This is a genomic window from Ruegeria sp. YTSC003, from assembly GCF_059609785.1.
Genome location: NZ_JBXWMK010000001.1, coordinates 623,392 through 679,594 on the forward strand (window position 1 = coordinate 623,392; position 56,203 = coordinate 679,594).

At 57.3% G+C, this 56,203-nt stretch carries 55 protein-coding genes, 3 tRNA genes and 1 pseudogene (1 of these 59 cut by a window edge); 23 read left to right on the forward strand and 36 right to left on the reverse strand.

Translation table 11 applies throughout. From position 1 onward, the window contains the following. Positions 1–22 precede the first annotated feature (22 nt). The 5 genes from AC2FFH_RS03080 to AC2FFH_RS03100 are packed head-to-tail and all read left to right on the forward strand — an operon-like array spanning position 23 to position 5,792. Positions 23–1,486: an aldehyde dehydrogenase family protein gene (locus AC2FFH_RS03080; protein ID WP_496768759.1), complete on the forward strand. Its 1,464-nt coding sequence runs from the start codon at positions 23–25 to the stop codon at positions 1,484–1,486. Then, on the forward strand, positions 1,486–2,463 hold the full coding sequence (locus AC2FFH_RS03085; RefSeq protein ID WP_496843720.1) for a membrane dipeptidase: 978 nt from the start codon (positions 1,486–1,488) through the stop codon (positions 2,461–2,463). The genes AC2FFH_RS03080 and AC2FFH_RS03085 overlap by 1 nt, the downstream gene beginning before the upstream one ends. Then, positions 2,460–4,145, forward strand: coding sequence for a hypothetical protein (locus AC2FFH_RS03090; protein WP_496843721.1), 1,686 nt, complete (start codon positions 2,460–2,462; stop codon positions 4,143–4,145). Before AC2FFH_RS03085 ends, AC2FFH_RS03090 begins: the two co-directional genes overlap by 4 nt. Next, entirely contained in the window at positions 4,142–4,771 is a 630-nt protein-coding gene (locus AC2FFH_RS03095) for a DUF3726 domain-containing protein (RefSeq protein WP_496843722.1), read from the forward strand. Before AC2FFH_RS03090 ends, AC2FFH_RS03095 begins: the two co-directional genes overlap by 4 nt. 10 nt (positions 4,772–4,781) lie before the next feature. Then, entirely contained in the window at positions 4,782–5,792 is a 1,011-nt protein-coding gene (locus AC2FFH_RS03100) for an Ldh family oxidoreductase (RefSeq protein ID WP_496768765.1), read from the forward strand. An 18-nt stretch (positions 5,793–5,810) separates the two neighbouring features. On the opposite strand, the gene AC2FFH_RS03105 is transcribed toward AC2FFH_RS03100, so the two are convergent. Then, on the reverse strand, positions 5,811–6,839 hold the full coding sequence (locus tag AC2FFH_RS03105) for a LacI family DNA-binding transcriptional regulator (RefSeq protein WP_496768767.1): 1,029 nt from the start codon (positions 6,837–6,839) through the stop codon (positions 5,811–5,813). Positions 6,840–6,952: 113 nt separating this feature from the next. Here AC2FFH_RS03105 and AC2FFH_RS03110 point away from each other — a divergent pair, with 113 nt between their 5' ends. From AC2FFH_RS03110 to AC2FFH_RS03130, 5 genes are read left to right on the forward strand one after another with little or no spacing between them, the layout of a single operon-like run. After that, complete coding sequence (locus tag AC2FFH_RS03110; RefSeq protein ID WP_496843724.1) at positions 6,953–8,464, forward strand: tripartite tricarboxylate transporter permease; 1,512 nt, start codon at positions 6,953–6,955, stop codon at positions 8,462–8,464. Further along, on the forward strand, positions 8,461–8,916 hold the full coding sequence (locus tag AC2FFH_RS03115; RefSeq protein ID WP_496696361.1) for a tripartite tricarboxylate transporter TctB family protein: 456 nt from the start codon (positions 8,461–8,463) through the stop codon (positions 8,914–8,916). The genes AC2FFH_RS03110 and AC2FFH_RS03115 overlap by 4 nt, the downstream gene beginning before the upstream one ends. A gap of 44 nt (positions 8,917–8,960) precedes the next feature. After that, positions 8,961–9,920 (forward strand): Bug family tripartite tricarboxylate transporter substrate binding protein, encoded by a 960-nt coding sequence (locus AC2FFH_RS03120; RefSeq protein ID WP_472723032.1) that lies wholly within the window; start codon positions 8,961–8,963, stop codon positions 9,918–9,920. Between the two features lie 55 nt (positions 9,921–9,975). Next, positions 9,976–11,397 (forward strand): acylating sulfoacetaldehyde dehydrogenase, encoded by a 1,422-nt coding sequence (sauS, locus tag AC2FFH_RS03125; protein WP_496843725.1) that lies wholly within the window; start codon positions 9,976–9,978, stop codon positions 11,395–11,397. After that, positions 11,394–12,890: an AMP-binding protein gene (locus AC2FFH_RS03130; protein WP_496843726.1), complete on the forward strand. Its 1,497-nt coding sequence runs from the start codon at positions 11,394–11,396 to the stop codon at positions 12,888–12,890. Before sauS ends, AC2FFH_RS03130 begins: the two co-directional genes overlap by 4 nt. 53 nt (positions 12,891–12,943) lie before the next feature. Here AC2FFH_RS03130 and AC2FFH_RS03135 read toward each other — a convergent pair whose 3' ends face one another. The 7 genes from AC2FFH_RS03135 to AC2FFH_RS03165 all read right to left on the reverse strand — a co-directional run bounded on the left by AC2FFH_RS03135 (position 12,944) and on the right by AC2FFH_RS03165 (position 18,317). After that, positions 12,944–14,956, reverse strand: a complete 2,013-nt coding sequence (locus AC2FFH_RS03135) for a DEAD/DEAH box helicase (protein WP_496843781.1) — start codon at positions 14,954–14,956, stop codon at positions 12,944–12,946. A 233-nt stretch (positions 14,957–15,189) separates the two neighbouring features. Continuing rightward, positions 15,190–15,264 (reverse strand) — tRNA-Phe (locus AC2FFH_RS03140). Between the two features lie 79 nt (positions 15,265–15,343). After that, positions 15,344–15,526: a DNA gyrase inhibitor YacG gene (locus AC2FFH_RS03145; protein WP_058275399.1), complete on the reverse strand. Its 183-nt coding sequence runs from the start codon at positions 15,524–15,526 to the stop codon at positions 15,344–15,346. Next, on the reverse strand, positions 15,523–16,545 hold the full coding sequence (locus tag AC2FFH_RS03150) for a ribonuclease E/G (RefSeq protein WP_496843727.1): 1,023 nt from the start codon (positions 16,543–16,545) through the stop codon (positions 15,523–15,525). Before AC2FFH_RS03150 ends, AC2FFH_RS03145 begins: the two co-directional genes overlap by 4 nt. Next, entirely contained in the window at positions 16,542–17,120 is a 579-nt protein-coding gene (locus AC2FFH_RS03155) for a Maf family protein (RefSeq protein ID WP_496843728.1), read from the reverse strand. The genes AC2FFH_RS03150 and AC2FFH_RS03155 overlap by 4 nt, the downstream gene beginning before the upstream one ends. Positions 17,121–17,131: 11 nt before the next feature. Continuing rightward, the gene (gene infA, locus AC2FFH_RS03160; RefSeq protein ID WP_005978431.1) at positions 17,132–17,350 is read right to left on the reverse strand and encodes a translation initiation factor IF-1; all 219 of its coding nucleotides are present in this window, start codon (positions 17,348–17,350) and stop codon (positions 17,132–17,134) included. Positions 17,351–17,441: 91 nt separating this feature from the next. Next, positions 17,442–18,317, reverse strand: coding sequence for a carbon-nitrogen hydrolase family protein (locus AC2FFH_RS03165; protein ID WP_496843730.1), 876 nt, complete (start codon positions 18,315–18,317; stop codon positions 17,442–17,444). A gap of 368 nt (positions 18,318–18,685) precedes the next feature. On the opposite strand from AC2FFH_RS03165, the gene AC2FFH_RS03170 reads away from it, so the two are divergent. Beyond that, on the forward strand, positions 18,686–18,898 hold the full coding sequence (locus AC2FFH_RS03170) for a dodecin (RefSeq protein WP_496843732.1): 213 nt from the start codon (positions 18,686–18,688) through the stop codon (positions 18,896–18,898). 56 nt (positions 18,899–18,954) lie between these two features. Here AC2FFH_RS03170 and AC2FFH_RS03175 read toward each other — a convergent pair whose 3' ends face one another. The 10 genes from AC2FFH_RS03175 to AC2FFH_RS03220 form a co-directional block, all read right to left on the reverse strand. Further along, a complete protein-coding gene (locus AC2FFH_RS03175) occupies positions 18,955–19,548 on the reverse strand; it encodes a GNAT family N-acetyltransferase (protein WP_496843733.1) in 594 nt (197 codons plus the stop codon). Next, positions 19,541–19,939 carry a ketosteroid isomerase-related protein gene (locus AC2FFH_RS03180; RefSeq protein WP_496725489.1) on the reverse strand — a complete coding sequence of 133 codons (399 nt, stop codon included), beginning with the start codon at positions 19,937–19,939 and terminating at the stop codon, positions 19,541–19,543. The genes AC2FFH_RS03175 and AC2FFH_RS03180 overlap by 8 nt, the downstream gene beginning before the upstream one ends. A gap of 2 nt (positions 19,940–19,941) precedes the next feature. After that, complete coding sequence (locus AC2FFH_RS03185; RefSeq protein ID WP_058275393.1) at positions 19,942–20,394, reverse strand: arsenate-mycothiol transferase ArsC; 453 nt, start codon at positions 20,392–20,394, stop codon at positions 19,942–19,944. Positions 20,395–20,397: 3 nt separating this feature from the next. Further along, positions 20,398–20,877 carry a UPF0262 family protein gene (locus tag AC2FFH_RS03190; protein WP_496696377.1) on the reverse strand — a complete coding sequence of 160 codons (480 nt, stop codon included), beginning with the start codon at positions 20,875–20,877 and terminating at the stop codon, positions 20,398–20,400. Between the two features lie 85 nt (positions 20,878–20,962). Next, a complete protein-coding gene (locus AC2FFH_RS03195) occupies positions 20,963–21,760 on the reverse strand; it encodes a hypothetical protein (RefSeq protein WP_496780589.1) in 798 nt (265 codons plus the stop codon). Positions 21,761–21,884: 124 nt separating this feature from the next. Beyond that, positions 21,885–23,186 carry a histidinol dehydrogenase gene (gene hisD, locus AC2FFH_RS03200; protein ID WP_496741274.1) on the reverse strand — a complete coding sequence of 434 codons (1,302 nt, stop codon included), beginning with the start codon at positions 23,184–23,186 and terminating at the stop codon, positions 21,885–21,887. A gap of 60 nt (positions 23,187–23,246) precedes the next feature. Further along, positions 23,247–23,714, reverse strand: coding sequence for a GNAT family N-acetyltransferase (locus AC2FFH_RS03205; protein WP_496780587.1), 468 nt, complete (start codon positions 23,712–23,714; stop codon positions 23,247–23,249). Positions 23,715–23,757: 43 nt separating this feature from the next. After that, positions 23,758–24,234, reverse strand: coding sequence for a DUF2948 family protein (locus AC2FFH_RS03210; protein ID WP_496768810.1), 477 nt, complete (start codon positions 24,232–24,234; stop codon positions 23,758–23,760). Then, positions 24,231–25,499, reverse strand: coding sequence for a UDP-N-acetylglucosamine 1-carboxyvinyltransferase (gene murA, locus AC2FFH_RS03215; protein WP_496768812.1), 1,269 nt, complete (start codon positions 25,497–25,499; stop codon positions 24,231–24,233). The genes AC2FFH_RS03210 and murA overlap by 4 nt, the downstream gene beginning before the upstream one ends. 6 nt (positions 25,500–25,505) lie before the next feature. After that, positions 25,506–25,661 (reverse strand): hypothetical protein, encoded by a 156-nt coding sequence (locus AC2FFH_RS03220; RefSeq protein ID WP_199520031.1) that lies wholly within the window; start codon positions 25,659–25,661, stop codon positions 25,506–25,508. Between the two features lie 83 nt (positions 25,662–25,744). Between AC2FFH_RS03220 and AC2FFH_RS03225 the strand changes: the two genes are divergently transcribed. Continuing rightward, positions 25,745–25,819: transfer RNA gene (locus tag AC2FFH_RS03225), tRNA-Thr, on the forward strand. Positions 25,820–26,170: 351 nt separating this feature from the next. Here AC2FFH_RS03225 and AC2FFH_RS03230 read toward each other — a convergent pair. The 4 genes from AC2FFH_RS03230 to AC2FFH_RS03245 all read right to left on the reverse strand — a co-directional run bounded on the left by AC2FFH_RS03230 (position 26,171) and on the right by AC2FFH_RS03245 (position 30,582). Further along, positions 26,171–26,725 (reverse strand): hypothetical protein, encoded by a 555-nt coding sequence (locus tag AC2FFH_RS03230; protein ID WP_496757336.1) that lies wholly within the window; start codon positions 26,723–26,725, stop codon positions 26,171–26,173. Beyond that, on the reverse strand, positions 26,725–27,936 hold the full coding sequence (locus tag AC2FFH_RS03235) for an AAA family ATPase (RefSeq protein ID WP_496757334.1): 1,212 nt from the start codon (positions 27,934–27,936) through the stop codon (positions 26,725–26,727). Before AC2FFH_RS03235 ends, AC2FFH_RS03230 begins: the two co-directional genes overlap by 1 nt. Positions 27,937–28,742: 806 nt before the next feature. Next, positions 28,743–29,246 (reverse strand): hypothetical protein, encoded by a 504-nt coding sequence (locus AC2FFH_RS03240; protein ID WP_496843734.1) that lies wholly within the window; start codon positions 29,244–29,246, stop codon positions 28,743–28,745. A 385-nt stretch (positions 29,247–29,631) separates the two neighbouring features. Further along, positions 29,632–30,582, reverse strand: coding sequence for a GlxA family transcriptional regulator (locus tag AC2FFH_RS03245; RefSeq protein WP_108862113.1), 951 nt, complete (start codon positions 30,580–30,582; stop codon positions 29,632–29,634). Between the two features lie 137 nt (positions 30,583–30,719). On the opposite strand from AC2FFH_RS03245, the gene AC2FFH_RS03250 reads away from it, so the two are divergent. Genes AC2FFH_RS03250 through AC2FFH_RS03265 form a run of 4 tightly spaced genes read left to right on the forward strand, consistent with a single transcriptional unit; the run spans position 30,720 to position 35,192 of the window. Further along, on the forward strand, positions 30,720–31,430 hold the full coding sequence (locus AC2FFH_RS03250; protein ID WP_109310760.1) for a GntR family transcriptional regulator: 711 nt from the start codon (positions 30,720–30,722) through the stop codon (positions 31,428–31,430). Between the two features lie 7 nt (positions 31,431–31,437). Continuing rightward, positions 31,438–32,355, forward strand: a complete 918-nt coding sequence (locus tag AC2FFH_RS03255; RefSeq protein WP_496740646.1) for a dihydrodipicolinate synthase family protein — start codon at positions 31,438–31,440, stop codon at positions 32,353–32,355. A 3-nt stretch (positions 32,356–32,358) separates the two neighbouring features. After that, positions 32,359–33,855 carry an aldehyde dehydrogenase gene (locus AC2FFH_RS03260; RefSeq protein WP_496843736.1) on the forward strand — a complete coding sequence of 499 codons (1,497 nt, stop codon included), beginning with the start codon at positions 32,359–32,361 and terminating at the stop codon, positions 33,853–33,855. Beyond that, the gene (locus tag AC2FFH_RS03265; RefSeq protein ID WP_496768820.1) at positions 33,852–35,192 is read left to right on the forward strand and encodes an NAD(P)/FAD-dependent oxidoreductase; all 1,341 of its coding nucleotides are present in this window, start codon (positions 33,852–33,854) and stop codon (positions 35,190–35,192) included. The genes AC2FFH_RS03260 and AC2FFH_RS03265 overlap by 4 nt, the downstream gene beginning before the upstream one ends. 4 nt (positions 35,193–35,196) lie before the next feature. Here AC2FFH_RS03265 and AC2FFH_RS03270 read toward each other — a convergent pair whose 3' ends face one another. The 6 genes from AC2FFH_RS03270 to AC2FFH_RS03295 form a co-directional block, all read right to left on the reverse strand. After that, positions 35,197–35,931, reverse strand: coding sequence for an SDR family NAD(P)-dependent oxidoreductase (locus tag AC2FFH_RS03270; RefSeq protein WP_496843737.1), 735 nt, complete (start codon positions 35,929–35,931; stop codon positions 35,197–35,199). Then, a complete protein-coding gene (locus AC2FFH_RS03275; RefSeq protein ID WP_496843738.1) occupies positions 35,928–36,659 on the reverse strand; it encodes an SDR family NAD(P)-dependent oxidoreductase in 732 nt (243 codons plus the stop codon). The genes AC2FFH_RS03270 and AC2FFH_RS03275 overlap by 4 nt, the downstream gene beginning before the upstream one ends. Before the next feature lie 11 nt (positions 36,660–36,670). Then, positions 36,671–37,774 (reverse strand): mandelate racemase/muconate lactonizing enzyme family protein, encoded by a 1,104-nt coding sequence (locus tag AC2FFH_RS03280; RefSeq protein WP_496768823.1) that lies wholly within the window; start codon positions 37,772–37,774, stop codon positions 36,671–36,673. Positions 37,775–37,850: 76 nt separating this feature from the next. Next, on the reverse strand, positions 37,851–39,398 hold the full coding sequence (locus AC2FFH_RS03285) for a trimethylamine methyltransferase family protein (protein WP_496843739.1): 1,548 nt from the start codon (positions 39,396–39,398) through the stop codon (positions 37,851–37,853). Between the two features lie 156 nt (positions 39,399–39,554). Next, positions 39,555–41,381 carry a BCCT family transporter gene (locus AC2FFH_RS03290; protein WP_496843740.1) on the reverse strand — a complete coding sequence of 609 codons (1,827 nt, stop codon included), beginning with the start codon at positions 41,379–41,381 and terminating at the stop codon, positions 39,555–39,557. Between the two features lie 275 nt (positions 41,382–41,656). Beyond that, positions 41,657–41,842 carry a hypothetical protein gene (locus tag AC2FFH_RS03295; protein ID WP_496843741.1) on the reverse strand — a complete coding sequence of 62 codons (186 nt, stop codon included), beginning with the start codon at positions 41,840–41,842 and terminating at the stop codon, positions 41,657–41,659. Between the two features lie 95 nt (positions 41,843–41,937). Here AC2FFH_RS03295 and AC2FFH_RS03300 point away from each other — a divergent pair, with 95 nt between their 5' ends. The 7 genes from AC2FFH_RS03300 (at position 41,938) to AC2FFH_RS03330 (ending at position 49,637) form a co-directional block, all read left to right on the forward strand. Beyond that, positions 41,938–42,843, forward strand: coding sequence for a LysR substrate-binding domain-containing protein (locus AC2FFH_RS03300; protein ID WP_496843742.1), 906 nt, complete (start codon positions 41,938–41,940; stop codon positions 42,841–42,843). 99 nt (positions 42,844–42,942) lie between these two features. Further along, a complete protein-coding gene (locus tag AC2FFH_RS03305; RefSeq protein WP_496843743.1) occupies positions 42,943–44,097 on the forward strand; it encodes an aromatic ring-hydroxylating oxygenase subunit alpha in 1,155 nt (384 codons plus the stop codon). A gap of 59 nt (positions 44,098–44,156) precedes the next feature. Further along, positions 44,157–44,396, forward strand: coding sequence for a hypothetical protein (locus AC2FFH_RS03310; RefSeq protein ID WP_496843744.1), 240 nt, complete (start codon positions 44,157–44,159; stop codon positions 44,394–44,396). Positions 44,397–44,506: 110 nt separating this feature from the next. Then, positions 44,507–46,927 (forward strand): GcvT family protein, encoded by a 2,421-nt coding sequence (locus tag AC2FFH_RS03315; protein ID WP_496843745.1) that lies wholly within the window; start codon positions 44,507–44,509, stop codon positions 46,925–46,927. A 103-nt stretch (positions 46,928–47,030) separates the two neighbouring features. Further along, positions 47,031–48,500: a flavin-containing monooxygenase gene (locus tag AC2FFH_RS03320; RefSeq protein ID WP_496843746.1), complete on the forward strand. Its 1,470-nt coding sequence runs from the start codon at positions 47,031–47,033 to the stop codon at positions 48,498–48,500. 4 nt (positions 48,501–48,504) lie between these two features. Further along, positions 48,505–49,479, forward strand: coding sequence for an alpha/beta fold hydrolase (locus AC2FFH_RS03325; RefSeq protein WP_496768837.1), 975 nt, complete (start codon positions 48,505–48,507; stop codon positions 49,477–49,479). 81 nt (positions 49,480–49,560) lie between these two features. Beyond that, a tRNA-Met gene (locus AC2FFH_RS03330) sits at positions 49,561–49,637 on the forward strand. A 209-nt stretch (positions 49,638–49,846) separates the two neighbouring features. On the opposite strand, the pseudogene AC2FFH_RS03335 reads toward AC2FFH_RS03330, so the two are convergent. The 8 genes and pseudogenes from AC2FFH_RS03335 to AC2FFH_RS03370 all read right to left on the reverse strand — a co-directional run. Then, positions 49,847–49,980: pseudogene (locus AC2FFH_RS03335) on the reverse strand (IS5/IS1182 family transposase); the annotation flags it as partial. A gap of 153 nt (positions 49,981–50,133) precedes the next feature. Continuing rightward, entirely contained in the window at positions 50,134–50,829 is a 696-nt protein-coding gene (locus AC2FFH_RS03340) for an RraA family protein (RefSeq protein WP_496725449.1), read from the reverse strand. Continuing rightward, positions 50,826–51,521 (reverse strand): alpha/beta fold hydrolase, encoded by a 696-nt coding sequence (locus AC2FFH_RS03345; protein WP_496768838.1) that lies wholly within the window; start codon positions 51,519–51,521, stop codon positions 50,826–50,828. The genes AC2FFH_RS03340 and AC2FFH_RS03345 overlap by 4 nt, the downstream gene beginning before the upstream one ends. Further along, positions 51,518–52,642 (reverse strand): cobalamin-independent methionine synthase II family protein, encoded by a 1,125-nt coding sequence (locus tag AC2FFH_RS03350; protein ID WP_496768840.1) that lies wholly within the window; start codon positions 52,640–52,642, stop codon positions 51,518–51,520. Before AC2FFH_RS03350 ends, AC2FFH_RS03345 begins: the two co-directional genes overlap by 4 nt. A 10-nt stretch (positions 52,643–52,652) precedes the next feature. Continuing rightward, positions 52,653–53,255, reverse strand: a complete 603-nt coding sequence (locus AC2FFH_RS03355; RefSeq protein ID WP_496756251.1) for a class I SAM-dependent DNA methyltransferase — start codon at positions 53,253–53,255, stop codon at positions 52,653–52,655. Then, positions 53,252–54,217 (reverse strand): cupin domain-containing protein, encoded by a 966-nt coding sequence (locus AC2FFH_RS03360; protein ID WP_496768842.1) that lies wholly within the window; start codon positions 54,215–54,217, stop codon positions 53,252–53,254. The genes AC2FFH_RS03355 and AC2FFH_RS03360 overlap by 4 nt, the downstream gene beginning before the upstream one ends. A 192-nt stretch (positions 54,218–54,409) precedes the next feature. Further along, complete coding sequence (locus tag AC2FFH_RS03365) at positions 54,410–55,399, reverse strand: nuclear transport factor 2 family protein (protein WP_496843747.1); 990 nt, start codon at positions 55,397–55,399, stop codon at positions 54,410–54,412. Next, positions 55,396–56,203: the 3' portion of a LacI family DNA-binding transcriptional regulator gene (locus AC2FFH_RS03370; protein WP_496725441.1), read on the reverse strand. Its footprint extends 236 nt past the window's final position; the window shows 808 of its 1,044 coding nt (coding positions 237–1,044); the start codon falls outside the window, past its right edge; it ends in the stop codon at positions 55,396–55,398. The genes AC2FFH_RS03365 and AC2FFH_RS03370 overlap by 4 nt, the downstream gene beginning before the upstream one ends.

Here is a 56,203-nt window from a genome sequence, read left to right on the forward strand (position 1 = left end):
ATTCTGCGCCAGACCAATTTTCATGACTCTGGGGCGCATCGTGACAAAACTGAACCTGATTGCTGGCGAATGGCTGGCGGGCGAGACCGAAATTGAAAACCGCAACCCTTCGGATCTGAGCGATCTGGTTGGCATGTTTGCTCAGGCCAGCGCCGATCAGCTTGAGGCCACATTGGATCAGGCGCGTATTGCACAGGCAGAATGGGAAGCCTACGGTCCCGAACGCAAGCAAGCGGTTCTGATGAACATCGGCAACGAGCTAATGTCGCGCGCCGAAGAGCTGGGAACCCTGCTGGCCCGCGAAGAAGGCAAGCCGCTGGCCGAAGGCAAGGGCGAGGTTTACCGCGCCGGTCAGTTCTTTACCTATTACGCAGCCGAATGCCTGCGCCAGATCGGTGAAAACGCCGACAGCGTCCGCCCCGGTGTTGAAATTGACGTTCGCCGCGAGGCCGTGGGCGTCGTAGCCATCATTAGCCCTTGGAACTTCCCGACCGCGACGGCCTCTTGGAAGATTGCTCCGGCGCTGTGCTATGGCAACGCAGTTGTCTGGAAACCCGCCAACATCACGCCGGCTTCTGCCGTAGCCCTGACCGAGATCATCGAACGTCAGGACATCCCCAAGGGTCTGTTCAGCCTTGTCATGGGGTCGGGCCGCTCGATCGGTCAGCGGCTGGTTGAAAGCCCCAAGGTCAACGCGATTTCCTTCACCGGTTCCGTTCCGGTTGGCAAAGGCATCGCCGCCGCTGCGATTCAGAACCTGACCAAAGTTCAGATGGAGATGGGATCGAAAAACGCGCTGGCCGTGATGGATGACGCCGATCTGGATCTGGCGGTGACGCTGGCATTGGGCGGAGCTTTTGGCGGTACAGGTCAAAAATGTACCGCATCCTCGCGTCTGGTCGTTCATGCCGGTGTGCACGATGCATTTGTCGAAAAACTTGTCGCGGGTGCGCAGGCCATGAAAGTCGGCCACGCGCTGGAAGACGGCGTTCAAATGGGGCCGGTCGTCAGTGAACAGCAACTGAACGAAAATTTGGCCTATGTCGATCTGGGTAAATCCGAAGGTGCCGAGCTGGCCTGCGGTGGTCAGCGACTTGAGATGCCGCATGACGGTTTCTACATGTCCCCCGGCGTGTTCCTGAACACCAACAACGATATGCGGATCAACCGCGAAGAGATGTTCGCGCCGTTGACCAGCGTCATCAAGGTCGGCAGCTATGACGAAGCGCTGAGCGTGGTGAACGCAACCAACTTTGGACTGACTTCGGGCATCGTGACGCAAAGCCTCGCTCGCGCGACCCACTTCCGCCGCAACGCGCGCACTGGTGTTGTGACCGTGAACCTTCCGACAGCGGGCACCGACTATCACGTGCCCTTCGGCGGACGCGGTGACAGCTCTTACGGTCCACGTGAGCAGGGCAAGGCAGCGGCGGAGTTCTACACCACGGTCAAAACTGCATACATCAGCGCCGGGACCCCGGTCTGATGCGCATCGACGGGCTGCAATACGCCAACTGGTCGGAGAAAATCTTCCGCCAACTGCGCGAAGGGGGCGTGGATGCGATCCACGTCACCATCTCATATCACGAGAACTTTCGCGAAACGGTTCTGAACTTTGAAAAGTGGAACCGCTGGTTTGAGCAATTTCCAGACCTGATCATGAAAGGCCGTTGGGCCAGCGATATCGACATCGCCCGGGAAACCGGGCGGACTGCCGTGTTTTTTGGGTTCCAGAACCCCTCGCCCATCGAAGACGATATCGGGCTGGTTGAAATCCTGCACGATCTGGGCGCGCGGTTCATGCAGTTGACCTATAACAACCAGTCCCTGCTGGCGACCGGCTGTTACGAGGCCGAGGACACCGGCATCACCCGCATGGGCAAACAGGTCATCAAAGAGATGAACCGTGTGGGTCTGGTAGTCGACATGAGCCATTCGGCGGATCGTTCGACCATAGAAGCGGCCGAGCTGTCCGAACGTCCCATCGCCATTACGCACGCCAACCCGCACGAGTGGTCCCCAGCCCTGCGCAACAAGCGCGACGCGGTGATCCGCGCGGTCACGGAAAACGGTGGGATGTTGGGCTTTTCGGTCTACCCTCATCACTTGAAAGACAAGTCCGACTGCACGTTAGAGAGTTTTTGCGAAATGATTGCCCGTACGGCCGACAAATACGGTGCACAACATCTAGGGATTGGAACTGACCTGTGTCAGGATCAGCCCGACAGCATCGTCGAATGGATGCGCGTTGGTCGCTGGACCAAGGAAATTGACTATGGCGAAGGTTCCGCCAGCAATCCCGGCTTTCCGCCAATGCCGAGCTGGTTCGAGGACAATCGCGACTTCGGCAATTTCGAAACCGGGCTGCGCAACGTTGGCATGAACGCCGAAGAAGTCTCGGGCATCATGGGCGGCAACTGGTACCGCTTTTTCGATCAGAACTTTGGACCACAAACCGCATGAACCACGTCAGTACTGATATTCCGCGACGCGATCCTGCGCAGGTTATGCGCCTGTCGCGGCTGGGCTCGCTGCATCAGTGCAGACTCAGCTTTATGCGACAACTGACCCGACGTATGGCGCGCGAGAACTGGGCCTTTACGCGTCCTGTTTTTGAGATCGACGAAAACGGCGTCGGCCACGCAGTCTACACGGCGCAAGGTCCGGATCGCGCCTATTCGCTGGTTGCGTTCGCCCATGACCTGCCGCCCGAACAACGGTCGGACCGGGTGATCGCTGAGGCGTGGGACGCCACTTTCGCATTATTCGATGGCATCCCAACGAAGCAGGACATCCAACGCCTGTCAGAAAACGTTCCATTGCAAGAGGCAGGGCGCGTAAGCGAAAGCGAGTTGTCCCTGTCTCGTGCCAACCGGTCCGTGCGTTTGTGGAAACACGTGGTTGACAGGTTGGCTGCCGGACAACAGCCCGACTTGGAGCAAATCCATAAAGTCGGTTACCTGATGCGGACGACGGCCGTTTACGGATCGGGCAAGTTCGGCGCCGCGGATCGCGAGAAGATTGCGAACCGGCCAGAACTGCACGCACCCTTTCAGGCGGAAATGTTGTCGGTCTACCTGACGCGAACATTTGTCCGCGATCTGGTGCAACATATGGCCCTCGCCAAGGGCGGCATGCAGTCGGCTGAACTGAACCCCGAGATTGCACAGTGGCTGGGCATCGGAAACTCAACCGGATTGGGGATGGCTCCGTTCATCGTCAATCACCCGGTATTGTTCAACAACTGGATCATGGCGCGCGAAGAGGCGTTGGCACGTGTTCGGTCTCTGCAATCAGCGTCAGAGGACGAAGCCCGACACTTTCGGGACATCTATGATCGCAGCAAGTTATCGATGTCGTGGTGGCGATCCGAGCATCCGGTTCAGATTGAGAAGATTGCCTCACTGAATGCCGATCTAACAGCCATTTCCGGCTATCTGGACGAAAATGACCTGACGCAGGACCGCCCGTGGGATCGGCTCATCCGCTGGTCGGAAACCACACTTGGCGAAGAAGGGCAGGAACTGCTCGCGTCGCTTATTCTGGAACCCTATGGCGAGCTGGTGGATGGCCTGACCGGATGTATGGCTGACGGGAATGCTCAGGCACAGCTTATTGATGGAGGCATGACTGTCGATCAGCTCCGTGCCGCGATCCACGACCGCTTTGGCTGGGCACTGGATATGGATTGGTCGGCCGAGGCGAACTGCGCGCGCGCCTGGTACGTGTCCGAAGAAAAGCTGGAACCGCGACTTGGTGAACGGTTCGAGGAACCGATTGCCGAATATGAACAGCCCCTCGCCCCGGCACGAGATGCCGCGCTGGCCTACGCGGACCTTGCGAGTTGGCAAGACGACAAGCCCGTAGCCGAGTTCCTTCTGCGCCATCCCGAGCACCGCCACACGGTGCGGCGCGCGCAGATCGGCGTTGTAGCCCCGTATGGCGAGCTTCGCGACAACACGATAAGCGCAGACGTCATGCCCATCGATATGCTCCGGGCCAAGCTGTCGTTTTTCGGTGCCACGCATTTTGATCCGCGCTCGGACCGCTGGGTCCGTATCTGCATGTACGCTGGCGCGCCTTACCCTGAAGACCTGAATACCAGCACCGCAGATCTGTGGGTCTATCCGGAGCTATCTTCATGAACGTCTCGCTAAATGAGATCGAAGCCACCGCAAAGCGCGCGGCGCGTGGTGCCGGATATAGCTGGGGACTGGCCGAGGAAGCCGCGAAAGCAACACGCTGGCTGTGCGCGCGGGGGCAAAACGGCACCGGTGCTTTGGCTCAGCTGCTGCAACTGGAATTGACGCGCGCACCTAAACAACACACCCCGGCCGATCTGAGCAGAGAATGGCAGAGTGATAGCGAGCTTTGCCCTTTGGTAACTGGCGCATTGCTGTCAGATTGTGCGCAGCAACTGAATTCATCCTCGATTGAGATAAAGAATGTAGCTGTACCTGTCTTGCTGCTTCCATTCGCGGCCAATGCGGCGCGCGTGTTACAGACCTGCGTGAGTGTTGACTGTGACCGTGCACAGGTAGAAACCGACGGATTTGACCTGTCCCTCAACGCCCCACTTTCGGATAGGGCACAACAGGTTTCGGTGCAAATCGGTGGCCAACTGACCGCACCAGTCCCCCGTCGAACACGGGCGGAACCTGATCCAACTGATTGGGACATTCTGAACCGGTTCGCCCACCGCACATACGCCCCCGCCACCGAGGAATCCCGCTTGCGCGGGGCCGGCGCGGGCTTATCCGACAACGATTAAAGAGGCCCCGATGATCAAAACCCGTACCCTGACCCTTGAGCAGATCGAAGATCTGGCCTTCCGCGCGCTTGTCGCCGCAGGAACATCCGAAGCCAACGCCCGGCCATTGGCCGTTGCCACCGCGGCAACCGAGGCGGATGGGGTCGCCAGCCACGGCCTGGCTTACATCCCGATCTATTGCGAGCACGTGCAATGTGGGAAAGTGGACGGAACAGCCCAACCAGAACTGTCGCGCCCACGCCCCGGCGCAGTGAACGTGGACGCAGCAACCGGCTTTGCCCATTCCGCAATTGATATGGGTTTCGAGGCCCTTATCCCAGCTGCACGTGAACAAGGGATCGCGGCACTGTCGATCCGCAACAGCTATAACTGCGGTGTCCTTGGCTACCATACATACCGGTTGGCGCAGGCCGGATTGGTGGGATTGGGGTTCACCAACGCTCCGGCCTCGATCGCGCCTTCGGGCGGCGCAAAACCCGTCGTCGGAACCAACCCTTTCTCGATCGCGGCGCCGGGCGCGGACGGCCAGCCCGCCCTGCTGATCGACCAAAGCGCCAGCACGATTGCCAAAAGCGAGGTCATGAAACACGCCCGCGAAGGCAAACCGATCCCGGTTGGCTGGGCTTTGGACGCAGATGGCAACCCGACCACGGACCCGAATGTCGGCCTTAAGGGGTCGATGGCACCGTCAGGCGGTTACAAAGGCGTCGGTGTTGCCCTGCTGACCGAGGTACTGGCCGCAGCCCTGACCGGCGCGACCCTTGGCATTAACGCCTCGCCTTTTTCCGGCACCGCCGGTGGCCCCCCCAAGACCGGGCAGTTCTTCATTGCGATCGACCCGACCGCCACCTCTGGCGATGCGTTTACTTCGGGGATCAGCGAGTTGGTCGGCGCAATCCGTGCACAGAACGGAGCGCATCTGCCCGGCGATGGGCGCGGCGGCAAGCGCAGGCAGGCACATACCGACGGCGTTGCAGTCAATGCGGCCACGCTGGATAAGATTGAGGCAATCATAGCCTAACTATTCTGCCGAGGCCTGTCAGGTCGCCAGCGAACGGGTCGTTTTTCTGGCGACACATTCCAAATCACAGCGGATGCTGAAATGCTTGGGGTCATCCGACGTAATAAAGTCGGTGAATTTCTCACCGGCCAGTGCTCCGATGGTTTCTGCGGGAATGCGGATGGTTGTAAGGCCCGGCTCGACGTCAGCTGAGCCCTTGAAATCTCCGATACCAATTATCGACAGATCATCGGGAACGCTTAAACCAAGCTTTTGGGCAGCAAACAGCGCCCCCTGCGCAATGACGTCATTGCCGCACAGCAATGCCGTCGGACGTTTCGGCGTCGTCAAAAGGGCCATGGCTGCCTGCTTGGCCTGAGAAACACTGTACGGCGCTTGGGTTTCATGCTCATCAGGTACGGAAACCCCCTGTTCGCCCAATGCGTCATGCACTGCGGAAAGGCGGTGCTGCGCGCGGTCGTTCCCCTGAGTTTCGGGAAAGATCAACCCGATGTCACGGTGCCCCAAATCTAGCAGGTGTTCGGCCGCCAATCGTCCGGCCAGATGGTTGTCCGCACCAACGCAAGGCAGGGGTGATTCTTCTGAGTAATTCCAGATTGCCAGCGCGGGAATCTTTTGCTGTGTGATCAAGCGGTTGGTGGCGTCGGAATGTTCCAACCCGACCAGCGCCACACCGTCCACGCGATGTTCAAGAAACTTGCGAACCATCGCGTATTCCCGATCCAGGTCATACCCATGCGACGCCAGCAACAGGCTGAATCCTGCCTGGTCGATCGAATCCGAAAAGGCCTGAATAACCTCGGAAAAAATGGCATGGTTGATTGTGGGCACCACAAGGCCAATTGTTCCCGACCGTTTTCCATGCATCGTTTGGGCGGCGCGGTTGCGGATGTATCCCAAGCGCTGCACCGCTTTGTTGATCTTTTTGCGAGTCGCCGGGTTGACCAGATCGGGGTGATTGAAAGTACGTGAAACCGTAGATGGCGACACCTTTGCAGCCTTTGCAACGGCCACAATATCCACCTTACCCTTTTGAAAGATAGTCATAATTTTACCCTATCCGGTCAAATTTATGAAAACATTTGCAATACTATTTTCATCCCCTAACCTGATTTGTCAACAAAGGTAAAAGTGCGAACGGACGGGTTGGGAGGCCCAGGATGGAATTCATTTACTACTTCGGAGATGTGTTCACGCCGATGTCGTTCCTGCTGCTTTTGGGCGGCACGATCGGAGGGCTGATCCTGGGCGCGACCCCCGGCCTTTCACCAACGATGGCGGTGGCCCTGTTGATCCCGTTCACCTTCCAACTTGAGGCCGCGCAAGGCCTGATCCTGCTGGGGGCGGCCTATACTTCAACTGTGGCTGGCGGAGCCGTCAGTGCCATCTTGCTGAAGATCCCTGGCGCTCCGGCGAATATCGCCACCACTCTGGATGGCCACACGATGGCCCAAAAAGGCGAAGGTGCCCGCGCCTTGCAGCTGTCTTTTCTGGCATCGGCCGTGGGCGGAATTTTTGGTGTTCTGCTGCTGATCTTCCTGACGCCCGTTTTGGCGCAATGGGCGCTTGCCTTTGGACCATCGCATCTGTTCTGGCTGGCCATTCTGGGGGTGACGGTCATCGGAACACTTGATTCCGCCTCAGTGGCCAAGGGGCTGCTGTCCGGTTGCATCGGGTTGTGGCTGGCGACCATCGGGTTCGACGACATCATGGGTGCACAACGCTTTATCTTTCACCCTGCACTGGGCGGCGGCATAAACATTATTGCCGCGTTGATTGGCCTGTTTGCGATCCCACAGGTGCTGACCATGTTTGCCAAAGGGCGCCACAACACAGGTGCCGAAGTGATCGAAGTGCAGCGCCATTCAATCATGGCGGCGTTCAAGGAACTGTTCAGCCGCGCCCGTGCGCTAAGCATCGGCACGCTGACGGGCTCGATCATCGGCCTGATCCCCGGTGTCGGTGGGCAGATCGCGGGCCTTGTCGCCTATGACCAGACCAAGAAGTTCTCGTCGGAAAAAGAAAAGTTCGGCACCGGCCATTCCGAGGGCGTCATCGCCGCGGAATCCGCCAACAACGCAATGGTTGGCCCTTCGCTTGTCCCGCTGCTGACGCTGTCCATCCCCGGCAGCCCGACCGCGGCTGTGTTGTTGGGCGGGTTGCTGATCCACGGAATTTTCCCGGGCTCGGACCTGTTTGACAATCACCCCGATGTCGCTTGGACATTCATCAACTCGATGCTGATTGGCCAGGTGCTGATGTGTATCTTCGGACTCTATATTGCAGGGCTTGCGGCCCGTGTTGCTCAGGTTCCGCAATCCGTCATGGCCGCCATCGTTCTGGCCTTGTCGGTCTTTGGCGCATACTCGGTTCAAGGTTCGATGGGCGACGTCTACGTGATGGCGTGCCTCGGAATCGGGATGTTCTTTTTGGAACGCTTCGGTTTCTCGGCTGCGCCGCTGGTACTGGGTCTGATCCTCGGGCCAATCGCCGAGGCCAACTTCATCCAGGGTGGAATGATCGCTGACGCGACCGTGGGCAAGGCGTCGTACTTCATGACCGGAGGGCTGAACCTGTTCCTGATTGCCGTCGTACTGGCCTCGATCGCCTATTCGGTCTGGATGGAACTGCGCAGCCGCCGCTACACCACCAAAGAGGAGGCACAGGCATGAACCGCTCACAGCACGTATTCGGGTCAGGTCTGGTCTTTGCCGTTGGTCTGTGGGTCGCATGGGTCAGTTACACGCAACAACCCGCCGAAGCGTTCCTGTTCCCACGCCTCATAGCGACGGTCTTTGTGGTTCTGGCCGGATGGACATTTGGCAAAGCGGTCATGGGTCTGTCCAAGGTCGGAAACGGCGTGACGCGGACGATGTTCGTGAACATGCTGCCGGGTCTGATCATCACGCTGATCTATGTTTTCTGGGCGGCGAAGACGCTGGGGTTCTACACCGCAACAACCATCGCCTTTTTTACCCTGCTGTCGATCTACGACCCCGCCCCCCATTCCGAGGTCAAAACCTGGATCAAACGCGGGATCATCACGGCGGTCTTTGTGGCGGTGATGTACGGGCTCTTTGCCATGCTTTTGAACGTCTACACACCAAGAGAAATTCTGTTCTGAACACGCAAATGCGCGGATGAACTAAATCAGGGAGGAAACGCAAAATGAAACGATTGATTGCAGGGGCAGCAATGGCTCTGACGGGCCTGACGGGCGCGGCAATGGCCGAGGAATATCCCGAACGGCCGATCATGATGATGGTCAGTTACGGGGCCGGAGGCGCGACCGATTTTCAGGCCCGGATCGTCACGATGACATCTGGAAACGAGGATGCGCTGGGAATGCCCATCGCCATCATCAACAAGCCTGGTGCCGGTGGGCGCGTTGGCTGGAACTGGTTCGCAACTCAGGCCGATCCAGATGGCTATACGCTGGGTGCGTACAACGTTCCTCATTTCATCGCCCAGTCGATCAAGGGTGGCGTCGAATATTCGACCGACAGCTTTGAACCCATCGCGAACTGGGGCGCAGACCCGGCCGTGTTCGTGGTTGGTGCCGACAGTGAGTTCAACTCGATGGATGACGTTGTCGCCTATGCCAAGGAAAACCCGGGCAAGCTGACGGTATCCGGCGCGGGCCTTTTTGTGGGCCACCACATCGCGGCACTGCAGATCGACAAGGCAGCCGGGACCAAGATGGCCTACATCCCGACCAAAGGTGGCGGAGCAGCAGCCATGAAGGCCGTCATCGCTGGTGAAGTCATGGGCGGCATCAACAACCTGTCCGATGCGTTCCGCGCGCAAGAGGCGGGCAATGTGAAGATCCTCGGCGTTGCTGATCTTGAGCGCAATGCGTTTCTGCCGGATGTTCCGACGATGATGGAACAGGGGTTGGACGTGGACAACTCCTCGGTCAATTTCCGGGGTGTAATGGTGCCCAAGGGAACACCTCCTGAGGTGATTGAAAAATTGGCCGCAACCGTGCCCGAGATGTTCGCCAATTCTCGCGTTTCCAAGAAGATGGAAGCGGGTGGCTCGCCCATGCACATCATGACACGTGACGAAGTGATCGAGATGTGGGCGCAGCGCCAGCAAACGCTGAACGAATTGCTGGCTGGTCTTTAACCGACCCCAATCGGGGCGGGCAGAACCCGCCCCGGACAACCAATCGAGGACCAAAATGAACGCTCCAAACGACATAGCCCCCGAAATCGCCGAAGTGGACCGGATCGTGGCACAGGCACGCAAGGCTCAGGCTGCCTATGAGGCAACTGGCAGTCAGGCGCTCTATGACAAGGCGGCGCTGGCGGCAGGTTGGGCGATCATGGATCCCGCACGCAATCAGGCACTGGCAGAACTGGCGGTTGAAACCACCGGACTGGGCAATGTCCCCGACAAGATTACCAAGAACCACCGCAAAACTCTGGGTCTTCTGCGCGACATTGCCGAGGCAAAGACATATGGCATCATCAGCGACGATCCTGAAACAGGGATCACAGAAATCGCCCGTGCGATCGGCGTCGTAGGCGCGGTGGTCCCTTCGACCAATCCGGCCGCAACACCGGCCAACAACATCATTAATGCTCTCAAAGGTGGCAACGCCATCGTCGTCGCCCCCTCGCCCAAGGGCGTGGCATCCTGTGAGAAGCTGCTAAGCTTCATCCACGCGGAGTTTGACAAGCTGGGTCTGGATCGGGATCTGGTTCAGATGATCCCCGCACCGGGGTCAAAGGCCAAAACCCAACGGCTGATGGAGACCTCGGATCGGGTGATTTGTACCGGCAGTCAGAACAACGTTCACCGCGCTCAGTCCTGCGGCACACCCGCCGTCGCGGTCGGCGCGGGCAATGTCATCGTGATTGTCGATGAAACCGCCGATTTGTCGGCGGCGGCAGCCAAGATCACGGCGTCAAAGTGTTTTGATAATGCGACTTCGTGCTCGTCCGAGAACGCAGTTGTGGTGGTAGACGCGGTCTATGATGACTTTGTCGCAGCAATGGCCGCCGAAGGTGGCGCGCTGGTCCCCGCATCCGATGCCGCAGGTATCATTGCGCGTCTCTGGCCGGACGGGCACCTCAACCGATCCGCGATTGCTCAGGACGCCGACAAGATGCTTGATGCGTTGGGGATGGCAGACAAAGCACCCGAAGGCACAAAGTTTCTGGCGGTAGAGACCGATGGGATCGGTCCCGATCATCCCCTGTCCGGAGAGAAGCTGAGCCGCGTTCTGGCCCTATATCGGGCGTCGGACTACGCGGGCGCCAAAGCTCTCGCAGCGCGCGTCCTGGCCTATCAGGGGGCCGGACACTCGGTCGGCATTCACACCAGTGACGACGCACGCGCCATTGAACTGGGTCGAGAGTTACCCACCTGCCGGGTAATCGTGAACCAAGCCCATACCTTTGCCACGGGCGGCAGCTTCACCAACGGAATGCCTTTCTCTCTATCTATGGGATGCGGCAGTTGGGGCGGAAACTCTATCGATACCAACCTGCATTGGCGGCACTTCGTCCAGACCACCAAAATTGTGCGTGAAATAGCCCCACGCGAACCCGCGCTCGAGGACGTATTCGGCGCGTATTGGAGGGAGGCTGGCCAATGATGGAACCGCCCAAAGGAACGGTCCGCGATTGGCTGGACCTAAGAGCCGATCAGGGCGGAACCGGGTTTGATTTTCCCGATGGCGCACAGGATCTGAGCTGGGCTGAATTGCGCGACTCGGCCAAAAACGCCGCGGGAATGCTAACCCGCCTTGGGGCGCAAAAAGGCGAAAGTGTCGCCCTTATCTACCCCAATTGCCGCGAGGCTCTTATCGCCTTGTTCGGCGTACTCTATGGCGGATTCCGGGCAACAATGATCAATCTCGTCGCTGGCGACAGTGCCGTGGCCTACGCCCTTGAGCACAGCGGCGCGCGCTTTGCCTTCGTGCACCCGGATCAAGCAGAGTTGTTTGGCCGAACAGCCGACCCTGCCGTGACCAAACCTTTGCAGATCGCCGATGCTGGTGACGCAGATACCCAGCTTTATGACCTGACGCCCGATGATCATGCCCTTCTCATGTACACCTCAGGCACAACCGGCAGACCAAAGGGCGTTGTTCATACCCATTCCAGCCTTTTGGCAGGCGGCTGGACCACCGCTGTCGCACATGAGCTGACCGACACGGATCGCGGTTTCTGCGTCCTGCCGATCTATCACATCAACGGTCTGTGCGTGACTGTGATGGGAACCCTCGTTTCGGGCGGGTCCCTGGCTATGTGCGAACGGTTTTCGGCCAGCCGGTTCTGGGACAATCTTGGAAAAACTGAGGCAACTTGGTTTTCGGTAGTCCCGACCATCATCTCTCATCTGCTGCAATCCGACACCAATCCGGACATCCAAACCCGCCAGCGGTTGCGGTTCGGGCGCTCTGCCTCGTCCGCGCTGGCACCGGACGTACAACGGGCTTTCGAAGAACGATTCGACGTTCCTATCGTCGAAACCATGGGGCTTACCGAAACCGCCGCGCAGATCCTGTCGAACCCACTTCCGCCGGGTGTGCGCAAAATCGGCTCACCGGGCGTTGCCTATGGAAACGACGCCGCGATCCGGGATGCGAACCAACAGCCCGTCCCGCACGGAACCGAGGGAGAGCTGGTCATACGCGGCCCGAACGTGATGCTTGAGTACCTCAAGGATCCGGATGCGACTGCGGGCACATTTACGGCCGATGGATGGCTGCGCACCGGCGATCTGGCGCGTATGGATGAGGATGGATACGTCTATGTCACGGGCCGCTTGAAAGAGCTGATCATCAAGGGCGGCGAAAACATCGCACCGCGTGAGATTGACGAGGCGCTTTATTCCCACCCCGACGTTGTCGAAGCCGCAGCCTTTGCACGCCCCTGTCGCAGCTATGGCGAAACCGTCGAGGCCGCTGTCAAAATCAGGGAAGGGTCCGAGCTGACGCCGCTGACCCTATTGGAGATTTGTGAGACCAAGCTGGGTCGGTTCAAATCCCCTGACGAGGTTCACATCCTGCGTGATCTGCCAAAAGGGCCATCGGGTAAGATTCAGCGTAACCGGATACTCGAAATCGTCGACGCTCGGACCTGAGCGTCGACGGGAATATGACCGCTGGCGCGTTGCTGCGGCCACATTGAGCGGTGCTAAGTCTTGCGCCGTTTCGGCACAGCATCTCCGCCCTTGCCCGCTTTCGCGACTGAAACGCGGGCGCGATTCTTCTTGTTGCTGGGTTTTCCCTTGGGCGGCGGCGGGCCTTTGGTGGGTTTACCGCCGGGCTTTACGCTTCCGTCTTTGCTATTGTTAGCGGTCGTTTTGTGGGTTTTCTTCTTTGCGCTCGTTGCCGTGAATTTAACATCCGGCTCGCTCAGTAACGAGTCGCGGTGCGGTGTCGAACCATGTTCTTTTGATCGGGTCTGTTTGAAACCGCGTTCCGATGCTTTACTGGGCTTGCGATCTTCGGGCTTAGGTTTGCGGTTACGGGGCGTCGGGGCATCGTTCCAATCAACCGGGGTGGTGTCCCCTTTGCGCGGACGCGGTTTACCCTTGGGTGGGCGGTTGGACCTTGGACGCTCAAACGCTGGCACGTCAGGCGCGCCATCCAAGCGCACAACGTCTTTCGAACCTTCGATTTTCATACCCGGTCCAACAGCCGCCAGAAAGCCCGCAACACTGGCTTCGCGGATCTCGACGTAAGACACATCATCGGCAATCCGGATCGCACCGATATCGTCTTTGGTCAGATCACCGGCCTTGCAGATCATCGGCAGCAAATGGCGCGGCGAAGCATTTTGGTTGCGACCTTCAGACAAAGAAAACCAAACGCTCGGACCAAAGGCGGCCCGGGGTTTCGGGCGGTCGGCCGTCACCGGGGCCAACTCTTCCGGCGCTGAGTGGCGCAATTTATACTGACGTAGATACGCTGCCGCTATTTGCGCAGGGGTAAATTTTTCAACCAGGTGCCGAACCGCGTCCTGTTCGCTTTCGGTAACCTCAACCTGCCAGTCATCCGAGGCAAGCATCCGCGCCTGATCCCGTTCGTTCACCTCATCCGAAGACGGGGCGACGCCCCAATCCGCCGTGAGCTTTGCGAATTTCAGAATGCGCTCGGCCTTTTTCCGCGATGACGGTTCGACCACCAGGGCGCTGACGCCCTTTCGCCCTGCCCGGCCCGTGCGCCCAGAGCGATGCAAAAGCGTCTCGTGACTGTTGGGCAGCTCGGCGTGGATCACCAGGTCGAGGTTCGGCAAATCAATCCCGCGCGCCGCGACATCTGTCGCCACACATACCCTCGCACGCCCATCACGCATCGACTGCAACGCGTTAGAGCGTTCACTCTGCGTCAGCTCACCAGACAGTGCCACCACAGAAAACCCGCGGTTGGAAAGCCGCGTGGTCAATCGTGACACCATCGCACGCGTGTTACAAAAAACGATGGCGTTGGGGGCTTCGTAGTACCGCAACGCATTGATGATCGCGTTATCCCCGTCCCGCGGCGCCACCATCATTGCACGATATTCGATATCGGCATGTTGGGTTTTCTCGCTGACAGTGCTCACCCGTTCGGCATCGCGCTGATAGCTGGTTGCCAGGCTAGCAATGGCGCGTGGGACCGTAGCTGAGAACAGCAACGTTTGCCGCTCGGCCGGGGTTTCATCCAGGATGAACTCAAGATCCTCGCGAAATCCAAGGTCCAGCATTTCATCTGCTTCGTCCAGAACCACGGCCCGGATCGCGGTCAGATCAATGGAACCACGCATGATATGATCGCGCAGTCGCCCCGGCGTTGCGACAACAATATGCGCCCCCCGCGCCAAAGCCCGGCGTTCATCACGCATATCCATGCCACCGACGCACGAGGCCAGAAACGCGCCGGCATCAGAGAAAAGCCAGCTCAGTTCACGCTTGACCTGCATGGCCAGTTCCCGCGTAGGCGCAACCACCAAAGCCAACGGCGCACCGGACGCCCCGAACGTCTCATCTTCGCCCAGCAACTGTGGTGCAATCGCCAACCCGAACCCGATGGTTTTTCCCGATCCGGTTTGCGCCGACACCAACATATCGCGCCCTTCCAGCTCAGGCTGTGTCACGGCCTGTTGGACTTGTGTCAAAGTATCGTAACCCTTGCGGGCAAGCGCATCTGCGATGGTCTGTTTCACGGTGGTGTTCTTTGTATCAGCCGGGGGATACGTGCCTTGCGGTATTGCAATCAGCGCATCTTCCAAGGTTAAAGACCGCCTCTTAACGGGAGTCGCTGGCAATGTATAGCCGTGTCTTTTGTGGTGACCGAAGTAAAAAACCGCCGGTCACGTAGGTATCTTTTGATGAACTTGTTTGCAGTTTCAGCCAACTGTCAAAAGCCGATGCGAAACCAATACTTTACCAGATAAAGTGGTGCCCGGGGGCGGAATCGAACCACCGACACGAGGATTTTCAATCCACTGCTCTACCCCTGAGCTACCCGGGCACGGGAACGGCGTTTACCGTTGGGTGGAGGCCTTCTATGACTTGCTACAGGCAGTGTCCAGAGGCTTTTTCACATTTTTTCAATGTGGACGTTGTTGCTCTGGTTCGGGATCGGAAACTTCTGTTTCAACGTCCTCTTCCCGCTGCGATGGAACCGCGTAGGACCCGTTCAGCCACTTGGCCAGATCAATATCAGCACACCGCTTCGAACAGAATGGCCGAAACTCGGTTACAGACTTTTCTGCGCAGATCGGGCAGCTCATTTCAGCACTTCCGACAACGGGATACGGCCGCGTTTGCGCTGTAGCTCGTAGTGGCCAAGAGGGGTCCAACCTGCCAGCGTGGTTTCGACCGAATCTGCCTTCAACGCAGCGCGCAGAGAGGCCTCGAACCCACGGCGATCCTTTTTAGGCATTGGTGCTAGATCCAGAGTGATTTGCCCCCCTAAACCGCGAACGCGCAAGGCACGGGCAAGCCCCTTGGCGCAGGCGAAATTGACCTTGGTTCCGGCCGCCATCGACGTGTCGGACCCAGTGTTGACATCCACAGCGACCAAGGCCCGGGTGGGTTGAATATAAAGATGGCCGCCCCCGGGCAGTGGCTCGGAAATACCACGCGCCACGTCCAATGCATCCAATACGCCATGCGTTTCGAAACTACCCGGCTGTGTCACAACCTCAGCCGGGTCGGTCCAGTCGCGCCAGGCCAGGACATGGGGTCCGTCACCTTCAAGCAGCAGCTCGGGCTCAGTTCCCGGATCGTTCAAAACCTGATCCGCATGGGCCAGCATCGCGCCGATATCCTCGGCGACTTCAGCCGCACCTTCGCCCTCACAACAGGATCGCAGGATCAGGCCATGGCTGCTGCCCTCCATGCTCTCATGAGCGATTTCAAGAAGGCGGTCACGCTCATCTTCATCGTGGATGGAACGTGAGATATTCAAACCGGGCGCATCAGGCGTGACGATCGCATAGCGACTTTTGAACAGAACCCGATCGGTCACCGGCAGTGCCTTACCGGGTTCGGCATAGCCCGTCACCTGCACCAACATCAGTGCACCGGGTGCGAGCCCTTTTACCTGCCGCAAGAAAGCCGGACCGTCAGGCGTGGTCAGGAACATGCCACCCTGCCCTTTGACGGGCCGGTCGGCGCGGGCACGGTAAATCGTGCCCGGCGCGGGCGCGTCAGCTGCAATCAGGAAATCGTCCAGCTGACCGTCGACCATAAGGGCGGCAGCTTCGCGGTTTTCAATGTGATCCAGAACGATGGTTCGACCCTTCATGACACCTCACGATACAGGGGATAGCCGATGCCTTGCAAAAGCGCGGCGGTCTCGGACAGCGGGAGCCCCACGATGCCGGTAAACGAACCAGAAATCCACGGGATGAAAGCCCCGGCGGGGCCTTGAATGGCGTAAGCGCCTGCTTTGCCCTGCCAGTCTCCGGTCGCCAGGTAGGCGTTGATTTCAACGTCTGACAGACGTTTGACCTTGACCTGAGACACAACATCACGTTGCAGAACGCGGTCCCCGCACCGTACGGCGACCGAGGTGATTACGCGGTGCCGTCGACCGGACAAAGCATGCAGAAACTCAGCCGCCTGGCCCGCGTCTTCCGGTTTTCCCAGAATACGGCGCCCCAGTGCGACCGTGGTATCCGCGCAAAGAGTTACATCGTCGCCATCGGCCTGTACCGCCTGTACTTTTGCCCGCGTAATGCGATTGCAATAGGACACCGGCAGCTCACCTTTCAGCGGCGTTTCATCAATGTCGGGTGCACGGATGGCATCGGGCTGCACGCCAAGCTGGGCCAACAGGTCCAGCCGCCTTGGGCTGCCCGATCCTAAGATAAACGCCATTGCGGCAGGCGTTACTTGAAGCGGTAGTTGATCCGACCCTTGGTCAGATCATAGGGGGTCATCTCGACCTGAACTTTGTCGCCGGCCAGAACACGGATGCGGTTCTTGCGCATCTTGCCTGCCGTATGTGCGATGATCTCATGGCCGTTTTCCAGCTCGACCCGAAACGTCGCATTAGGCAGGAGTTCCTTCACGACACCGGGAAATTCGAGCGTATCTTCCTTGGCCATGTTGTCTCCACATTTAAGTTGCACTCGCAGAATCTGCGAGGATGTGCGCTTAAATGAGCCCATTTTGGGCTTATTTCAAGGGCGGAATCACCTAAAGGGCGGATAATGTGACCGATTCGACTCGGGGGGCTTGTTCTTCCCAGTGCGTTCGGTTCAGCACCTGGCCGTCGGCACGCACTTCCGCGATGGCGGACAGATCGATGTCTGCATAGGTCCAACCGGGGTGGTTAAGTGTGCCTTCGGCCAGTACGCCGGTGGCCGGAAAGCCCTTGTCTGGCGGGCCGAAAATGCCACCCGTTCCGGTATTCATATCTACAGCCTCGGACCAGTCGTTGTTCCCGACCAATGACGCCATAACCGTAACGCACTGATTTTCCAACGCTCTTGACATAGCACCAATCCGAACGCGCCAGTAACCTGAAAGCGCTTCGGTACACGAGGGGACAAGGATTAGGTCGGCGTCGCTGAGCGCACGGCCCAGCAACGGAAACTCGCTATCATAACAGATCAACACCCCGATCTTGCCCAGCGCCGTATCGAACAGTTTCAATGGGCCGCCAGGGGCGATATCCCACGACTCGCGTTCGAACCGGGTCATGATCTGTTTGTCCTGGTGGTCCTGTTTGCCATCTGGGGCATAAAGTGCTGCCCGGTTCACAGGTCGACCGGGGCCATCCACAACCGGGGCCGATGCGCCCAGAATGTACGCCTTGTACTCCTGTGCGAGGCGCTGGTGCAGGTTTTGCACATCCTCCATCCGATCCGAGACTGCATGGATCGAACGCTCCAGATCACCCGCCACCTCGGTTCCATCGAGTGCCGACAGTTCCATCGCGCCGTATTCGGGGAAAACCAGCAGTTCCGCCCCCTGCCTCGCGGCGTCTGAGACCCAACGGTCGAGCTTGTCCTCATATTGCGCCCAACTGTCGAGCCAATCGAGGTTATAGGCGGCAGTAGCGACTTTCATGGGCTTTCCTTGCGGTCCAAACTCGGGCGAATTTAAGTGTGAGTTCGCGGGCTGTATAGCCCCATCCTGACACCTTGGGTTTTGAGTGACCATTTCCGCTATGACCCCGAACTGTCAAATGCCGCAGGATGCATGAATGACTGCCAAACCTTGCTCTTGTCGGAAATGAGCGGCCAACGAAACCGTCATTGTTGACCGGTGAACCAGCACACAATTCATTTTAAAGTGCTGGTATGTCAGCATGCAACCATCTGTCAGTCTGCAAGAGACAGATTCAGTTGATGTCTTGGCAATGATGAGAGAGCCTGAGGGTCGGTTCCGAGGGGCCATCAAACACGCACCCAATAATCCAGTTCAGCTTAGGGAGAATGAAAGTGACGAATGCAACCTACAAGAAAATCGATGTCGTCGACACGTCAACGGAATCTGTTGATGCAGCTATCAGGTCGGGTATCTCAAAGGCGGCTGAGACAGTTAAAAACCTTGATTGGTTCGAAGTTTCGGATATCCGAGGTCACATAACGGATGGCGAAGTTGGTCACTTCCAGGTCGCTATGAAAATCGGGTTCAGGCTCGACTAAGACAAGGCACAAGAACAGCAAAAGACCGATTTGTCCGCAGAGCAGACGAAAACTATCTACAGATCCCGCATCCAAAACTGCAGTCGCTTTGCTGTCTCGCCCTCTTCGCCAACATCCTTCCACGAAAACTGCGCGATCACACCGGGCAGCGGCTCATATCCCCGCGCGCGCCAGAAGGTATCCAAGGGGCGATAATTTTTGGGCCGCATGGGGTGGTCTGGGGCGCGCTGTACACTGCAAAAGGCGCATTTTCTGTAGCCCAGCTTGCGCGCGTGTGCCTCGCGAAGGTCAAAAAACTTATGCCCAACCCCCTGCCCCCGATAGTCCGGCAAAAGGACAGATTCGGCGCAGTAGAAGATGTCGGTCAGGTCCAGGCCCGAGCCTTCAAAGGCGGCGGCGAAATCATCAGCGTGATCGGTCAGAGGGGCACCGGTTGAAGTGCCTATCAGGCGGTCACCATCGAACGCTCCAACAACGACCGCTTTGTCGCTGTCACGGTAAGATTGCAGGTACTTCCGCTCGTAATCGATGTCGCCGTCATACAGATACGGCCATGCCCGAAACACTAGAATCCGCAAACGCGCCACATCGTCCAAAGCATTTGTCAGCGCCGCGCCAGTCAGGGGGCGGACAGCTGTAACCTCAGCCATTCGAAACCTGCTTTGTCCAGTCAGCGAGGTTGTAGAACGTGGTAACGCGGGTGATCTTGCCGTCTTTCAAGTCAAAGAACGACCCAGCGGGCAAGCGATAGGTCTGGCCGTGGGCTTCGGGCAAACCCTCATCCGTTTGCAGATAGGTGCCGTTCACAGTGAACTCGGCCGAAGCGCGGGTGCCGCCTTCGGCCTCAAACACCACGATGTCCGTCAGGTGTTCCTTGTAGCAGCGGTTCATATGGGCGCAGAAGGCTGCAAATTTTTCCTTGCCAGTGCGGATCTGGCCTTCGTTCACGTGATGCGCCACGTCATCTGACAGGCAAGCCAGCATGCCGTCGACGTCACCGGCATTGAAAGCGTCGAAATAGGTTTTGACGGTCTGGTTCATGGTCACTCCGTAGGTTCGCCCCAGCGACCTTTGAGATGCTGAATGATCTGGTCGCGGGTCTGTCGGTAGTGAATTAACTTGTCTGCGCGGCTTTCGCCCAGTCCGGTAGGGTCCATTATTGGCCAATAATCGACATCCAAGTGAAAAATGCGCGTCAATTCCAGAGCCTGGCGCTGACTGGCTGGAGACAACGCAACGATCAAGTCGAACGAGCTGAGGTCGTCACCCCATTCCTGCATCTCATCAAACGAGCGGGACCGATGGCGGGACAGTTCAACGCCGACTTCCTGACAGACAGCAATGCAAAATCCGTCAATCTCAAGGTCATTTCGCACACCGGCGGACTGCACATAAGTGCCCGTACCATAGAACTTTTTCATGAGCCCTTCGGCCATAGGGGACCGAACCGCGTTATGGTCGCAACAAAACAGGACCGACTGCGGTAAAGGCTTCACGCGTCAGCCCCCGAAATGCAGCACGCAGATCAGCGTGAAAAGGCGACGCGCGGTATCGGTATCTATGTCGGCCTTACCTTCAAGTCGCTCCTGCAAGACGCGGCTGCCTTCGTTGTGGATGCCGCGACGGGCCATGTCGATGGTTTCGATCTGGCTGGGCGGCAGGGTTTTTACCGCGTTGAAATAGCTTTCGCAGATCTGAAAATAATCTTTGACCACTTGCCGGAACGGCCCCAGCGACAGGTGAAACTCAGCTGCCTTTTCCTCGGCCTCGGTGGCTATGTCAAAGACCAGCCGCTTATCGCGGATCGACAGCTGCACACGGTATGGTCCATCAGGCGTGACACGGTCATCGCGCACCGGCAGCGCAAAGCTGTTTTCTTCCAGCAAATCATAGATCGCAACCTTACGCTCCTGCTCAATCTCGGGGGTCGGCGGAGGCAGGTTTCGGTCGTCAAGTTCGATGTGCGAGATACGAGTCATAAGGCGTGGTCCGTTCAGGTCGGGACAGACTTATAGCAACAAAATTAAATGGGCAACGCACACAGACCATTTCCTGACAAACTCGCTACAACGGGTGATCCGAAGGGTCGATTCCGTGCTTCCGCAGCAGGGTGTCGACAAGCGAGCCCTTGGCGATTTCACGACCCTGAAAAATCTTCCGAAACCAAGATCCAAAGAAATGCACGGACATTTTGTTCTGCCAGTCCAGAAACTCGAGCGCCGACATATCCGGATCGTTCCAGTGCTTTCTGTACCTAAGAGGAATCGCGTAAAGCTCGGCGCGGGCAGAACACATATCATGTTCCGGCGTGTTATAAATGTAGTGAAAGAACAAAGGTGGCCCAAAGGTCGAAAGCGGCAAACTCCAGACAGTTGATCTGCCGAATATGTCGATGTAGCTCTTTCGCCGATCCTCTGCCCACCAGGGCGGAACAAGGTCGCTGGCAAAAGCAAAATCACACATTTTTTTCAATGCCAGGCTGTCGCTTGGCAAGGCAACAACACCATTCATCATACGCCGACGTTTCATATTCGCCTTAGGAAACAAGTAACCCTGTTTGGTCTCGAACGGTCTGTTCGCGTAGGCATCGGCATCCACCCAGATATAGTCGGTATCCTGCATAAGCTTCAGGCGGAACAGATCCGCATGAACGGCAACGGATCGGGTGATCGGGTCGCGGTAAATCTCGGACGTATCAAATACTTCACGTGCGTCACGCGCCTCGATGTAATCCGGAATATCCTCGAGGTCGCCATAGTGGTAGACGATCGGCTTCTGGTCCACATCCGCGAAGGATTTCAGGCACAAATGCTCTAGAAAACTAAACCGTTTGCCGATCCAGAGTGTTGCCACGCGTTCCAAGTCTGGCTCCTTTGTGCCGGGTCGTCTTGCGGCTAGGGCGCCGTTGAACACCCATATGTTTCAAGCCCAATCCATGAGAACCAATGCAGGTTCACAGCAGGTGTGACCCCATAGCCATAAACCTTCAGCCATTCAGACGCTTCAGTCGCGCCGTGACAGACAGCCCATGCGCCTCAAGGCTTTCGGATTGTGCCAGTTGCTCAGCTGCTGGTCCGATTGCACGCAGGGCTTCTGGTGTCATTTGGCTGAGTGTGGTGCGCTTGAGAAAATCCATCACGCTGAGACCGGAAGAGAAGCGGGCCGAACGGGCCGTCGGCAGCACGTGGTTGGGGCCGCCAACATAGTCTCCAATGGCCTCGGGCGTGTACTGGCCCAGGAAGATAGCGCCAGCGTGGACAGTCTTGGCGCTCAGCGCGACCGGGTCGGCCACGCACAACTCAAGGTGTTCGGGCGCGATGCGGTTCGACAATGCCGCCGCCTCGTCCAAATCACGCACGGTGATGATCGCGCCGAAATCACGCCAGCTGGCCCCCGCGATTGCGCGGCGTTGCAGGGTTTCAAGGCGTTTATCGACGGCTTTGACGACAGCCTGCCCAAACCCGGCGTCATCTGTAATCAGAATCGACTGCGCGCTTTCGTCATGTTCTGCTTGGCTAAGCAGATCCAACGCGATCCAGTCGGGGTCGTTGTCCTTGTCGGCAATCACCAGAATCTCGGACGGGCCGGCAATCATGTCTATGCCAACCTTTCCAAAAACGCGGCGCTTGGCGGCGGCGACAAAGGCGTTGCCCGGCCCGGTGATCTTGTCGACGGGCGCGATACTGTCGGTGCCATAGGCCAGTGCGGCAATCGCCTGTGCACCGCCTACACGATAGACTGTATCCACACCGGAAAGCTGCGCCGCCAGCAGGACCAGCGGGTTCACCTGCCCGTCCGGCGTTGGCACCGCGATGGCCAAACGCTCGACTCCCGCAACCTTGGCCGGGATTGCGTTCATCAGCACTGATGACGGATAAGATGCCAGCCCGCCGGGCACATAAAGACCAGCAGCCGACACTGCAGACCAGCGCCACCCCAGCGTTGCGCCTGCTTCATCGGTCCACGCGTGATCCTCAGGCATCTGCCTTTCGTGATAGGTCCGGATACGGTCGGCAGCCAATTCCAGCGCGGCCCGATCTTCGGCCGAGACCTGATCCACAGCCTCAGTGATCTGTTCAGCGCTGAAGGCCAATGTTTCGGGGGTCAGCTCCAGCCGGTCAAACTTGGCGGTCAGTTCGATCACCGCCGCATCGCCGCGTTTCCGCACGTCATCGATAATCTCAGCGACAACGGCGTCCACATCCGGGCTGTCCTCGCGCTTGGCGGACAATAGTGTTTTGAAGGCGGTCTCGAATTCAGACGACGTCGTGTCGAGGAAAACAGGCATGTTCTGGCACTCCGGAGCGTTTGATCGGGACATACCGCCCAGATGGGCCGGCCTCAACCCTCAGTCCTGTAGGTGCAGCGATTTGCGCATACTCAGACAGGGCACGTCATTGCGCTGACTGCATCCTCCGGTGGCTTCCCAGCCGTGCCGCGCATAGAAACCCTGTGCCGTTTGGGTGGCTTCAAGCTGCCCCTCGGTACAGCCAAGAGCGATTAGTTCCCGCTCAAGCGTCTTCAACAAAGCACCGCCAATACCGCAACCAATGTGACCTGGATCGATATACAAAAGCGTGACTTCTCCGGCTTCGGTCAGCCCACCGACTGCAGCAGGCTGCCCGTTATTCTCGGCGAGCCAGATTTGTGCCCCGTTCCTGATCCAGCCTCTGATCGTCTCCGGATCTTTGTTTGCGACCCATTGTGCGATCACCTTAGGATCATCCTGATGGTCCGCCTTGCAAAGCTCGGTAATTGACCGGACCAGAACACGGCTCAGATCGAACACGTCGAAAACGGTCGCACGGCGCAGCACCAGACCCTGTGGGGGTCCGGGGAATGCCTGCGCTATGCCGCGCTTATTCCGGATGGTGCGGTGCCTGACCGGAAGGGGCCTGATACGGCCGGGTCACGTCCTTGAGGGTGACATCCAGCGCCTCGACCGACAAGCGGATCGTACCATCTCCGGCCAGTGTTAGCATGATCTGCCCGGCACCGTCTTCGCCCGCTTCGAAATCAATCGACAGCAGGGACATCACCATTTCCTTGTCGCCGCGTTCGACCCCTTGGCTCGCCACAGAAAGCACTGAATCGAAAACCAGAACCGACTGCACCCGTTCAAACGGGCGGTCGCGGCGGGCGGCGGCATCTTTGTCTTCCCAGCGGAACCGGTTCAGCAACAGGCCAAAGCGACGTTCAGAGGGCCGCCACGTCATCTCGGTGATTGGGAAAACCGCATCCTGCGCCAGGGTCGAAATCACCTGAAGGTCATCGGCGTCCTCGGCCCCCAGATTCAGTGGGGCTTCGCGTCCGTCTTCAAAACTTGCATCTGTCATTGGCCTTTGATCCGTTCAATCTTTGCGCCCACGCCTTCCAGCTTACGCACCACATGTTCATATCCGCGGTCCAGATGATAGACCCGACTGACTGTCGTTTCCCCTTCGGCCGCCATACCGGCCAGAATCAACGACACCGAGGCCCGCAAATCCGTCGCCATTACGGGCGCGCCTTTTAGGCGTTCAACTCCGGTCACGGTCGCCGTGCCACCGTGCACTTCAATATTCGCGCCCATGCGCACCAATTCCGGGGCATGCATAAAGCGGTTCTCAAAGATACGTTCTTCCAGAACTGAGGTACCTTCGGCCGTGCACATCAGCGCCATCATCTGCGCCTGCAAATCCGTCGGGAAACCGGGAAACGGCTCGGTCACAACGTCCACAGCGTTAACACGGCCGTTCTTACGGGCAACCTTCAGGCCTTTTGGGGTTTCTTCGACATGCACTCCTGCCGCATCCAGCTTGGCCGCAAAAGATTCGACCAAAGCCATCCGACCACCCAACAACTCAACTTCACCGCCGCACATGGCCGGGGCCAACATATATGTGCCCAGTTCGATCCGGTCGGTCACCACCTGATGCGTTGCACCATGCAGGCGATCAACGCCCTGAATCTCGATGGTCGAGGTCCCCTCACCCGAAATTTGCGCACCCATCTTGCGTAGGCACTCAACCAGGTCAACAATCTCCGGCTCACGTGCGGCGTTCTTCAGAACGGTCGTGCCTTTGGCCAGCGTGGCGGCCATAACGATGTTCTCAGTTGCGCCCACCGAGGCAAAGCGCATCTCATGCACTGCGCCTTTCAGCCCACCCGGGGCTTTGGCGTGCAAGTAACCGTCTTTAAGCTCGATCTCGGCGCCCAGCGCCTCAAGACCTTCGACATGCAGGTCCATCGGTCGTGCACCGATGGCACACCCCCCCGGCAACGACACAACAGCCTGTCCAAAACGCGCCAGCAAAGGACCCAATACCAGATTGGACGCCCGCATCTTGCGCACGATCTCATAATCCGCCGTCTGACTGAGCAGATCATGGCTGGACATCGCCAGCACCTGCCCGTCCTGCAGCGAAGACACTTCTGCCCCCAGCGATTGCAACAGCGCAGTCATTGTCTTGATGTCACTCAGCCGCGGCGCATTGGTCAGCGTCAGCGGTTCTTCGCTGAGCAACGTTGCGGGCATCAGCGTCAGGCATGCGTTCTTGGCCCCCGCAATCGGTATCTGACCGTTCAGCGGCCCGTTGCCCGTTACCAAAATCGAATCCATCTGCTCTTATCCCTCGTCCTTGCCGGTCTTGTCCTCGGATGCCGCCCGCGCTTTGGCTTGCGCCTTGCGCCGCGCCATATTCGCCTTAAGCGCGGCCTTAAGCCGTTCTTCGCGCGCGTCCCCGGATTTACCGTCTTTTTTAGGTGAATTTTTGTCTGCCATTGTCTTTCTCTACAGGAGACGAAAAAAACCGTCCAGACACCCTTGCGCCGCGTTTCGTTTGAGTCTAATCACCCGCCCACAGCGCTGCTGTAGCTCAGAGGTAGAGCACTCCCTTGGTAAGGGAGAGGTCGAGAGTTCAATTCTCTCCAGCAGCACCACTAAAGCACCGAAATATATGTTCTTTTTGACATTTTCAGCCCAAACTTGAACCCCACATAAGTACAGAAAAGTACTGCAGATTCCTGCATTTTCTGACGGAATTGTCCACAATTCGTGCAAAAATGGTGCAAAAATGGTGCACGGAATCCGCTTTGTTTCTCGCATCGAATCAATGGATTAATGCAACTGTGCAAAATGGGGAGTGCTCAACTACGAGAACTCAAAGGCGTCCGTGCGTCCAAGGCGGCGGCTGTTACTAGGGTGCCAGCGGTGTATCCGGACATCAGCCGCATGCAGGAAGCGGGTATACAAGCGGACGCTGCGCCCGTAGTTACTACACTGTATTGATGCTAATCTATATAAAAGCCAATTAACTGCATTAGCTCGAGCAGACCCGGAGTGACACCCGCTGCTCTATGGACGCCATCTATTTTTAGGCGACCGGCCAAGTCAGCGGCGCCCATGTTTTTTCTATAGCCGGGCCAAACTACTTGAATTGCAGCTAAAGACCTACCTCGAGGGGGGTCGTTGCGTTCGCAGCCGGGGAAGTGTCGCAACAACAAACCTTCATGATCAGGTCTCTGCCATATTGTTATGAATTGTTTTCTTTCCAACAATTCTAGTGCCCGCCGCCCTCTATCTGCTGGTTCAGTCAGTCGATCTGTATCCAACAAGATAGCTTTTCCAATGAATGGCGCTTTTCGATTTTCCTTGTCGAACTGCTGAATGGCTTTTTGGGCTAGAGCGAGCGGATCACCAGCCGGTTGAAGGTTTTTGATCACAAGGTGAACACTTAGGCCCGCTTCTTCAGCAAGCTTACTTAAAAGCGCACCATAGCCTTGCTCACTCTCACCCTCGCATCCGAGAAAGATACGCTTTCTTCGTTGTATCTTGCGCCTACTCATTAACCGATACTCGGAATCCCGCCATAAACACCGCCTAAATAGTTTTGCAAGAAATTCTCTCCGCGTCGGATGCCTTTTATGTCACCAAGGCCGTAAACCTGTGTCGCTCCGCTATTATCTTTTTCGCAGATAAGCACTTCCTCCTTCAAAAGATCGTCAAGCAATGAGACTGCATGACAACTCATCCAGAGCTGCGCTCCATACCGGTTGCGCTCTGGATCTGAGAACCAACGCATGATCTCAGGAAGAACGGCTGGATGTATAGCAACATCAAGCTCATCTATTACCGCGATTCCACCTATCTCTAGCGCTCGATAGAGCGTTGGGTAAATCCTTACGAATTGCTGCGTACCGTGACTTTCAAAAAGCATCTTGATTGGTCGGTTCAAACCAGTGTGAGCGAAACTTGCAACTGGCGCACCGTTCTCAGCTATGATCTCTACTTGGTCGATGCCAAGGTCTATGCGACGGATGTCGCGGTTAAGAGCGTCAAGCATTTTGTCGTTCGACGCATACACTCTTAACAAGCCCTGCTCGTTATGCTCGAATCTCGTTAGTAAAATATTTGTATCAATTGAACTTGCCGCATTGATGAAGTTCAGTGCTAGCTTGTTGTTCAGTTGCCCCAAAGTCGAGATAACACTTGCGTCAGGACGAAGAATAGTTTGCAAAACTGAATGCTGGTGGCTGAGACCGACCCATTTTGCCACTTTTACTTCACCGATCTCATTCCTTTCGAAAATCCGAACCATCCGCGATGCATCTGTGGGCCTGTAGTACAAGCTTTCACTTATAACCCGGTCTTCCAAGTTACCGCGAGACGAGAGTTCGAGAGTGTATACGTATGGGCACGTTTTGGAGCTTTCAGCCGCCAATGGCTCCTCCATACCAGAGAACGTCAAGGACAATCTGGTCGGGGCATCGTAGGACATATCAGTTAGAAACTTTTGGTACGGCAGCGAGGACTTTGCTTGATTCTGAAAGCTGTATTGGACGAACCAAGATAGGAACGCGATAGCGCGAAGAACATTAGATTTTCCTGAAGCGTTTGCACCATATATCGCAACGATTCTTGGAGCGCGCTCTTCAGAACTATCAAAAATTTGAACCAAACGCCCCGGTTCATCGGGAACTTTCTTGCCTACGGTCAGATCGACGACCTGCCGTTCACGCACAGAATAGAAATTTTCTATTTCCAATCGGTAAATCATATCTCCGCCTCCAGCTTAGGCTTTTACGCCGATCAAAGTCAGCATTCAACAAAATTTCGTCAATAACGCAACTAAAAGTCCGTAAAATTAGGTCTACGCCCTGCTGGGTTTTACAGCGACAGAGATTGAAAGTTCAAATTCGCCCAAAAACCACGAAGTTTTCGACATTTTATGGTCGGTCAATCAATTCACTGCACTTAGATCACAGCTGTTTGCACCGGAGAATTCAAACCGCGAAGGAGTTCAGATGGGATCAAAATCAGGTTTCGCGCGGAGCTTTTCAGCCTCTAACAGGCTAGGTGAAATTCACCAAATATTTATCCTTTTAACCTCAATAGGTTAGAGGAATGTGTGCAAAAATGGTGCAGGCACTCAATAGATTCAATTCAAGGCATTGATTTTATTTAATAAATCGCGATATGAACGTTCCTTTGGTAAGGGAGAGGTCGAGAGTTCAATTCTCTCCAGCAGCACCATCTAATCTCCATTGAATAATGCACGCGCTGCTTGGTTATGAGCATGGCTGCCCAGTACCCGCTTGCATGTGCCATGGGCGCATCAAGCCCCAGTAGCGCGGTTCGAATTGCGCGTGACGCGTTGAGTTTACTTTGGACCATTCAGCTCAACGCCTTGTTCGCGGAGTATGAATGAAACCTTCCTCAAACGGGGTTGGGACTTGACGTTTGTAAGCCCCACTTGCCGGGATAAACTTGAATTTGTCGATCCACTCTCCCATTGAGAAACCGACAGTGCGTTGAATTATTTTTTGTCGAAATTACCCAGCGCGTGTGGGATCCCCGGTCGCGTCAAATGCGCCGTTCCGACGCTGACAATGCGCCCGCAAGCGAGCTCTTGATCTCTGATGGGATGTCCCGACCTTGCTGATTCAGCTTTGCGGCGATCCAGCCCGCAGAATGTCCACGGCATCCGATCTTGTTCAAGCGCGCCGCGGCCGGTGTTGTCACTTCACCCTGAGCCAGGGCCATGGATGCCTGAACCTCTGTGTCCGGCAGGACCATTCTAACGGCGCTGAACACGTCCATCGAGACCTGTAAAGTCTGACGCTCTAGCCGATGGGCGGCGTTGGTCAGCAATCGCGTGCAATAAGCCGACAAGAAATACCAACGGAACACCTGGAAAACCTGACCGTTGGACGCCGCCATATCCGGCGCGCGACCCGCAACAGCGGTCAGTTCTGAAAAGGCAGCTTCGGCCAATTTGGCCGCATCGCAAATCTGACGCTCGCGACTGGCACGAGAAACCGCGCCGTTGGCGAAGCGGGAGTCAGATTTACCGATTTCCAAGTGCATTGATATCCTCCACCGTCAAATTGTGATGAAGATATAAAATCTGACGGCATCGCCGGCATGGGAATTGCGGTCAGAATTTCCCGATTTGTCGTCTTTTTTGGCCAACTTCAGAGTCTGTCTATACATTTCACCCTATAAGTTGGCCTGTTTTGAGCCATTTGGTCAACTGGTGAACACCGCAAACGTTAATGTTTTAAACAAAAAGCACACATATCTGACACGATCTTGTAATAGTTATGCCCACTTCGATATGTATGAATACTCAATCCTGCTGACCAGTTTACCAGTAAAGTTTTAACGAGGGGGTACGAAGCAGGATCAGGGGGTGAGCGCCTGTTCAGCCAGGCTCGCCTTAGGACAGAGACGCTCCCCCCGTCCTTATCACTTAGTCTATCTTGTTCTTTTGGGCATGTGGCGTCACACCAAAACTCGACCGGTACACGCGCGAAAAATGTCCCGGATTTTCGAATCCGCAGGCCATGGCCACCTCGGTGACAGACGCTTCGGTCTGCAATAGCAGCTTCTGCGCGCGCTCCAGCCGAAGCTCCATAAAGTACTTCTTGGGCGACGTGTTGAGGTATTTACCGAACAGCCGTTCCAACTGGCGCGTTGAAATCCCCAGATCCCCAGCAATATCAGATGGGGAAACCGGTGCCTCGATGCAGTCCTGCATGATATGAATTGCCTTGGCGAGATGCGCGTTACGCATCCCGTTGCGCGATTGAAGGGACACGCGCTGTTTGGCCGTGGCATTGCGCACGGCGTTGTAGACCATCTGGTCAGCAACCGCGATGGACAACTCTTCGCCGTGGTCCCTTTCAATCAGGTGCAACATCAGGTCGGCGGTCGCCGTGCCACCCGAGGCAGTAATGTGCTTTTCATCGGCGACAAAGACACTGCGCACCAGATTCACCTCGGGAAAGGCCTCCATAAAGGCATCGTGGTACTCCCAGTGAATGGCGGCCTGCATCCCGTCCAGAAATCCTGCCTCGGCAAGCAACCACGCGCCCGAACACAAAGCGCCGATGGCCGTACCTCTCGCCCGCTCGCGCCGAAGGGTTGCTAGCAAAGGGCGCGAGACATGGTTGCGCATATGAATACCTGACAGCACGAACAGTTGGTCGGTCTTTGGCAGCGCGTCCAGTCCCCCATGAACCAAAGTCACCGACCCGTTGGAACAAACGGCCTGCTTGCTGTGTTCGGATACAAAAGACCACTCATACAGATCTTGACCGCTGACGAGGTTGGCAATGCGCAGCGGTTCGACCGCGCAGGAAAAGGCGAGATGCGAGAATTCCTCGATCAGGATGAAAGTGATGTGGCGGGGTTGGCGCATAGACGTCCGATTCAGTTTGACGTGGTCGACGGCCTATGCTGCACGATTCTTTTCTGTATACAACTTGTATTTTATTGGAATACAGAGAATGAACGAAATAGCCGGCACGATTCGCGCAGCGACTGTTGGAGGAACGGATGAAAGACGACGCCAAATCCCGAAAGGCCGAGTTGATGGAGCACCTGAAAGTGTCGATCCTGACGCTGCGCCTGCAACCAGGCACAGATCTGGACGAAGCGCATCTGTCCGACGCTTTCGGCTTGTCCCGGACACCGTTGCGCGAAGTGTTCCGGCAACTGGCGGGCGAAGGCTATCTGGACTTGCGTACCAACCGCAGTGCCCGGGTGTCTGAGATGTCTTATACCACCCTGCGTGACTTCTTTCTGGCTGCACCCATGGTCTATGGCGCGGTTTTGCGACTTGCCGCGCAGAACGCCACACGAACTCAGATCAACGACCTGAAAGACGCGCAACAGGCGTTCAAGGCTGCGTTGCAATCCGGATCCGCCGAAGATCGGGCGCTGGCCAATAACCGCTTTCATGATGTGACCGGAGAGATGTCAGGCAATGTCTACTTGCGGCCATCATTCAACCGGTTGCTGATCGACCATGCCCGGATCGGGATGACCTTCTATAGACCCCAATCCGCGCACAAGACCGAGAACCTGTCCGAGGCAAGTCGCCAGCATGACGCCATCATCGCCGCCATCGAGGCGGGCGATGAGGCGGCTGCTGCGCAGCTGGCCGAGGATCACTGGAACCTGTCACGCGACCAAATCGAACTGTTCGTGATGCCTGCTGCGCTGGATATCCCGATGGGTATCCCGCCCCTTTCGAAACCTGCATGAGGACGGAATGAACCCGATTTTTAGATTTGAGGGGATCTATACCCCGGTGGTCACGCCCTATCACCAAGATGGCGGCGTGAACTGGGATGCCCTGTCCCACGTGATCGAATACCTGATAGAGAATAGTGTGCACGGGCTGATATCGGGCGGGTCAACGGGTGAGAACTATGCCCAGACTGTCGAAGAACGACTGGAACTGGCGTCGTTCACGCATAAGCAGTTGAAAGGCCGGTTGCCTCTGGTTGTCGGAACCGGCGCGATGCTGACGCCGGATTCCATCGCGCTGGCCTCGGGCGCGCGTGAGATTGGCGCGGACGCGATCCTGCTGGCCAGCCCACCCTATTCGGTGCCGACCGATCGGGAAAACGCCCTGAACGCGCTGGCCATCGACAAGGCCGCTGACTTGCCGGTGATGTTGTACAACTACCCGCACCGCACCGGTACGATGATGGGGGAAGAATTCCTTGACCGCGTGGGGCGCAGCCGAAACTTCTGCGGCATCAAGGAAAGCTCGGGGGATATCAACCGGGTGCATTTGTTGGCGAGGGATTACCCGCATATCCAGCTTGGCTGCGGCATGGATGATCAGGCGTTGGAATTCTTCGCCTGGGGCGCACCGTTCTGGGTCTGCGGTGGGTCGAACTTCCTGCCAGCCGAACATGTAGCACTATATCAAGCCTGCGTTGTCGAAAGGAACTTCGCCAAGGGCCGCCGCATCATGTCCGCCATGATGCCGTTGATGCGGGTGCTGGAACAGGGCGGCAAGTTCATCCAGACCATCAAGCATGGCGTCACCATGAACGGGATCGACGCAGGCGCGATGCGGCCCCCGCTAAAGGGGCTGAACAAGGATGACAAACGCGCATTGGAACAGGTGACGCGCGTGCTGAAGAAAACAATCGCAGATATCGTGGCGGAGGGCTAAGGCATGGAATTGCTGACACAGGACGAATACAAATCCATCGCTGCGGGCCTGACCTTGCCCACCGGGGCCTTCATCGACGGTGCTTACCGCCCGGCTATCTCGGGCAAGACTTTTGAGACGGTGAACCCCGCTACAGGTGAGAATCTGGCCGATATTACCGCTTGCGACGCGGCGGATGTGGATTTTGCCGTCGAAAAAGCGCGCGAGGCGTTTGACGATGGACGCTGGTCCAGAATGCACCCCTCGGATCGCAAGGACATACTGATCCGACTGGCCAAGTTGATGACTCGCAATGCCCGTGAATTGGCAGTGATGGAGAGTATCGACAGCGGCAAGACCATTTATGACTGCGAAACCGTGGATATCCCCGAAACGATCCACTGCCTGAAATGGCATGCCGAGGCGATCGACAAAATCTATGATCAGGTCTCGCCCGCCAGCGACGACCACATCGCCATGGTGGTTCGCGAACCCATCGGAGTTGTGGGGTTGGTGCTGCCGTGGAACTTCCCGCTGCTGATGCTGGCGTGGAAGATCGGGCCTGCCTTGGCGGCGGGCTGCTCGGTTGTGGTGAAACCGGCAACCGAAACCACGCTGACCGCCCTGCGCCTCGCGGAACTGGCGATGGAGGCGGGCCTGCCGCGCGGCGTTCTGAACATCGTTCCGGGCGGCGGTGCTGATGTCGGTGAGCCGATTGGTCGACACATGGATATCGACATGGTCTCTTTCACCGGCTCGACCGTCACTGGCAAACGGTTCCTGACCTATTCGGCGGAAAGCAACGCCAAGGAGGTTGTGTTGGAGATGGGCGGCAAGAACCCGGCCATCGTGATGGATGACGCCGAGAACCTTGACCGCGTGGCGGCCCATGTCGTGAATGGCGCGTTCTGGAACATGGGTGAGAACTGTTCCGCCTCGTCCCGTCTGATCGTGCACAAGGACGTAAAGGCCGAGTTGCTAGAGCGGATCGCCCATCACGCGAAGCAGTGGAACATCGGTGATCCGCTGGACCCGGAAACCCGAATGGGTGCGTTGGTCAGCGAAGGCCACTACAACAAGGTCTGCGGCTACTTAGAGCAAGCCGAAAACGTGGTGATTGGTGGCAATGCCAACAAGGGTTTTGTCGAAGCGACCGTGGTCGAAGTGCCCGGCAATCACAGCACTCTGGCGCGCGAAGAGATCTTTGGTCCCGTTCTGTCGGTGATCGAAGTGTCTGGCTTTGACGAGGCCATCAAGATTGCCAATGACACCGACTATGGCCTGTGTGCTTCGATCTTTACGGCTAACGCCAAGCGAGCCATCCGCGGCGCGCGGGCGATCCGCGCCGGAACCGTGACGGTGAACAGCTTTGGCGAGGGTGACATCACCACCCCCTTCGGCGGCTACAAACAATCCGGTTTTGGTGGCCGCGACAACTCGGTCCACGCCCACGACCAGTACACCCAGTTGAAAACCATCTGGATTGATCTGGCCGATGATGCGGACGAGGCGATCGATTGACGGCCTATACTGCAAAACGGCTGCCACGACAGACTGGGCCGGCGGGGTGGAACGCCATTCTGCCGCCCCAAACATCGCTCCCCCGACTTGAACAGAACATCTCTGCCGACGTCACAATTGTCGGTGGCGGGTTTGCCGGGCTGAGCGCTGCGCGCCGGCTGCATCAGGTTGACCCAGCGCTCAAGGTTGTTCTGCTAGAGGCCGGTCGTTTTGCCGAAGGTTCCGCTGGCCGCAATTCGGGCTTCATGATCGATCTGCCCCATGATCTGGCCTCGGACAATTACGCCGGAGACGGGCTGGAAGCTGACCGCGCAACCATAGCCCTAAACCGCCGCGCAATAAGATTTGCAACGAACGTGGCAGATGAATGCAACCTGCCGCAGGAAATGTTCGATCCATGTGGCAAGTTCAACGCCGCTGCCACACGAGTCGGGGACAGGCACAACCGCGAATTCGCCGCGCATCTGGACCGGTTGGGCGAACCTTACACGCTTTATGACCGCCAACAGATGCAAGAGATCACGGGTAGTCCGCACTATTCCTCGGGCCTTTATGCGCCCGGCACGGTGATGATCCAGCCCGCCGGTTACATTCGGGCTCTGTCCTCTCACCTGTCGTCACAGGTTGATCTGTTCGAAAACTCTCCCGTTACCGGCTTTGAAAAACAAGGCGCGGGATGGCGGGTGAAAACACCTGAAGCGCAGGTTTCGACGGGCCGTATCATTCTGGCCAATAACGGCCATCTGGAGAGTTTTGGCTTCTACGAACGCCGACTGATGCACATCTGCCTTTACGCGTCGATCACCGAGCGATTGACGCCTGAACAGATCAAGACATTGGGAGGCCAGCCCCGCTGGGCCGTCACCCCAGCCGATCCGATGGGCACGTCGGTCCGGCGCGTCTCGGGCAGTTATGGGGATCGACTGCTGGTCCGCACCTGCTCGACCTTCCACCCGACGATCGAGACCAGCCCCATGCGCCTGCGCAATGCAGGGTGGGTGCATGACCGCAAGTTTCGTGAACGGTTTCCGCATCTGCCCGATGTACGAATGGAGCATCGTTGGGCTGGAATGCTTTGCCTTAGCCGAAACGGATCAGCGGCGTTCGGAGAGTTGGACAAGGGCGTCTTCTCGGCCTGTTGTCAGAACGGTTTGGGAATTGCCCGAGGGACATTGCAGGGCATGGCAGCGGCGGAATTGGTCACGCAGGGCGGATCGGACATTGCAAATCATTTCCTGGCCCAACCGATGCCGCCGCGCCTACCACCCGAGCCGTTCGCATCTTTGGGTGCAAATAGCTATCTGATTTGGAAAGAGTGGCGTTCCGGCAAGGAATGACCTGTCAGGGCAGGCTGAGCTTGGACATACGACCCCCATCCACCGTGTAAATCTGACCGGTGACAAAGCTGGCCTCTTCAGACACAAGAAACGCCACCACTGCCGCGACCTCCTCTGGTCGGCCAGTCCGGGCGACGGGATGGATGCGGCCAATGTCGCGGCGAAATGCATCCGGGTCCGGCTGAGCGTCGATGAAACCCATGTTCAGTTCAGTGTCGATCCAGCCGGGCGCCACCGCGTTGCAGCGGACCCCCTCCGTCCCGTGATCCACGGCGACGGCACGGGTCAAGCCGTGCAACCCGGCCTTGGTCGCACAATAGGCCGCATGGCCCGGATTACTGCCTAACCCTTCGATCGAGCCGATATTGACGATGTTTCCTTGCGTCTGCCGCAAATGAGGCAGCGCCGCCTTGATCAGCAAAAAAGGAGCCGTCAGGTTGACTGTCAGGTTGCGCTGCCAGTCCTCCAGGCTCGTGTCTTCGACAAGGGCTTCCTGCATCATGCCCGCGTTGTTGACGAGGATATCCAGACGCCCTGCCCGTTCAACGACTTGATTTACCACAGATTGCGGGCTGCTCGGATCACCAAAATCTGCCTCGATCCCTTCGAACCTGGGATCTTGCCCGCGTTGTGCGGTAAACACCTGCGCCCCGTCCTGACGCAGTCGATCAGCAATGGCCCGACCGATCCCGCTGCGTCCGCCGGTGACAAGGGCGGTTTTGCCATTAAATCGGGTCATGATACCGGCTTGCCTCCATTCACTTCCAGCAACGCACCGCACACATACCGCGACGCATCCGAGGCCAAAAACAGGATCACATCAGCTATGTCTTCGGGTTCCGCAATTCGCCCCAAGGGAACAGTCTGCCCCAGCTTGGCGACAGCTGTGTCCGGGTCGAAGCCACGCTTGGCAAAACCGGATCGCAACATAGGCGTGTTCACCTCGTTCGGGCAAACCGCGTTGATGCGAATGCCCTGATGGGCGTGGTCCATCCCCATGCATTGGGTCAGAGAGGCAATCGCGGCCTTGGTCATGCAGTAAACTGCATGGTTTGGGCCAGGACGCAGACCCCAACAGGATGCGGTGTTCACAATCGCCCCGCCTCCGTTCGCAGCCATTATCGGTATCGCAGCGCGGCAAATGCGAAAGGGGGCTTCGACGTTCACGCCCAGAGACAGAGACCAATCCTGATCCGAAGTTTCAGTGACGGCACCCCGCGTAATGACACCTGCGTTGTTAACAACAATGTCCAACCCGCCCAGCGCATCTGCTGCCCTTTGCGGAAGTGCATCGGCATAGGTCGCGTCCAGCAGATCACCAGGCAGATGGGCATCAGCCTCGATCCCGTCAGTCAGGCGGTCAGCAACGGCAACCTGCGCGCCGGCAGCAAGTAGGCGGCGCACCAGAGAGGTTCCGATCCCCCCTGCAGCGCCTGTGACCAAAGCCGATTTTCCTTCAAACTCCATGATATGCTCCATCAGAAAGATGCGACCGGTGCGCCAAAGCGGGTTTCGTCGGGCACAACGCCCAACCCAGGCCCGGTTGGAACTTGGATATACCCACCCTCTATGCTGATTCCATTCTGGGCATCGTAGTTGCCTTCGATGTATGGCGCGGCCAGCCAAACACCTTCCAGCAGATCGGGTCGGACCGTCGCGCCAATATGCACGCAGGCCGCGGCGATAATGTCCCCGCCCCAACTGTCGTCGCAGGTTTGAGGCAGATTGCGCGCCTCGCAGAGGTCTCGAAACGCGCGCATTGGCTGCAGGCCACCAATCCGTGTGACTTTCATACCAAACCCATCCACCAGGCCAGTGCCGACCGCTGAGATAACCGTGTTCAGATCGGTGGAGTTCTCGTCCATGTAGATCGGATGACCAAGTTGTGGCCGTATCTTTTGCAGGTCCTCAATCGTGTTGCAGGGTTGTTCCATGACAAACGGGATATCCGGGCATTCGCGACTGACGCGCAATGCATCGCGGGTTGTCCAACCTCGGTTTCCGTCCACGGCCAAGCGCATTCCGGACCCGTCAATGACCTCCCACACTTTGCGGATGGTTTCGATGTCAACCTCAACCGGACGACCGCCAACCTTGATTTGCAGTCGCGGATAACCTTCAGCCAACTTTCCTGCTGCCAGTGTGGCGATGTCAACCGGCGCCCCAACACCAGTCGCGTAATACGACGGAACCTTGTCCACTTCGGCACCGCCGAGCAGTTCCGATACGCTGACCCCAAAATGCTTGCCCAGCAGGTCATGCGCTGCAATGTCGATGGCCGCTTTGGCATAGTTGTGGCCGTTTAGAAGACCATCCATCCGACGGTGCAGCCCCAGCAGCGAAACCTCGGCGCCTAGCAACCCATTTGCCATTTGGGCCAGAGCGGCACGCGCACCAGCGGCGTGGGCCTCGGCATAGGTGGGGCCAACCGGGCAGGTCTCGCCCCATCCGACCAACCCGTTGTCGGCCACCAGTTTGACCAATGTGGTGTCTAGCGCCCAGATCTCGGCATTGGCCATTGTGTAGGGGCCGTTTTTGACAGGCAGATCGTGGCTATAGATGTGAATTTCAGCGATTTTCACGACTTGTGTTCCGTACAGCTATTGAAGGGACAAACCCGCCCAACTGGCCGGGCGGGTGGAAAACGGGGGATTAACTTCAGTAACTTTGGTTCAGCTCATCAGCGGCCGGGATTTCACGCTCACGTCGGGCGATGTAGTCCAGCAGGGCCTCGTTTTTCGCCTCATCGAGTTTGGGTTCTTCATACTCGGCCAGCAACGCGCGTGCGCGGTTCAGGGCGCGCGCGGTGATTTCAATGCTGCCTTCTGCCTGCCATTGTTCGATCGAGTTGTTGTCGAACAGCTCGGGCATGAAGAACGCACTCTGGAAATTGTCCTGTGTATGGGGGTGACCAAGATAATGACCACCGGGCCCAACATCCGGAACCGCTGCGAGGGCTTGATCGAAATCGTGCCACTTTGGCCCCTCGGCCATGCGGTACGCCATCGCACATTGTTCGGCGTCGACGATGAACTTGGCCACGGAACAGTGCATCCCGGCCTCATTCCATCCGGCCGAGTGCCAGATGTAGTTGGCACCCGCATGCATGACTGCCTGCAAGGTGGTGGCAGATTCATATCCGGCCTGAGCATCAAAGGTTTTGGCCCCACCCAACGTGTTCGAAGTACGCCAAGGGACGTCATAATGCCGTGCCATCTGGCCAATCATGAAATTCATCAGGCTGATCTCGGGTGTACCCGCCATCGGCGCACCGGATTTCATCGACACGGTCGACAGATAGTGCCCATAGATCGCCGGCGCACCCTTGCGAATGACCTGTGTGTAGGCCAGCGCGCTAAGCGCCTCGGCATTCAGCTGCGCCACAGTGGCCGGAACAGATGCAGGCGTGTTGGCCCCCCCCAGAACGAAGGGTGAGCAGAGCACTGGTTGATTGCGACGGCAAAAGGCCCGCAATGCACCAAGCATGGTTTCATCCCAGACCAGTGGTGAGTTGCCGTTACAGTTGCCGGTTGTTACCGGGTGGTCCTCAAGGAAGTCGTCACCGAACAAGATGGCACACATGTCCATCACATCCTCAGCGTTCCTGGGCGAAGTGGTCATGCCCATGAACGTTTTGTCGGAATACTTCATCGACGAATAGGTGATACGCAAATGCCGCTGGCTGATCGGGTGATCATAGGGTTCCACGATGTGATGGGCCGAGGAATGCAGCGCGGGCATCATGTGGCTGAGTTTGTGGAACATCGCCAGATCTTCCAGCAACGGATTTCGGCGCACGTCGTCCAGATCGCGCAGGAATGGTGCGCCGGTCATCGGCACAAAGATCGAGTGCTTACCGCCCAGCCGCACATTCTTTTTCGGATCCCGCGCGTGATATGTGAAGTCGCTGGGTATGGTGGCGATCAACTCGCGCACCAACCCGCGGTCGAGGTAAACCAGCTCGCCATCGACTTTAGCGCCGACCTTCTTCCAATCTTCCAGCGCGATGGGGTCTCGGAACTGAACGCCAACGTTCTCAAGAATGTCCATCGAGGCACTGTCTATGCGTTCGACTTGAACGCCATCCATCACTTCACACAAGGGGATGCCTCTGGTCAGGCCAGGCAGCATTTCAAAGTTCGGGGCAGTGCGCAGGGCGCGGCGGGCAGAGCGTCCACCCGAGCGTGTCGCAGTACGAATGTTCACGGGGCAATCCTCCAATCTTGCTGATCAGACTGACGGATTCGGCGCCGGCGCACCTCACTGATTGCGATATCTGTTTGCAGGAAACGACATGGGCACCCGGAACGAAAAACGCCGCCCCACATGGGGCGGCGTCTGTTTTGGCATTGAGACCTGCGCTTATTCTGCGGCCTGCGTGCTAGCATCGGTGTGCTTGTCGCGCCGACCATCACGATAGAGCGCCTTGGTCAGCGAAACCATCATCAGGCCCATCACGATGGTAAAGGGCAGAGCACCGATGATCATCGCATTGCGCAACGCGTCCATCGGGTTGTTTTCACCAGCGGCCAAGATCAGCGCACCGATCACGGCGGTCAGGATAACACCCCAGATGATACGGTGCTTGACGCCGGTTTCCTGGCTGCCACCGGACATGATGGTGTTCATAACCAGAATGCCTGAGTCCGCAGAAGTCACCAGGAAGGTCATGATCAGAATCACGCACATGACGTTCAGCATGGACAGAAGCCCACCGTCGATCATGTAAGACAGCGTCACGAACAGCTTGTTGGTGTTCGACGCACCGATGATCGCGCCTTCAGCTACACCAGCCAATTCCAGATCAATTGCAGTACCACCCAGAACAGTCATCCAGGCAAAGCAAACCAGCGCCGGCGCCAGTACGCAGCCAAGAATGAACTCACGAACAGACCGACCCTTGGAGATGCGCGCCAGGAACAGGCCCACAAACGGCGAGAACGCAATCCACCAAGCCCAGTAGAAGGTGGTCCAGCCCGACTGCCAGCCAAACTGACGGCCTTGCTCGCCTGCGGCGTAAACAGCCGCCAGCGTGTCGTCACTCAGCTCAGCCGCAGAACCTTCAAGACCGCTCTTAAAGCCGTCAAAGCTGCCCCATGCGTTGGTTGCGCCACCCACCAGATCAGCTGCATGCGCCTGCGCTTCAGCGGGCAGAGCCGCTGCAAACGCTTCGGTCGACAACGGACCGTATGCACCAAAGCTCAGCGAGAGGAAGTGCAGAAGGTAGTCAAACAGTGCTGTGCCATAGGTTGTCATGGCGAAAACGAACGAGCCGAAGATCACAAAAGTGCCCAGCAGGATGATCGACAGAACAAGGTTCAGGTTCGACAGGTACTTAACACCACGTCCAACACCGGAAACCGCCGAAATGATCGACAGACCCATGATGACAACCAAACCCGCGATCAGACCAACTTTGCTTGGCGTGGGTACTTCACCACCAAAATCCATGATCCATTCCATGCCGGTGATTGCATACAGACCATCGATGAACTGGCTGACACCAAATCCGATCGTAACGGACACACCCAGGATCGTTGCAACAACGCCCAGAACGTCAACGACGTGGCCGAGGAAACCGTTCATCAGACGACCAAAAAGCGGGGTAAGAGCCGCGCGAATGGTCAGTGGCATGTCACGGGTATAAGCGTAGTAGGCCAGCGACAGGCCGGTCACCACGTAAATCGCCCAAGCATGGAAACCATAGTGCAGGAAGGTGTACCGATACGCGGATTGAACGGACTCTGGATCGTTGCCGGCAACTGCACCAGCCACGACCTCGGGGTTCGATCCCCACAGGCCCAAAGGTTCAGCGGTGGCAAAAACCATCAGGCCGACACCCAGACCCGCGCCGAACATCATCGAGAACCAGGAAAAGTTCGAAAACTCGGGTTTCTCGCCCGCTGTTCCCATAACCCGCTTTCCGGTCGTTGGAAGGATGGCAACAATGACGAGGAAGATGACAAACAGGCCGACAATGACCACGTAGAAGCTGTTGAAGATTTCCAGCAACTTTCCATTCCAGCTGCCAAGTGTGCTGTTGGCATTGGCCGGGAAGACAAGTGCCCACAGTACAAGGGCAACCATGATGCCCTTACTGATTAGGGCGATTGGGACGCTGTAGTTTTCATAGAATCCGGCATCGGCCGTTTCTATTTCTAGATCCGTAAAGGGTTCGGGTATCGACATGTTGCTCCTCCGTGGTGCTGTATCAATTGCGAAACTGCCTCTGCATTTCACGCAATTCGCCCAATCGCCTCGAACGATGGGGAAGGTGCTGCAGCAGACGTATCGGCTCTTTCTTGTTTCGTTTCTGTGTTTCAGAAATGCGGCACCGCCGCATGGTCTTACGCCTTCTGAGTTGCATTGAATTCAACACACCGTGCAATCAGGCGATACTCGGTCTTACCAACTGGGAATGGGTTCGCGCCTCCTTCACGTCCCCTTTCGACCTTTCCCGTTTGTCAGTTCGGGACATCATTGTGTCGCAGTACCGTCTTGCGACGTCCGGAAAATTCTCTCGAAAAGCCCGAAAAACACAACGTTTGTTGGTAGAACTGACTATAGTGGCGCTCCGTTCTAAATTCGGCCAGAACCGACGCATTGACGAAAAATGCGACATCCGCCTTTAACTTGAGCCAGAAAAACATCAAATCATCAAAAGCGCTATAGCTTTCACCTTCAAAAAAACTAAAACTGAGTTGATAAAAATTAAACTAACCCGAAAAACGATTCACCAGCTTCCATGTCCAGACGCCACTACAACCTGCCGCCACTGACAACCTTGTCAGCTTTTGAGGCCGCCGCCCGCCACCTGAGCTTTAAGAATGCCGCCGTTGAACTGTCTGTCACTCCCGGTGCGGTCAGCCACCAGATCAAAGCGTTGGAAGGCGATCTGGACACACCCTTGTTTCAGCGCAAGCACCGCGGCGTTGATCTGACCGAGGATGGCAAGGCGCTTTACGAGGCGCTGTCCACGTCCTTCGGGCGCATCTCGAAAACGCTGAGCATGATCCGCGACCGATCGACAGCCGGAAAGGTGACCGTAGGATCGACAACAGCGGTTGCTGCTTTGTGGTTGTCTCCGGCTGTCATTCGGTTTTGGCGGGACATGCCCGAAGTCAATGTTGATCAACTGTCACAGGATCGACCTTTTCGCGATCGCCCAGACGTCGACTTTTTCATCCGCTACGGGCGGGACAGCGATCCGAACCTGTCACATACGCCGCTGTATCGCGACCAGCTTGTCCCGGTTGGAAGCCCCGAGATGGCAGAGAGGCTGGCGGATGCCGGTCTTGAAGATTTGACGTCTGAACGGCTGATTCATCTGGATTCAGAAGACCGTACCTGGACCACCTGGCCGGAATGGTTTCAGCAGCTAGGGTACAATGGCACAGTGCCCATTGAATCCCGTGTCAACAGCTATTCAGTCGCGCTGCAGCTTGCACGCAAGGGAGCGGGGCTGGCGCTGGGTTGGCAGCGGCTGATCCAACCCATGCTGCAATCAGGCAAACTGGTGCCGATTGGCACGCATCAAGTGCCCGCTCCGAACCAGTTTTATTTAGTCGGGCGACCGGACGAAGAGCTCTCAGAAAGTGCCCGCGCCCTTAAGAACTGGATCGTTCAAGAGGTTCAGGAAGGTTCGGTTTAGGTGAAATCACTCTCTGATGAGCTTTTCTGATATTGAGACCAACAGGTTCAATCCGCCAATAGGGATTAATAGCATCCAGCAAAACCTCAGGAGAGCCCGATGAACAAGCATAGCGCGCTGTCTTCCGTTCTGGCCGATGTAAACGTCGCAAATGGCCTGCCGAACGAACATTACATCGATCCGACCGTTTTTGACGAAGAAAAGCGTTCTGTGCTGTATGCCAACTGGTCCGGGATCGGCTTCGGCAAGGATGTTCCGGAAGAAGGCGATGCAAAACCAGTCGATTTTCTGGGCATGCCGCTGCTGATTGTCCGGGACAAAGACGGCGAGGTTGGCGTTTTTCAAAACACCTGCCGCCACCGCGGGATGATACTGGTGGACACGCCGCGCAAAATCGGCGGCGCAATCCGCTGCCCCTATCACAGCTGGTGCTACAGCCTGAAGGGTGAGCTGCGCGCAACACCGCATGTGGGTGGCCCCGGCCAGAACAAGCACGAAGACGTCAATCGCGAAGACCTGGGCCTGATCCGCGTGCGGTCCTACGTCTGGCGCGACGTGATCTTTGTGAATGTTGACGGCACAGCGCCGGAATTCGAAGAGGTTCACGGTGCCCTGCTGGAGCGATGGGAAGAGTTTGACAAACCCGTCTTTCACGGCGGTGAAACCTCGTCGTTCAAGCTGGAGGTCAAAACCAACTGGAAGCTGGCGGTCGAGAATTATTGCGAAAGCTATCACCTGCCGTGGGTGCACCCCGGTCTGAACAGTTATTCGCGGCTGGAGGATCACTACAACATCGAAGAGCGCGGTCAGTATTCGGGCCAAGGGACCCTGGTTTACCGCCAACTGACAGATCAGGACGGCGCAACCTTCCCGGATTTTGACGGGCTGAGCGACAAGTGGAACGAAGGCGCAGAGTATATTGCGGTTTATCCAAACGTTCTGCTGGGCGTGCAGCGCGATCACGCATTTGCCATTGTGCTGGAACCGGTCGATCAGGAAAACACCGTCGAACATATCGAGCTGTACTACGCCAAAAGCAATGATGACACTCCGCAGCATGATGGACTACGTGCCTCGAACGCGCAGCTGTGGAAGACGGTGTTCGAAGAGGATGTCTTTGTCGTCGAAGGCATGCAGAAAGGCAGACATGGGATGTTGTTCGACGGCGGACGGTTTTCGCCTGCGATGGACGGGCCGACGCATAACTTCCACCATTGGGTCGCGACGCAAGTCGAAAACGGCCGCGCAGGCTAACCTTATTGGATCGGCCAGCCAGTCAGAGGTTGGCAGGTCGACGACAAATAGGGAAAACTATGGACAAACAGGAACTGGATCGACTTCTGCTGGACGCGCATGATCGCAACGATCCTGCCGACCTGATCCGGTACTATACGCTGGCCGCGGATGAGCGCGAAACGGCGTGGGACATCGACGCGGCCTGCTTTTACCTGACCCATGCCTTCATTTTCGCACTGGAATCCGGCGCGCCTGAAGCCGATGCGCTGAACCAGCGGCTGGTCGCATATGGCCGGGCGCATAAGCTGAATTTCTGAGTTTAGCTTCAGATTAAACTCACTCAACCCAACTTGAAATTAATGTCCGTTGCCGGTGCCATTGCGATGATGACACATGGCGGCGGAACCAACTTTGATACGGCAGGCTCATGAAAACGAATGCACAGGCGGTGGTGATTGGCGGCGGGGTGATCGGGTGTTCGATCCTCTATCATTTGACCAAACTGGGATGGTCGGATGTGGTTCTGCTGGAACGGGATGAACTGACATCCGGGTCCACCTGGCACGCCGCGGCGAACATCCACGGGCTGCACGACAGCACCAATATCAGCCGCATTCAGCACTACACGATGAACCTGTACAAAGAGCTTGAAGCCGAAACCGGCCAAAGCTGTGGCGTGTTCCAGCCTGGTTCGCTGTATCTGGCGCAGACCGAAGAACGCGAACATCAGCTGAAGTTGCAGGCCGCTAAGGCCAAGCTTTACGGCATGAACTTTTATGAGATCAGCATCGAAGAGGCCCAGCGACTGAACCCGCTGGTCAACTACGATGGCATCCGCTGCGTGATGTACGAACCTGACGGTGGCAATGTGGACCCTTCGGGCGTCACAAATGCCTATGCGGTGGGCGCCCGGCAGCGTGGGGCCGAGATTCATCGCTTCACTCCCGTCACCGCGACCGACCAGCAAGAAGATGGCACCTGGATTGTGCGGACTCCCAAAGGCGATATCCGTACCCCTTGGGTCGTCAATGCCGCCGGTCTGTGGGGTCGCGAAGTCGCTAAATTGGCTGGCATCGAGCTGCCCCTGCAACCGACCGAGCATCAGTACTTCGTGACCGAAACCATGGCGGACGTAGCCGCGCATGGTACGCGCCTGCCTTCGGTCAGTGATCGCGACGGCGAATACTACCTGCGGCAGGAAGGTCAGGGCCTGCTGGTTGGCGCCTATGAAAAGGACATGAAATTCTGGGCCGAGGACGGCACGCCACTCGACTTCGCGCATGATCTCTTCCCCGACGATCTGGAACGGATCGAAGAGAATATGATGAACGCCATCGAACGTCTGCCCGCCGTGGGTGAAGCCGGTATCAAGCGGGTTATCAACGGGCCGATGATCTGGTCGCCCGACAGCAACGTGCTGATGGGACCAGTGCCCGAGGTCGACGGCTATTTCTGTTGCAACGGTATCATCCCCGGCTTCTCACAATCTGGCGGCATGGGCCTGATGGCGGCGCAATGGATCATCGAGGGTGAAACGCAGTACGATATGTTCGCCTGGGATATGGCTCGGTTCGATGACTGGGCGACGAAAGAGTTCACAATGGCCCGCGTTCAGGACCAGTACGCCCACCGGTTCGCCATTCACTTCCCCAACGAAGAGCGCAGCGCAGGTCGTCCGGCGCGTACGCGCCCTGTCTACGGCACGCAGGCTCAAATGGGTGCGGTCTTCGGCCTGAATGCTGGTTGGGAACATCCGCTATGGTTCGCAGACACTCCGGGTGCCAAAGACACCAATGGTTTTACGCGCCAGAACTGGTGGGGGCCGGTTGGCGAGGAATGCCGTATGCTGCGTGACCGCGCAGGGATCATCGACATCTCGAACTTTGCCAAATATGTCTGCAAAGGCCCCGGGGCCGAGGGTTGGCTCAACGCAGTTTTCGCCAACACTATGCCTAAGGCTGTAGGTCGGTCCTGCCTGACGCCGCTGATCTCGAAACGCGGAGGAATCGCTGGGGACTTCACCGTTACCCGCGTGGCCGAGGACGAATTCTGGGTCATCGGTTCAGGCATGGCGGAACGCTATCACAAGCGGTTCTTCAAGCAGGTTCCTCTGCCCAAGGGCACCACTTTCGAAAGCAAGACCCAAGCTGTGTGCGGGTTCAACGTCGCGGGCCCAAAATCGCGCGAGATTTTGCAACGACTCACTAATACCTCACTCGCCACGGAGGATTTTCCGTTCATGCGGTCGGCGAAAGTCGAACTGGCCGGGATTGAGGTGTTGGCCCTGCGGGTCTCGTTCACGGGTGATCTGGGCTGGGAGGTGCACTGCGCCACCCAAGATCAGGCCCGCCTGTATGACGCCCTGCTTCAGGTCGGTCAGGAGTTTGGCGCAGGCCCAGTGGGAAGCCGGGCACTGATGTCATTGCGCGTCGAAAAGGGGTATGGATCGTGGAGCCGCGAATACAGCCCCGAATACTGGCCGCATGAGGTAGGTCTGGATCGGTTGTGCAAGTTCAGTAAAGACTTTCTGAACAAGAACGCAGCCGAGACCGTTTTAGCCAACCCTGCCCGCGAACAGCTTGTCCTTTTGCAACTGGATGAGGCCGACACCAGCGCGTCGAACGCCGACGCGACTGGCGGTGAGCCAATCTTCAAAAATGGTCAGGGTATCGGCCGCGTGACCTCAGGCGCTTATGGTTATTCCGTCGGCATGTCTCTGGCGCTTGGCTTTGTGACCGGTGCCAAAGCAGGGGATGAGGTCGAGGTGATGGTATTGGGACATCCGCACAAGGCGACCATTCTGTCCGAGCCGCCTTTTGATCCAAATGGTGAAATCCTGCGCGGCTGAATAAACCGTGAAAGGCGCCTGACCCTACAAGAGGCTGTTCTCACGCATTCCAGCGCCTATAGTCTGACCCAACCATATCGGTCGTTTTGGGAGGGACGGGCGCATGGAATATCAAACCGATATGCTGATCGTCGGCGCTGGATTTTCCGGCCTGACGATGGCGATTGAGGCCCGAAAACGGGGCATCAAGAATATTGCGATCCTTGAAAAAGCGAATGAGATTGGCGGGACGTGGCGTGAGAACACCTATCCCGGTGTCGCATGTGATATCCCATCGCACCTCTATTCCATGGCAACGCATCTGAACCCGGACTGGAGCCGGGCTTATGCGGGCGGTGCTGAAATTCAGGCCTATCTGAAAAAGGTCTGCCTTGATGAGGGGATTTACGAGCTGTGCCATTTCGATCAACAGCTGAAATCTGCCCGCTGGGACGGCATGCGCTGGCAGGTGGAAACCGAAAGTGGGCAGCGCTGGTCGGCGCGGTTTCTGGTCTCGGCCATAGGAGCGCTGCATCTGCCCAGCATCCCCGATTTACCCGGTGCGGACAGTTTTCCCGGGCCTTGCTTTCACTCTGCCGAGTGGGATCACGACGCGCCGCTTGAGGAAAAACGCATCGCAGTTGTCGGAACCGGCGCATCCGCTGTCCAGTTTGTTCCAGAGATTGCGAAAACTGCTGCACACGTCACAATCTTTCAACGCAGCGCGCCCTATGTCCTGCCCCGCCCGGATGGCCCAATCGCGCCCTGGTTACGCCGCCTTTATCGCAGCATCCCGGTGTTACCTTGGGCACGCCGGAAACTGGTTTACATGGTCTTCGAGTATCGCCACCGCGTGTTCAGCGGCGAAAAACGGATGGTAAATTTTGCCATGAAGATGTGGCGCAAATCGTTGGAAAGCGCGATCGCCGACCCAGGCCTGCGCAAACAGCTGACGCCGGACTATAGGATCGGTTGCAAACGCATCCTCAGCTCGAACGATTGGTACCCGGCACTGGCGCGTGAAAACGTGACAGTTCTCCCGCACGGTGTGGCATCAATTGAGGGCGATCAGATCCTTTCCTCTGACGGAAGCCGAACACATGCTGACGTTCTGATCTGGGGCACCGGGTTTCATGTCACAGATGTCGTCGAGCGCCTCGACATAACGGGATCCGATGGACTGACATTGCGCCAGGCATGGTCGGACGGAATGAAAGCGCATTTGGGTACTGCCATCGCAGGTTTCCCCAATTTCTTCATCTTGCTCGGGCCACATACCGGCCTCGGTCACAACTCGGTTGTGCTGATGATCGAAGCACAGGTTCGCCACATCGGCCGAGTGCTGGACCAGATGAACCGCGACGGACTGCAGATTATAACACCCCGCCCGGACTACCAGGAAGCCTTCGAACAGGAGATGCGCGAACGGCACAAAGGCAGCGTATGGCAGGTGGGTGGCTGCGCCTCATGGTATAAGGATGCACTGGGCCGGAACACGACGCTTTGGCCCGGGACCGTTTCAGAGTATGAAAAGCGCATGGCGCAATCCGGGCTGGAACAATACCAACCTGCCCCTTCCTCAGGCGGAAAGTGATGAGATGACCACAATTCTAATTATCGCCCTTCTGGTCGGCGGCTTCTTTGTCGGCATGAACCTGTGGACCCGGCGACTGACCCGGCAGGGGTTGCAGCGCGTCCCGCAACTTGGACAGATTGTCCCGGTGCGCGGCGGCAGCATTCATTACGTGGAAAAGGGCGACCCCACTAAGCAGACAGTCATCATGATCCACGGGCTTGCGGGGCAACTGCAGCATTTCACCTATTCTCTGATGGACCTGTTGGCGGATGACTATCACGTCATCGCAGTCGACCGCCCTGGCTGCGGATACTCAACCCGCGATAGCGCCGATCTTGGGCGCTTGCCCGAACAGGCCCGCATGATTCAAGAGTTTCTGGACACCAAAGGCATTTCCAACGCCGTTCTGGTCGGGCACTCATTGGGCGGGGCCGTATCGCTGGCCATGGCTTTGGAACACCCGGAGAAAGCCAAAGCGCTCGCTTTGCTCGCCCCGTTGACGCAAAAGCTGTCGAACACGCCGCAAGTTTTTAAACCGCTGGAAATACGTACCGAGTGGTTGCGCAACTTTATCGGCAACACGATCGCTGTCCCCATATCGGCTAAGACCGCCCCGCATACATTGGGAGCCGTTTTCTATCCGGAACCCGCGCCAGATGACTTTCTGGACCGCGCCGGCGGTGCGCTGGGGTTGCGCCCTTCGGCCTTCATTGCCGCGTCGCAGGATGTTGTAGGGGTGGATGAAAGTATCGGAGCCCAGGTAGACCGCTATACCGACTTGTCCGTACCCGGCGGCATTCTGTACGGCGCGCAAGACACCATACTTTCACCCACCGCCAACGGTGCCCCCATGACCCGGTTCGGATTGAGCGACGAACAGATCGAAGGGTTGGGCCATATGATCCCGATCACCGCACCCGACGCCTGCGCGGCCTTCATTCGTAGAATTGCTGATACTCCTGGGGTCGCCGCACAACAGGCAACCAAAGCAGATTGATCGGGGCAAAAATAATCTCCGTAAGTCGGTGTTTCCCCCTTGACCCTTTCCGGCCCCTCGCTTAAATCGCCTCTCACTCATGGCGGAGTAGCTCAGTTGGTTAGAGCAGCGGAATCATAATCCGCGTGTCGGGGGTTCAAGTCCCTCCTCCGCTACCAAATCCCCCAAATAACCATCTGAATAAAAAAATATTTTTTTTTGATAGCCGATGCTAGCTAGCATCATTGTTCCATACTTTGTGCGGAAATTCCCTTCCAAACTCCGGAAAAAATTTGGCACTATGTGTAGCGCGGCGGCAGCTTTCAGACAATTTGGTGGGATTTTCCGGGCAAACTAAGACTGACGTGTCCATAACGAAATAGCCGAGCGGTCGGTAGGCTTCCGAGGCGTCTCGCCAGCGCACCCCATTGCGTCTGACGAAGATAATCCCGCTCAACACCCGCTTGTCATATAACCGAGGCTTGCCGTGCGGCTTCGGAAAAAAGGCAGGAGCTTGGCCATCTGCTCGTCGGTCAGTCAATAAAGGTAGCTCATGTTACCGCTCAGTTTTCCGAACCGTGAATCATCCAGCGCAGCAAAAATCAATGCATCCTGACCCTAGGTGTAAATCATCGGATCCACCCCATCGGCATTCATACTCTCAGTCTCATACAATCAGACCCTGGCTTTTTCGAAAGCCGCCCAAGCGGTCTCAAAAGCATCAAAATCAAACTCCGGTTGGCGGGCTGCATCCAAGACGATGCGTTCTGTCACCAATAGTTTTTGGATTGCGGCTTCTAGCTGATCAACGACATCACCGGGTACGACCAACGCGCCATGACGGTCGGCGTGCACCAATTCGCCAGGATTAACCGTCAGGCCAAAAACGGAAACCGGTGTATCGATCTCGCGGACGTGGACGAAACCGTGGCTTGGCCCGACGGAACCTGCCACGACCGGGAACCCCTTGGGTAAGTCGCCCAGATCCCTCATGACGCCATTGGTTACGACTCCGGACATACCAAAACCCTTGTGGACGGATGTATTGATTTCACCCCAATAGGCTCCGATGCAATCCGGAAAATCCATATCCTCGATCACAGCGACGCACGGGTTGGGGGCTTCGGCCATGTATTTGTAATAAGCCATGCGCCGGGCCTTGATGACTTCAGGCGGCTCAGTCGGCGGATTGACCGCCGCGATCTTGGCCGTACGGGCATAGCCGACGATCGCGGGCTCTTCGGGCGCTGAACACAGCATGGTACCGCGCGTAAAATCGTCGAACCCGCGCTTGCCCTGTGCCACTTCGATGGCATTGCAGACCGTGGGGGTGTCGACCTTGCGAAGCAGGGACAAAAGGGATGGCGTCATGTGTCCTCCAACCAGCGGATCAAGGCCGCTGTGGTTTTTTGGGGTTGTTCCAATGTCGGCAGATGCCCGGCGCCTTCGATGATCTCCAGCGCGCTGTCTGGCAATAGATCGTGCATCAACTGGTGGCGTTCAACGGGGCACAGCCTGTCTTCTTGCCCACACAGGACCAAAGCCTTTCCCGTGTAAGCCGTCAGCGTCGCGCTTTGGTCCGGGCGATCCATCAGCGCCCGCGATTGGCGCAAAAATACGTCAGGGCCCAAGTCGGTGGCCATTGCCATGCACAGATCCAGGATAGCCCCCCGGTTAGGCCCGTCGGACAGGTAACTGGGCTTCATCTCGTCCCGCATTACCGACCTCAGATTGCCGTCGCGAACGGTTGCAATCTGGGGCGCGCGGCGGGCTTTAACTTCTGGCTTTTCAATCAGTGGATTTGTGTCGAGTAAGGCCAGGCGCGAGACACGTGCAGGGGCCTGACGCAATACTTCCATGGCCACGATCCCCCCCATCGACAAGCCAGCCAGCGCAAATTCAGCCGGCGCATTTTGTAGAATGTCATCTGCCATGACTTGCACGCTGTCGTGTCGCGACAACGGGAATGTCATCACCGGCATCCTGCCTGACAGAGCGTTGATCTGCGGACCAAAAAGGCGGGCGTCACACATCATGCCAGGCAAGAAGATCACGGGTATCATGCCGAGGCCAGCTTGGCCCCCTCAGACAGCGCGGCCAACTTGGCGTAGGCGATCTGAGGGTCAACCGCGCCGAAGCCCGCAAAGGTGCCAAAGCCACAATCGCTGCCTGCTATCACCCGGTCCGCGCCGACGATTCCCGTGAAACGTTCGATCCGTTGGGCCACAAGCTCGGGGTGCTCGACGAAATTGGTGGTGGTGTCGACCACCCCGGGGACCAGAACCTTGTCATCTGGTATCTCAGATTTGCGGTCACGGAACACAGTCCACTCGTGGGCGTGACGCGGGTTCGAGGTCTCAAAGAGGACATAGCGCGATTTGGTCGCCATCAGGGTGTTGAACACCTTGTCCATCGCAATGTCGCAGCAATGCGGACCCTCATAGTTGCCCCAGCAGATATGCACCCGCACGCGATCCTGCGGGACGTTCTGAAGCGCGTGGTTCAGCGCCTCGACATGCATATCGGCGATTTCGACGAACGCGTCGTCTGAAAGGTCTGTGAACAGCATATGGCGCGACAAGGCCAGATCGGGACAATCCAGTTGCAGATCCAGACCTGCGGCCACGATGGTCTCGTATTCCTCTTTCATGGCATCGGCCAGCGCCGCCAGATAGGCCTCACGCGTGGGGTAGAAATCGTTCTGCAAAAACAGTGAGATCACGCCCGGGGACGCGGCATTCATGAAACCGCGCTCGACCCCATGCTGCGCCATAGCCGCTTTGAGGTTGGCGATGTCCTTCTCTAACTCACCCTGCCCTTTTGATCGCACTTCTCCGGTGCACATTGGTCGGGCGTATTGCGGCGTGCCGCCGTCATTGGCCAGCCGCTGCAGAAAGCCGGGGAACATCTTCAAATCAGCAGGCGCATTTCGAGGGCTGTCGCCGGAAAACCCGGTGTAGCGGTCCTTGACATAGGTTGCATAAGAAATCTTCGAAGTCTCACCGTCGCTGACTATATCAACGCCGGCTTCGACCTGTTTGCGCACCGTTTCAGAGACTGCGGCGGTCATACACGTATCAAACGCGGCTGCTTCATAAGGTTCGCCGTTTTCCCTGGCAAAGATAAGATCCACGACGTCCTGTGTTCGGGGCAAAGACCCAACATGTGTGGTTTTTACGGCCATAAAGACCTCCTTACAGTTTTCGTGCCATCAGCACAGTATGGCTTTGAGTTTCGGGGTCTTCGGCCAAAAAGCCGGTCAATTGCAGCCCGTTCTCTTCAAGGCACGTTGCATAACCGGCCGGGGACAACGAGGCGTGATAGACAAGCTCTGATCCGACCGTACCGCTGACTTCCCCAGCGCGTGGGCCTACGGTCAACATCAGCATTCCACCGTTATGTAAATGGCGTGCCATGCGGGTGATGCAGCCCTTCTGCTCATCTGCCGTCAGGTGAAAAAAGCTGTTCCAGGCGATGATCCCATCGAATTGCTGATCCAGCTCAAAATCCCGCATGTCAGCCATCCGCCAATCCCCGTCCGGCCAGCGTTCTTTGGCGATTTTCAGCATGGCTGCGGAAAAATCGACACCCGTGACGTCAAACCCTTCGGCCATAAACCAGCGCGCAATGGGATCGCCTGTGCCACAGCCCAGATCCAGTACGTGGTCACCCGGTTTGAGGCTGGCCGTGAAGCGCGCCAACCAGCGCGCCTCGAAAAGGGCTTTAGAGCGGCGCTTGTCATACTCTGTGGCTTGCCGCTCATATATGGCTTGGGTGTCGTTCGGGTCTGCGCTCATCCTGTCCAGGTCGCTCCTGCCGGTTCATCGGTTGCAGTGATCCGGTACAGGCCCGCCTGCCCGGTCATTGATGGCTGAACGCTATAGGATTCACCGGGCAAAACCAGAGCCGTGTCACCTGTCGAAATTGTGGTTTCGTGCTCGTCGATCGAGATATGCCAGTGACCGCTGGCTGGCATCAGAACCACAGGTTTATCCGCCGCAATCGGTTCGGTCACAGAGGACCCCCGGCCAAGGAAGTCTACCGCAAACCCCGGCTTATCCTTGATCAACCCGCTCTCACCAATCACCTGCGCAGGCTTATTGGCCGACAACGCCATCAGATCCCAATACCGTGCAACATATTTGCCGACGACATCCTCAACCGGAACCTCAGGGTAGCCCTTCAACTGCTCTTCGGTCAGCAAGGGCATTGGGTGCACATTATGAGGCAGCTCCTGACCTTTCTTGGTGTCGTACAGAACGCCATTGTCGCCCAGCATCAGACCATGCGCCTGCGCATCTTCGATGACCTGAGGAGCCCAAGTGACGCCTCCGCCCGCGTCGTCACCGCCCAGGATTGCCATGATCATACCGTAGTCCTGGCCAACGTTTTCGAAACCACGGAAGATGCCGGTCGGGATGTTGAAAATATCGCCCTCCTCGGCGATGAACTCACCAGCGGTGCCATAAAGGCCCCAGAAAAAGCGCCAGCGTCCTTTGGCAACAAAGAAAACCTCGGCCGTTGTGTGGCTGTGCAATGAGTTCCGGCATTTCGGCGGCTGACCTGCGGCACCGATGTTGAAGCCGATCTTGTCGGTGATGTGCACATGCTGATCTGGCGATTCCGAGACGCCACCGCCGATGATCGTGAAATTCTCTTTCTGATCGCTGCCCGGCGTATGGGCATCGATAAATGCGGTTTTACAGGGTTGGAGCTCGCCGTAGCGGACAATGCGGGAAGTGATGGCTGATTTGGTCATGACGTATGATCCGATTTTTTGTTTTCTGGAATGCAAGCTCGTGTGCTCTGGCGGCACAGGCGCTCACTCCCCTGGAGGGCGCAGATTCAGTCGCCGCGCCCGCAGGCTTTGACGGAACATATGGAAACGTCGACGGGCTCCGGTTTCACGCAGACCACCTGCAAGGATACGATATACGACCGGACGGGCCACTCAGACCTCTCCGCTCTGCAACAGGATCTGCTTCCAGACCGAGGTTTCATCGAACAGAGTATATTCACGGCGCAACTGCGGTTGCCCCGCAATCAGTGCGCCAAACTCGGCATGGCTGATCCCGAGGACATAAACCTGTGCCCCTGACGGCGCCCCGAACATGCCCCAGCCGTCATGCTTGCCCCAAAGGCTCCAGCGAATTGCTGATCGCGGCGGCATATCCGGGTCGTCGCGCCCGATCTGGTGTTCAATCTTGAATTCAGCATTCGGGAAACTCGCCCGCAGCCCCATCCAGAACCGGTCGACGGCATTCCAACCATGCCCCGTGACGCCGCCCACATACTCAGACTGCACCGCACGGTCATATTCAGCCGCGATTGTGCCCATATCGGCACTCATGATCCGGGTCAGGATATCAGCATATCGCTGCCCCCACGCATTATCATTTCCGCGACCCTTGTAGGGGCCGGGCTGGTCGATTTCGGGGGTCAGAGGCTTGGTGCAGCTGTCCTTACCGCCCTCGCGCGCAATCAGACCAGCGGCGTATTCCTTTGGGTTCCAGCCCATCTGCCGCACAATCGCGCCCTGATCGCGGATCAACCATTCGTCGTTGATCTGGTTGTCGATGGCGTGGCAGTCGGCCAGAATTCGATAGCATAGTTTTGTACCCGTAGGTTTGCCGTAAACCCCCTCGGCCAGATGCGTGGCAGTAGACAGGATGCGGTGAGAGCTCAGCATGCCTTCTTCCGGCGTGCCCGACCAGATCACATCTTCACCCATCAACTGCCGGTCCGGAAACTCGGCCAGGGTCGCCATCGTCGCGCCGATCACATTCTGATTTCCCAAAACCACCGAACCGGGTGAGCGAACGACGATATCTTCGCTGTAATACTCGTGCAGGGTTGCGATGCCCCGGTCTTCCCAGATCTCTTTGGTAATTCCGATGATATAGTCGGGAAAATCCCGGAACTTGGGATCAAAGCCTTTCATGTTTTCATCCTTTGCGGGGTCCAGCCTTTGGGCAGCCGTGCCGAAGTGCGCACGATCAACGGCCCATCAATCGCGACCTTGCGGGCTGCGGCAACTGCCGGGTTTTCAATATGGTCCAACAAGGCATCAACGGTTTCCGCCACCATCAGGTTGGCGCGCTGACGAATGGTGGTGAGATTATAGGCAAGCCATCCGGCCTGCGGAACATCATCGTATCCAACGACAGAAACATCTTCTGGTATACGCATTCCAAGTTCAAACCGAATGACGTCCATCACGGCAAGCGCCATATGGTCATTGGCGACGAACACCGCATCGGGTCGTTTTTGCGGTTCAACATCAAACATGCGGCGCGCGGCCAATCGCGCATTCTCGGTCAGAAACTCTCCTATTTCATAGGCGTACAGATCCTGACCTGCATCACCGAGAGCGGCGCGAAACCCGGCCTCGCGGTCTCGCTGGGTTGAGGCACCCTGCCAACCGGCAATGTAAGCGATGCGACCGTGGCCTGCGGCAATAAAGAATTCAGCGACCTTGCGGCCGCCGGAATAATTGTCAGAGGTCACCGAGGTGATCCCGTCGATATCCTGACTACGGTTGAACAGCACGACCGGCACACCAGCTTGTTGGCACCGTGTTGCGATATCGGACGACATCGCGACCGAGGCCAGGATCACGCCATCAACCTGATAATCAAGAATTTCCTCCATAACGTCGTCAATGTTTCCGGCGGTTCTGGAGGCCATGAAAATCAGGACGTGATAGCCCTGCTCCTGCAACTCGTTCGACAGCTTCTCGAGCGCT

Excerpts from the sequence above, each read along its gene's own strand:
- AC2FFH_RS03080 (WP_496768759.1), top strand. The coding sequence starts at position 23 with ATGACTCTGGGGCGCATCGTGACAAAACTGAACCTGATTGCTGGCGAA.
- AC2FFH_RS03085 (WP_496843720.1), top strand. The coding sequence starts at position 1,486 with ATGCGCATCGACGGGCTGCAATACGCCAACTGGTCGGAGAAAATCTTC.
- AC2FFH_RS03090 (WP_496843721.1), top strand. The coding sequence starts at position 2,460 with ATGAACCACGTCAGTACTGATATTCCGCGACGCGATCCTGCGCAGGTT.
- AC2FFH_RS03095 (WP_496843722.1), top strand. The coding sequence starts at position 4,142 with ATGAACGTCTCGCTAAATGAGATCGAAGCCACCGCAAAGCGCGCGGCG.
- AC2FFH_RS03100 (WP_496768765.1), top strand. The coding sequence starts at position 4,782 with ATGATCAAAACCCGTACCCTGACCCTTGAGCAGATCGAAGATCTGGCC.
- AC2FFH_RS03105 (WP_496768767.1), bottom strand. The coding sequence starts at position 6,839 with ATGACTATCTTTCAAAAGGGTAAGGTGGATATTGTGGCCGTTGCAAAG.
- AC2FFH_RS03110 (WP_496843724.1), top strand. The coding sequence starts at position 6,953 with ATGGAATTCATTTACTACTTCGGAGATGTGTTCACGCCGATGTCGTTC.
- AC2FFH_RS03115 (WP_496696361.1), top strand. The coding sequence starts at position 8,461 with ATGAACCGCTCACAGCACGTATTCGGGTCAGGTCTGGTCTTTGCCGTT.
- AC2FFH_RS03120 (WP_472723032.1), top strand. The coding sequence starts at position 8,961 with ATGAAACGATTGATTGCAGGGGCAGCAATGGCTCTGACGGGCCTGACG.
- sauS (WP_496843725.1), top strand. The coding sequence starts at position 9,976 with ATGAACGCTCCAAACGACATAGCCCCCGAAATCGCCGAAGTGGACCGG.
- AC2FFH_RS03130 (WP_496843726.1), top strand. The coding sequence starts at position 11,394 with ATGATGGAACCGCCCAAAGGAACGGTCCGCGATTGGCTGGACCTAAGA.
- AC2FFH_RS03145 (WP_058275399.1), bottom strand. The coding sequence starts at position 15,526 with ATGAGCTGCCCGATCTGCGCAGAAAAGTCTGTAACCGAGTTTCGGCCA.
- AC2FFH_RS03150 (WP_496843727.1), bottom strand. The coding sequence starts at position 16,545 with ATGAAGGGTCGAACCATCGTTCTGGATCACATTGAAAACCGCGAAGCT.
- AC2FFH_RS03155 (WP_496843728.1), bottom strand. The coding sequence starts at position 17,120 with ATGGCGTTTATCTTAGGATCGGGCAGCCCAAGGCGGCTGGACCTGTTG.
- infA (WP_005978431.1), bottom strand. The coding sequence starts at position 17,350 with ATGGCCAAGGAAGATACGCTCGAATTTCCCGGTGTCGTGAAGGAACTC.
- AC2FFH_RS03165 (WP_496843730.1), bottom strand. The coding sequence starts at position 18,317 with ATGAAAGTCGCTACTGCCGCCTATAACCTCGATTGGCTCGACAGTTGG.
- AC2FFH_RS03170 (WP_496843732.1), top strand. The coding sequence starts at position 18,686 with ATGAAAGTGACGAATGCAACCTACAAGAAAATCGATGTCGTCGACACG.
- AC2FFH_RS03175 (WP_496843733.1), bottom strand. The coding sequence starts at position 19,548 with ATGGCTGAGGTTACAGCTGTCCGCCCCCTGACTGGCGCGGCGCTGACA.
- AC2FFH_RS03180 (WP_496725489.1), bottom strand. The coding sequence starts at position 19,939 with ATGAACCAGACCGTCAAAACCTATTTCGACGCTTTCAATGCCGGTGAC.
- AC2FFH_RS03190 (WP_496696377.1), bottom strand. The coding sequence starts at position 20,877 with ATGACTCGTATCTCGCACATCGAACTTGACGACCGAAACCTGCCTCCG.
- hisD (WP_496741274.1), bottom strand. The coding sequence starts at position 23,186 with ATGCCTGTTTTCCTCGACACGACGTCGTCTGAATTCGAGACCGCCTTC.
- AC2FFH_RS03210 (WP_496768810.1), bottom strand. The coding sequence starts at position 24,234 with ATGACAGATGCAAGTTTTGAAGACGGACGCGAAGCCCCACTGAATCTG.
- murA (WP_496768812.1), bottom strand. The coding sequence starts at position 25,499 with ATGGATTCGATTTTGGTAACGGGCAACGGGCCGCTGAACGGTCAGATA.
- AC2FFH_RS03220 (WP_199520031.1), bottom strand. The coding sequence starts at position 25,661 with ATGGCAGACAAAAATTCACCTAAAAAAGACGGTAAATCCGGGGACGCG.
- AC2FFH_RS03230 (WP_496757336.1), bottom strand. The coding sequence starts at position 26,725 with ATGAGTAGGCGCAAGATACAACGAAGAAAGCGTATCTTTCTCGGATGC.
- AC2FFH_RS03235 (WP_496757334.1), bottom strand. The coding sequence starts at position 27,936 with ATGATTTACCGATTGGAAATAGAAAATTTCTATTCTGTGCGTGAACGG.
- AC2FFH_RS03240 (WP_496843734.1), bottom strand. The coding sequence starts at position 29,246 with ATGCACTTGGAAATCGGTAAATCTGACTCCCGCTTCGCCAACGGCGCG.
- AC2FFH_RS03245 (WP_108862113.1), bottom strand. The coding sequence starts at position 30,582 with ATGCGCCAACCCCGCCACATCACTTTCATCCTGATCGAGGAATTCTCG.
- AC2FFH_RS03250 (WP_109310760.1), top strand. The coding sequence starts at position 30,720 with ATGAAAGACGACGCCAAATCCCGAAAGGCCGAGTTGATGGAGCACCTG.
- AC2FFH_RS03255 (WP_496740646.1), top strand. The coding sequence starts at position 31,438 with ATGAACCCGATTTTTAGATTTGAGGGGATCTATACCCCGGTGGTCACG.
- AC2FFH_RS03260 (WP_496843736.1), top strand. The coding sequence starts at position 32,359 with ATGGAATTGCTGACACAGGACGAATACAAATCCATCGCTGCGGGCCTG.
- AC2FFH_RS03270 (WP_496843737.1), bottom strand. The coding sequence starts at position 35,931 with ATGACCCGATTTAATGGCAAAACCGCCCTTGTCACCGGCGGACGCAGC.
- AC2FFH_RS03275 (WP_496843738.1), bottom strand. The coding sequence starts at position 36,659 with ATGGAGTTTGAAGGAAAATCGGCTTTGGTCACAGGCGCTGCAGGGGGG.
- AC2FFH_RS03290 (WP_496843740.1), bottom strand. The coding sequence starts at position 41,381 with ATGTCGATACCCGAACCCTTTACGGATCTAGAAATAGAAACGGCCGAT.
- AC2FFH_RS03295 (WP_496843741.1), bottom strand. The coding sequence starts at position 41,842 with ATGTTTTTCTGGCTCAAGTTAAAGGCGGATGTCGCATTTTTCGTCAAT.
- AC2FFH_RS03300 (WP_496843742.1), top strand. The coding sequence starts at position 41,938 with ATGTCCAGACGCCACTACAACCTGCCGCCACTGACAACCTTGTCAGCT.
- AC2FFH_RS03305 (WP_496843743.1), top strand. The coding sequence starts at position 42,943 with ATGAACAAGCATAGCGCGCTGTCTTCCGTTCTGGCCGATGTAAACGTC.
- AC2FFH_RS03310 (WP_496843744.1), top strand. The coding sequence starts at position 44,157 with ATGGACAAACAGGAACTGGATCGACTTCTGCTGGACGCGCATGATCGC.
- AC2FFH_RS03315 (WP_496843745.1), top strand. The coding sequence starts at position 44,507 with ATGAAAACGAATGCACAGGCGGTGGTGATTGGCGGCGGGGTGATCGGG.
- AC2FFH_RS03320 (WP_496843746.1), top strand. The coding sequence starts at position 47,031 with ATGGAATATCAAACCGATATGCTGATCGTCGGCGCTGGATTTTCCGGC.
- AC2FFH_RS03325 (WP_496768837.1), top strand. The coding sequence starts at position 48,505 with ATGACCACAATTCTAATTATCGCCCTTCTGGTCGGCGGCTTCTTTGTC.
- AC2FFH_RS03340 (WP_496725449.1), bottom strand. The coding sequence starts at position 50,829 with ATGACGCCATCCCTTTTGTCCCTGCTTCGCAAGGTCGACACCCCCACG.
- AC2FFH_RS03345 (WP_496768838.1), bottom strand. The coding sequence starts at position 51,521 with ATGATACCCGTGATCTTCTTGCCTGGCATGATGTGTGACGCCCGCCTT.
- AC2FFH_RS03350 (WP_496768840.1), bottom strand. The coding sequence starts at position 52,642 with ATGGCCGTAAAAACCACACATGTTGGGTCTTTGCCCCGAACACAGGAC.
- AC2FFH_RS03355 (WP_496756251.1), bottom strand. The coding sequence starts at position 53,255 with ATGAGCGCAGACCCGAACGACACCCAAGCCATATATGAGCGGCAAGCC.
- AC2FFH_RS03360 (WP_496768842.1), bottom strand. The coding sequence starts at position 54,217 with ATGACCAAATCAGCCATCACTTCCCGCATTGTCCGCTACGGCGAGCTC.
- AC2FFH_RS03365 (WP_496843747.1), bottom strand. The coding sequence starts at position 55,399 with ATGAAAGGCTTTGATCCCAAGTTCCGGGATTTTCCCGACTATATCATC.